Origin of the sequence: Methanothermobacter tenebrarum, from assembly GCF_023167465.1 — an archaeon.
GTDB classification, from domain to species: Archaea; Methanobacteriota; Methanobacteria; order Methanobacteriales; family DSM-23052; genus Methanothermobacter_A; species Methanothermobacter_A tenebrarum.
Map to the genome: position 1 here is coordinate 285,377 of NZ_AP025698.1, position 57,671 is coordinate 343,047.

Genomic DNA, 57,671 nt, shown 5'->3' on the forward strand with positions numbered 1-57,671 from the left:
GACTTTTATAAGGTTTTTGTTGGCTGTGAAGTTTAGGGATATGAAGGCGCCCATGGCCATGATAATCCCCAGGAATTGTAGGAAGGATTCGAGTACTGGTACGTTGAAGATGGTTGCTTTTAGTATTGGTAGGAGTATTATTGCCTTGAGGGCTTCGTCGGCTGGGAATGTTTCTATGTCACCGACTGCGAGGGCGTATTTGCCTTTATTTTCTTCGTTGAATACCATTATATAATATTTTCCACCTGGGAGGGTTTCATTGAATTCTGGCCCTTTAAGGTAATGGTCGCCCCCGAACTCTTCGAAGTAGGGTTCCCAGTCCCCTGGGCCCAGTTCTTTTATTGTTTTCCCTTTATCGTCTAGTATTCTAGCGTATACTAGTTGATCCTCTCCGGGGTTGTCTGGTACTAGGATGTTGACGTATAGTCTGAATTCTTTGGGGGATTCTATCATATAATAGACTGTTTCGCCTTTTAGTTGGCCGTAGAATGCCTGTGAGATTTCCGGTTTTTTTATGATGATGGGATTGTCCATTGGGGCGGTTGATGGTGCGAGTCGTGGCTGGTGGGCGGCCACAACACCTGCAAGGCATGTGACAGTTAATAGGAGAATTATGATCTTGGCTTTCATGGGGATAATTTTCTTATTTTTATACTATTAAATGATTTTTATTTGGGTTCCTGTATGTAGGGGTTTTATATTCTCTAGGTTATTTTTGAGTATGTTGTATGCTCTCTTTGATGTGCAATGTCCGGTGTATATTTCTTCTATGTCCTTGAATGGGCGTATTAGCCCCGGGGCTTCCTTGGATTTTATGTGGAAGCCCCCTATGAGGGCTTTTATGGGTTTATCATATTTTCTTTTTATTGTCTCTGTTATGTTGAGGATGCCACGGTGGGAGCATCCGGTTAATACTATTAGACCATCCCCTGATTCTATGGTTAGGATTACTTCATCCCTGAAATCATCTTTTACGATCCTATCCTCGGATATCCTGTAGAGTTTATGGTTGTCCTTCGGGGGTGGGAAAAGATCCACTATGTTAACCAGTATATTACAGCCTTTAGATAATCTTGTGTCTTCTTTTAGGTGTTTTATCCGCGGGTTATCCTCCAGGCCACTGTCTAGTCCAATATAACGCCAGGAGCCGTTGTTATTGGCGTAGCGTCTGGAAAACGCGCTATTGCCAATGTAGATGTTTGCTGTTTTGTTCTCTTTGATGAAGTGGGGTAGGCCTCCACCATGGTCATAGTGTCCGTGGGATATGATAGCATATCTTATCCTGGATATGTCTATGTCAAGTTTCTGGGCGTTTTCGATGAAGGAATGTGATTGTCCCATGTCAAATAATAGGTTGAACTTGTCTATGTAGAGTGATAATCCATGTTCAACCTTGAATTGGCTGGGAGCGTTATCTTCTATGAGACAGGTTATCCTCATAGGCTACCCCTTTGGTCGAGTTTATCCAGGATCCTGTTAATCCTTTTTTGAACATCTGTTATAGGATCCTCAGTGTTTATAATATGCCAGTTTTCAGCCAATTTGAGGGCTTTTTCGCGGACGCGCTTGAGATCTTCAAGGTTTTCGAACATTTCATGTTCTTCTCTCCTTTGGAGGCGTTTTAATGATTCTTGGGGTGGAACATCAAGGAAGAACATATACTCTGTGGTGGGTAAAACCAATGAAAAAATATGGTATAGTATCCTGGCTAGTGTTGATGGTAGGTAGGCCACTCCCATAAGATATCTTACGAATATTATGGTGTCTGCTCCTGGATTCGACCAATAGTATAATCTGAGGGATCTTATAACATCCAATGCATAGTATACGCTCGCTTTTAAGTGGTTTATTTTCCCGCCTTTGAGTAGGGCTTTTTTCGCTTTCCTACCATATGGGTTGTCATCCTCTGGATGCGACCTGAATATAACCTTCTCCCCCATACTCTCATATCTTTTTTTTATGAGTTTAGCATGTGTGTCTTTGCCCGCCCCATCTAACCCGTCAATAACTATGAACTTCATAGTAAACAACCCTAGATTAGGAGATAAACTGCCACAGCCCCCGCAGATGCTGTTATATTATCAAGTCCCTTTGGGGTGGCGCCCTCTATTATAGTGGCTGTGGCGGCTATGGCGAATATTATAGGCCAGGTTACCGGCTTTTGATAGTAGAATAGGACAAGGGGGAGTGTTATAAGGAGTGTGATGAACATTGCGAGGGATCCTTCAACACTTTTAGGGTCCCCTAGGATGTTATATTTCCTTTTACCATACTTTTCGCCGATGAGTGATGCTAGACCGTCACCATATGACATTGCTGCTATGCCAATGGCGATGATCCATGGGTGGTCGAAAAATAATAGGGCTAGGAGGGTCCATGAGATAGAATAGTATACGAGTCCTAGGCTATGACCATAGGATGAGACCTTGTGTTCTATTTTGAGTGGAGAGTATGGGCTTATAAGGAAGGTTAAGGGGATGAATGGTGCTGCCGCGAGGAGTGTCATAACCCACCAACTTTTAAAGACCGGTAATATAAAGATGATATTACCTACCATTATATGTACAAATTTCCGGCTAATATTCAGGTCTTGGAACTTATCTGCTATGAAGAGTAAAATTGCAACATAACCATATACTAGTAGCAATCCGATGATGTCATTCATATTATGATTAAGGTCTATCCTTGGTATATTTGATTTTTGGTTGGGGGTTTTGTGATGAAGGTTTATATGGAGATATTAAGGCCGGTTAATGCTATCATGGCCGTGGTTTCAGTCCTTTTAGTGGCCCTTATAGGATGGGAGTTCGATTTAAGGGTTCTAGTAGCATGTTTTGTTGTTTTCATAGCCACTGGGGCTGGTAATGTTATTAATGATTATTTTGATTATGAGATTGATGCTATAAACAGGCCGCAGAGGCCTATACCCTCTGGGCGCATTAGGAGGGGGGTTGCTGGCGCCTATGGGATTGGACTTTTCATTTTAGCATCAGCACTCGGTTTTTATCTCGGCCCGCTCCCAGGGTTTATAGTGGTTGGAAGTTCCCTGCTCATGATATACTATGCCCATACGCTTAAAAGAAAATGTTTCATCGGCAACCTGGTGGTATCATTCCTAACAGGTTTAAGTTTCGTATTTGGGGGTTTAATAGTGGGTGAGACTGTGAAGGCAGCGTATATAGGATTTTATGCCTTTCTCATGACCATGGCTAGGGAGATAATCAAGGACATGGAGGATATAGAAGGGGATAAGATGGAGGGAGCCACAACACTACCAATTAAATATGGGCACAGGATCGCGAGTATAATAGCCGCCACCTTCATGCTCATAGCCAGTCTAACAAGCCCAATACTCTACACTATAAACATATTCAGCATCCTCTACATTCCAATCTTATCAATTGCGATAATAGTATTCTTAAAGGCCGCATTCAAGATTTTAAAGGATCCAAGGAAGGAAACTGCTGGGGAGGTTTCCAAGCAGATAAAAATAGGGATGGGGATCACATTCATAGCCTTCGCACTAGGAAGCAGGACAATAACAAGAATAATATTGGGGATTATATTCACCTAAAAGGTTAATATACAGTGAAAACATGACAAAGGGAATAAGGGTTTTGAGGAGGGTTAAAATTTCACCCCCCATTTTACCCTCCCCTTTACCCGCTCTCATTATCTCCAACATGTGAAACTATCATAACAGTATGTCAAGTCAATGTTAATCTCCACCTTAGAGTTCTCCAACATGTGAAACTATCATAACAGCCCCCCAATACATTCATAGTCGGATTTTTTTAGTCTTCCACGTCTTCGACGCTATACCCTCACATTGGAGTTTCCCACCCCCTAGCAGGTGGGGCCGATTTTATTATTAACCTGGTGAGATAATACTGTGGGGGGTATCCCACCCTTTTTAGGTTTATTCTCCACTATACTGGTTATGTCAACAACATCTACAAGTTTCCAGACATAGGATCTTTCCATTTTAACAAGGCATGCTAGCGGATCTTCAGGGGAATGGCCCAGGGCCTTAAGCACCTTCCTAGAAAGGCCTTTTTCTTTGATCATGTCTGCGAACATTTTTCTAACCCTTTCTTTTTCACTGGGGTCTGTGACTTCAACGATCTGACCTTGTAGGGTCACGAATTTGTAACTTGAAAGGTCTGGTTTGAATTCTTCTATCTCCACTGCAACGTAGGGATTGTTTTTTAGAAGTTCGATTTTTCGCCCATATTTGGTTGACAGGAAATATAGGTGTTCTCCATCGAATACGTAGAGGAATGGTGCTATATATGGGTATTCTCCGCTGAAGGCTATGCTTATGAATTTTCGCCTATAAACTCGTCATATTCTTTCTTAATGGTATTTTAACGATTCCCATAATACTAAACCTCCCTAACTTTTCATGATTGGGTAGCCTTTCCTCGTCCAAGCGTTTATCCCGCCAAGGACGGTTTTAACATTGTATCCATTCATTTTAAGCAAGCTCGCCGCGATAGTTGACTTATAGCCCGAGTCGCAATAGACAACTACATTATCGGGTATATTATCCAAGTTTTCTGGGATGTCACCAACCCAACAATGCATGGAACCCTCTATGTGATATTTTTCACGATCTGAGTGTTTCCTAACGTCAAGGATCGTGAAATCACCACCCTCATCAATGTGTGATTTGAGCTGGTCTACAGTCCATGCCTCGAAATTTTCACATTCCATCCCATTAATGTACCAAGTTGGGAAACCCCCCTGCAGATACCCATACTTGTTATCATATCCGAGTCTTATCAGGGATCTTCTTACAAGGTCATTGGATCCTCTTTCATCTACTAGGATTATTGGATTATCATATTCTAGGAAGTATCCTGCGAAGGCGGGGAAGCCATCACCCCAGATATTTAGACTCCCTGGAATGTGGCCCCCGCAGAAGCTTGTGGGGTTTCTTACATCCACTAGTTGGGCTCCTTCTTTGATCATATCATTGAATTCTTGGACATTTAATGGTTCTAGGTGGGGGTTTTCTAGTGGCGCCCCTTCTAGGTTGTTCTTTTCCATCCTCTTGAAGTATGGTGGCGTGTAGAGTTCCTCTCTCCTTTTATATTCTATGAAGGCTTCCTTGTCCAATTTTAGGATGTGGTTTGTTATTTTCTCATATCCTATTGTTGTAAGGTCCTGGTCTCTTATCTGGGCGTCGCAGACCGAACCGGCGCCATGTGCCGGGCATACTATAACATGGTCACCTAGGGGTAGTATTTTTTCATGTAGGCTCTCGTAGAGTAGGCTTGCGGTTTGGGGTATTTTCTCTTTACCGAAGAAGTCGACTCTTCCAACTTCTCCTGGGAAGAGCACGTCACCAACAAACACCAATAATGGGATGTTTTTATCTTTTGTGATTATGGATATGCTCTCATAGGTGTGGCCTGGTGTTTCAAGGATTTCGAGTTCTAGGGATCCGAGTTCGAAGATGTCTCCTTCAATTACACTGGTCCCGTATTTGAAGTCTAGTTTGTCTCCATGGAGTATTTCGGCATCAACATATTTTTTAAGTTCTAGTGATCCTATGGTGTAATCTTCGTTCCTGTGGGTTTCGAAGATGTAGCGTATGTTCATATCATGTTCCATTGCAAGTTCGAGGTAGATTTTAACGTCTCTACGCGGGTCTATGACCGCGGCTTCCCCATCAGATCCTAGAAAATAGGAATTATGGGATATTCCCTTTGATTTTATTATTTCAAGTATCAATTTTTACACTCCTAATGGCATGTGGGTGTCTGTTGATATTCACAGTATGGGATGATATTTTGAGGATGCGACTTAACACGCGGTTATGATCTTCACCCTCGGTTTTGGGGGTGTGGGAATCTTAATCGGATTTTCACGCCTTTTTCTCCTTTTATTCTTATTTCACCATCAAGTTGTCTGGTGAGGGCGTGCATGATTCTCATACCTAATGTTTCTTCTGGTTTGAAGTTTTCGGGGAGTCCGACTCCATTATCTTCTATGTTGATGTTGATGAGATTGTCTTTCTTGTACGCTTTGATGATTACTCTCCCTTCACCTTCTGGGAAGGCGTGTTTCATGGTATTTGTCAGGGCCTCGTTTATTATAAGCCCGCAGGGGATGGCCTGGTTTATGTTGAGCTTTATATCCTGGATTTGACATTCAAATTGGATCCCTGGTTTCTGGTATGTTGCTTTTAATTCTAGTAGGATATCTTCTAGGTAATCTTTGAGGTCTATTGATGATAGGTCCTCTGCTAGGTATAGTCGTTCATGGGCTCGTGCAATAGCCTTTATTCTATTGTTCACCTTTTCTATCTGCTCTTTATCCTCCGGGCTCTTCATGTGCCTTTTTTGCAGGTCTATGAGGCTTATTATAACCTGGAGGTTGTTTTTGACTCGGTGGTGTAACTCCGCGAGCATTGTGTTCTTTTCCCTTAGGCTTTTTTCAAGGGATTTTTCATATTCTTTGATTTTGGTTATGTCACGTATTGATATGAGGGTGCATTCCTCTTCTTCCCAGTATGTTTTGGCTGTTTTCAATTCTGCATACCTTATACTACCATCGGCTGCTAAAGTTTCAATTTCCTGGGTTAAATATGGTCTAAGTGGTTTCCCTAAGGTTTCTCCTATGATATCCTCTGCTTCTAGGCCGAAGTAGTCTAGGGCTTGTTGGTTTGCATAGTATACTTTACCATCCTTGTTGGTGATAAATATACTCTCTGGGCTGTCTTCGACTATGTTGAGGAAACTTTTCATTGACTTTTCTAATTTCTCTTCAAATTTTTTCCTCTCAGTAATATCTAATATGATGGAGCCTATCCCCTTTTCTTTAGTGGGGGTTTCAATTGGAAATTTTATGGTATGATAGTATCGATCGTTAATTTCCATCTCAAAACTGATATCTTCACCCTTTAATGGTAGTTCATCTGAATATTCCAAGATACTGGCAGTTTCTTCATCGAATATCTCATAAGGGCTTTTCCCTAGTATCTCTGATTCTTTTTTACCTGCGAATTTGCAAAATTTATCATTCACAATAAGATACCTTGAACTGGAATCTTTAACCGCCACGGTAAAAGGTGAATGGTCGATGAAACTCTTATATGATCTTGTAAGCATATTAATCGATTTTATGAAGTCATTTTCACGTTTAAGGTTCCTGAGCCAATTTTCAACCTCTAACTGGGCTGGGTTCCCATCTAGGAGCGTCTCGGGTGGTATGTAATAAAAGTTTCTATAGGCTTTCCCCTTCCATATTATGATTGGATGGGTTAGGATGATCATTTTGAGGGTTTCCGGTTCGAAGGCTGATCTTTTGTATTTGCAGATGGCCACGCACTTGGCCTTTGGGAAGAACCTGTTAAGTTTCGCCTCGTATTCTATCAGCCTCTCACTACCTGGTATACCTTTTAGTGTCCATGTCATCTCCCCTGTAACGCGAAGGCCACTGTAGCCTTCTCTTATGGCTTTTTCTGTCTCCTCTTTTAGGAGTTTTATCATCCTATCAGGGTCGAAGTGGCCTTCTCTGGTGTATGCTTCATGTTCGTGGATTATTTGGAATTGGTTGCCTAGCTTTTCTGTGTTGAATCCTTTACCTTGTAGGTGTTTTTTCACTGCTTTGGGTTCGTGTTGGTCTGTTATGTAAAGGCATTTCTCGTTGTTCCTGAGTCCTTCTGTGATGAATGGTATTATAACTTTTTCCCATTCTTCTTTCTTTTCGTAGATTAGGCAGGTGTGGTCATGAACTTTTAGGATTATTTGGGACTCTTCCAAGTTTGGACACTCCTAGGAATTTTAGGAGGGCTTTATCATCTGATAGATCTCCTATGATCCTCCTTGTAGGTTTGGGTTTTATCTTGTCGAGGGTTGGTATTGCGATAATATGATTCTCCCTGGCTAACTTGGGGTTTTTGGTGATGTCGATGATCTCAAGGTCGATCTTCACCCCTATTTTTCTGATTTTTTGCAGCGTCTCGGTGGCTGCTTTTGCATGGGGGTTTTGGGGGGTTGTATATAGTCTGAGTATTATCTTATCGTTCAATTGTCTTTTCACCTTATTCTTTTTATCTTTATACCTTTTTTGGTTAGTTTGATTTCTTTGGGTTGTGTGGACTGTCTCATGCCACGACTTTTAAGGACTCTTAAAATTTTAAGATATTCTCCACCCTTTTCTAACTGGTCTAATATGATCCAAGTGTCTATGAGAGAGGATATTCTTATCTCGGTGGTTGTTAATGGCGTGCCACCTATTGTAAGGTATGTTAGAATGGAGGTTATCTTCCTATTCTTCAGAAAGTCGGTGAATCTTATGAAAAGGTCTTTTATGGCGAAACCGGCTTCTGTGAGCGCGGATATGGGGTCTACTATAACATGATCTGGTTTGAAATCACGCACGATATCCTGCATACTTGTTAGGTGGGCTTCCAGGCCTAGTGTAGTGGGTCTTTCAGCGTGTATAAGGAGTTTTCCATCTTCGATGAATTTTTTGAGGTTTATCCCAACAGATTTCATGTTACGGATTATCTGATCTCTGGGCTCCTCATTCGCAAAGTACAAGCACTTTTCACCCCTCTTACAAGCCTCCTGGGCGAATTTTGACACGAGACTTGTCTTACCAGTGCCAGTGGTCCCTGAGATCAGCACAGCCGACCCCTAGTAGAATCCTCCCCCGAGTATATCGTCAAGTTCAGGGATGCCACTGGACACTATCCTATGACTTACACTATAATCGAGTTTAAGGGAGGTTATGGGGAACAATGATAAACCCTTTGAATTTATGAGCAGGGGATATTCGTTCAAGCCATGTTCTGAGCCCCTATATTTTCGTATGGTCATGTATCTTGTGCCTATATAATCCCTATACTGGTGTTTAAGGTGGATGACACAATCTGATATGTAATCCTCGAGTCCGTGGGTAGCCCCACCATAAGGATTTTCCCCACTGGTGAATATGCTTGTAAGGCCCCTGCCATTTAACCATTTTATGAGTCTGACGAGCTCGTCCCTCATATCCTTTCGAAAGTGTGAAAGTAGAGTGTCAACCTTATCAATCACTATCCTCTTAGCATTCACACGTTCTATAGCATCCTCCAGGCGCACGAAAAGAGCATCAAGAGTATAATCGCCACTTTCAACACCAAAAAGGGAGGACAAATCCTCTATGAATATTTTATCTTCTCTGATAAGCTCCTCAAGGAGGTTATCCTCTAATCTGAAATTCTCCAGGAGGTTATCCCGACTCTCCTCAAAACTCACCATAACACCAGGCTCATTATAAAGACTGGCACCATTAATAAGAAATTGCATGCCAAAAAAGGTCTTACCAGTCCCGGGCCCACCATAAACTAGAGTATTACGACCCCGGGGCAGACCACCCCCGGTTATAATATCAACACCCCAAATACCAGTCCGAGTTTTCTCAACCGGCCTAAAGGATCCCCACAAAAAACTCACCCCCACCATAGAAGAGAGTCCACTAATATTATTATTAACATCTTATAATAAAAATTTTCTATAAAGAGCGAAACATCAAAAAAAAAGCCGGATGATTAACACTGGAACCTGCACCCCCACACACACAATAGGAAGCTTGTGGTGGAGAAGATGGAATACATCATCGAAACAGAAAAGATAACCAAAAAATATGACAACTTCACAGCAGTAGACAAAGTAGACCTCAAAGTACCAGAGAATACCATCTACGCCATCCTAGGCCCAAACGGAGCCGGGAAAACAACACTAATATCAATGCTATGCACAATACTCCGACCAACAAGCGGCACAGCCAAAGTAAACGGATACAACATCACCAAAGAACCAGAAAAAGTAAGAGCCTCCATCGGCATAGTATTCCAATCAAGAGCCCTCGACGACATGCTAACAGGAAGAGAACACCTAGAAATGCACGCAGCACTCTACGGAGTCCCCCGAAAAATAAGGGAAAAAAGGATACAAGAAGTCCTCGAACTCATAGCCCTCGGAAAAAAAGCAGACGAATACGTCAAAACATACTCAGGTGGCATGAAACGCCGACTAGAAATAGGAAGAGGCCTCATACACCACCCCAAAGTCCTATTCCTAGACGAGCCAACATTAGGCCTAGACCCCCAAACACGCGAAAGCATCTGGGAATACATAAAACACCTCAACAGAGAAGAAAACGTAACAGTACTACTCACAACACACTACATGGAAGAAGCAGACAAACTCTGCGACCAGGTAGCCATAATGAACAAAGGCAGAATAATAAAAGCAGACACACCCCAAAAACTCAAAAGAGAACTCAAAGCAGACACAATAAAAGTAAAAGTAGAAAGACCCAGAGAATTCACAGAAAAAATCCAAAAACTACCAGGAGTGAAAGACGCCACACAAATAACCAAAGAAACAGTGAAACTACTAGTAGAGAGGGGTGAAAACCTCATACCAGATATAGTGAACTTCGCAACCCAACAAAACTTCAACATAAAATCCGTAGAACTAGAACACCCCACACTCGAAGACGTATTCATAAAATACACAGGAACCAAAATAACAGAAACATAAAAAAAGAAGAGACCCCCACACACCACTAGGATAGGCACGCACCCCCACCACAAAAAATAAAAAACATAGCAGGAAGGGAAATTCAAGCTCATCCACCAACCAAAAAGAATAGGAGACCCCCTGCAATGGGTGAAATAGAGGGAATATACACCATATGGTTGCGGGAAATGAAAAGATTCCTACGCTACAGATCAAGGATAGTCACATCCATCGTAACACCACTACTCTGGCTTATAATATTCGGAACAGGACTCGGAGCATCAATAAGATTCGCAACAGTCCCAGGAGGCTATAGAGCCTTCATCTACCCGGGCATAATAGGCCAAACCATACTATTCACAAGCATATTCTCCGGCGTATCAGTAATAATAGACAGACAATACGGGTTCCTCAAAGAAATACTCGTAGCCCCAATCTCAAGAACATCAATAGTCCTTGGGAAAGCTTTTGGCATAAGCACGGCCTCAATGATACAAACAACCATCCTACTATTACTATCATTCCTTGTGGGAATCATAATGACCCCAGCATGCTTCCTGGTCACTCTGATACTTTCACTCATAATATCCATGGGCTTCGGCGGCCTAGGACTTATGATAGCAGCCTTCACAGATAGCATGGAAGGATTCAACCTCATAATGAGCTTCATAGTGCTACCCATATTCCTACTAAGTGGAGCCCTATTCCCAATTACTGGTCTGCCAGCATGGCTGAAAAGTGCGGTTTACTTGAACCCTTTGACTTATGGTGTGGATGCTATGCGCTATACAATACTCAGAGATTCAGTATTCCCCCTTGAGGTCAATGTTCTTGTTATCAGTGCGTTTGCGGTTATGATGGTTTTCTTAGCGGCTTTCATGTTCAATGTAAAAGAACAAAGCTTAATGTGAAAAAATATAAGCTAATTTTGACATTCATTTCGGTGGAATCCCCTCGTTCAAAAAATGGGACATGGAATCCAAAAGATAATTTATTATGGATTACGCAGGAATCCGTCTAATCTAAGTAAGTTCATATTCGTAATAATACTAGGAAAGTGTTTATGAATAAATTAATTGAATTCCTTAAATTTCCTTAAATTGGATTTTTATAATTAAAATAGGAAGTAAATAGGAAGTTTAAGCCGTCTTTTTGGGAAAAAAGGATCAAATTTAACATCTTTATATTTTAAAGTTGTATTACCAACATAATTATACATACTTCATTATTTTTTATTATCCATAGTTAAAAATTGATAATTTATAAAGTATGAACTAAGAATCGTTTGGGGGTTCAGAATATAGATTAAGGAGAGGAGCGAAACATACCATAAGGCTTGTCATATGGGATTTGAGAGAGAAGCTGACCCCAAGCTCATCAAATTCGCACACACTGAAGCTTTAGTGAAAAGAACAGTATGGGATTCGGGATGGTGACAAAAACATGATACAGGCTTCTAACAAAGCAAGGATAATGAGTGAGCCTGTTTTGCAATTTACTGGTAACTGGATTATAGATCTAGGAATGTTAGGACTTGTTAGTCTTTTAGAGGAGATCTATGATTGGGATATTTTAGAGATACAGAAAAGAGTAAAAGAAAATGAAGAAATTGTATATTATGGGTTTTTCCCATTTGCATATATTTGTTCTGAAATAAAAAGGAAGGGTTCAACGATCCCCCAAAAGATTATCGAAAATTTTGTAAACAGAATTAATAAAAGAAAATTCAAGTCAAGAAGGGAAATATTCGACTTTACATGGGAAAACTACATAACAAAGGCGACCACGAAGTTTTGGAAAAGAAACAAAAAATAGAAATAATAGAAAAAAGAAAAGTAGAACATGCTCCGAGATTTTAAAAAAGAAAGTTAAAGAAATTGAAGATATCGAAAAGGAAATTATTAGGGAAAATAAAGAGGAAATAAAAAAATTTCTTAATATATCAAATATTCGGAAATTAAGATGCGAAGACATGGAGAAGTTCCAAGCTACTTCAGAAAAAGAATTTAAAAAGTATGGGGAAAAGTTTTTTAAAAATGCCGTAAAGCTTAAAGAGATAATCAATAATCTTGATGAATGTTTAAATAATTTATGGATCACAGAAGTCGTTGGTAATAATAATATCCCTAAAGAACGTCTCAAATTTTACAGGATACCGATTGATAATAAATTTTATAAAAATTTTTTGTTTTTTAATACTTCAACAAATCATAAAGAGCAAAAAGAAAAATTCTTATGTAATAGCTTCCAAAATAGATCAAGAAGAGCATCTCAGTAATTTGGACAAAACCATAAACAAATTTTTAAAATCTTATACAAAAGCACCCAACATTTATTATGTCCCGATTAGTACTGATTAATAAAAATCGTTCCTTACCTCTTTGTATATTTATTATGTGTTGACCGTGCATTTGAATATTACAGGAAGATTGGTAATCTGGTATTTTATTCCAATGACATTTTTATAACATATAAAGTCAACAAACGTTTAAAGCTCAGAAAATCGAAGCTTGAAAGTGAAGAGGATTCAAATAGCATTTTTAGAGGCACATGGCAAACAGTTATTGACACTATAATAGAAACGGAGTCATGGTGGGTCCTTGAAAACCTCTACCTTATAAGACACGCAGGGATCAATAATCAGCGATTTATAGATGTTGAATACATGGGCATTTCCAGATTACAAGCTACTCTATTAGTAGAGGATACTATCAGAAAAAATTTGAACCAAAACTTACAAGTAAAGAAAGACGAATATGTATGGATTTTCAGGGAATTTATCAAGAACAAGCCCTTACTACCACTTATAATAAATCATCTGATTCTAAGATTGAATCAAGTTAAAATCAGACCAAAATGGGATTGAAATCTTGAAGTGAATGTGCTTGTCATATCACTATTTGCAATGGTTTCGGTGATAGTAGTAGCATTCCTCTTCAGCAAGAAAGAACAGAACCTCATGTAATGGCTAGTCTTTAATTCAAGCAATTATCAGTAGGAGATGATTCCTCCAAATAGGATAAAAAAAACAGTAAGACCATGGTACTGTTCACAGGAGGTTAAGTTTATTTGTAGACTATAAACACACACATTAAAATTTTATTATTTTATTAGAAGATAGATAAATTTATATATTACATTTATTATTAGTATTGTACGTAGGATATAATATGTTAATAGATTTGTATCACTATTAGAAATGAGGTGTGAGTATATGAGACTTCTCATCAAATTTAAAAGTGATGAAGAATTTGAATACTCTGCCATTAACAATTACACTATCCAAGGTTTTATTTATTCTTTTTTAAAAAGAAGTAACTCCTTCTCGGAGTACCATGACATAGATGGATTCAAGTACTTCTGTTTCTCAAATATCTTTCCAGTATCCGATTTTAAAAAGGGCGAATTAAAGAAGATAATAATATCATCTCCTAACTTTAAGTTAATAAAAACCCTTGAAAGAGAACTTAAAAGGAACAAATCTGCATATCTTGGTAAGTACCCAGTTAAAATAGAATCAGTAAGTCTATTCAAAGCTAGACTTAAAAGACAGTTCATAACCAGCACCCCTATCATCCTGTACCAGGATGCGAGAAAAAATTACTATTTCTCAATGAAGAAAACTCATGACTTCCAGTTTTTCATGGACCGACTAAAGGAAAATGCCCTGAAAAAGTATAATTTATTCTATGATGACGAATACCACTTTGAAGGGAATATTTTTGACCGGCTTGAATATGCTCGTGAAGTGGCGGTTAGACTCAAAAAAGCAGATAAACTTTTTATAGTGATAGGTACACTCTGGAAGAACCTTGAAAAGTTTAACATGGATAATAAGAAGTTTTACAATTTCCTACTGGACTGTGGTCTCGGTGAAAAAAATTCACTTGGATTTGGAATGTTAAACACCGTGGAGAGTATCAAAAATGGTTGAGATAAATTTTAACAAGCACGACTTTCTATATGACAACGGCCTTGTAAATATACTTTCAGAGATGAGATCAGATGAGAGATTTGAAAACATCGATGAGTATACGGTGAGGTACAGAAATTCGGATTTCAGACTTAAGGATACCTCTCTTGAGTTCAAGGGGACATTTGAGGACCTGAAAGAAGCCTATTTCATTTTACGCAGTATTTATTATTCCAGAGTATTTGAGGAAACTCAAAATTACAAACCTTACTATGACCCCCGGATTGATGATGTTGTAATAAGGCCAAAACTTAATGTTAAACCATTCCTCCAGAGATCCGAGAGGACAAGGGATCTTTTACCGAAAATCAGCGTTCCCAAAGAAAAACTGGAATTTCTAAAAAAGAGAGAAATGGAAGTGAAGAGAAACTTCGATAAAAAGATAGGTAAAAATGAGAGTCTTCAGTACGGTAAAAGTGGAAATGTCATGATTCACCTAGAACCTGAAGAGCTTGGTGAAAAGATTGCACATAAGGTAAAGGAAATTCATGAAGGCGATGAATGTTTCTTCTGTGGACTTAAATACTCAAAATATCTCGATGCCGAAAGTAAAAAAGAAAAAAAGTTCACAATACTATCTTCTAATCTGATATTTGATTTCGGAACAGGGGACTCAAAGCCATCTTTCAGAGATTTAAGAGCAAGGAAAGACATAACCGCCTGTTTTATGTGTGATTTAATATACAGGTACGGTCTTTTAAATAATTATTTTCATAATAATAACGTTTTCATAATAGCAGCACCTTCTTTAAGATTCCTTTATCATGTTAAAAGGAAGTTGAAAATTCCCGCAGATTACCTTGAAGAATCAAATAACCGTTCTAATTTCATTCTAGCAGGAGATTTCGCAGCAACTGACGTGTATTCAAAACTGTTACTTTTAATATATAAGGTTAAATCAAAGATTCTGGACAGGGATGATCTCTCATATCTTTCCATATTTTACTTTATAGTGACTTCAAGGAGCGTGGATTATCTACAGGTATATAGTAGGCTTTCATATATATCAGAGTTCTTTGAGAAAACAGGAGATATAAAAAACAGCTCAAACACTTCTTTTTTAAAAACACTGATAAATTATGCATATTACAAGAATATAAGTAAATTTGAGGTCAAGAATTTGCCTAGGAAGGAACTTTCAAGGAGAATACTACTGGGTCTTCCTCTGGACCCTGTCATAATGGATCTCTCTTTTTATAATTTATCTTTGGATAATCCGTCCGGCTTGAATCCTTCATTACTTTATCAATTTCTTGAAGAATACTTGGAGGTAACTAAAATGACAGAATTAAAGGAATTGCATAAAATATGCAGACTTGTGGGAGACAGGATAGGCTACTTTGCAGCCCAGTACGGGAACAAGGACATACTGTACCCATTGAGGGAAATAGGGAACCTTGAAGGACTCACAGAGTTTTTCAAGAACCTTGAATATGAAGTAATGAAAGAAGACGCTGGAGCCATATGGAATTCTAAGGCAAATGAAACAGGTAAAAAATACAGCGAGCTGATACACGACATCCTGGAAGAAGCAGACAATAACAAAAAAATCCTCTTAATAAAGAATTATCTTGCTATTTATGCAATACAGAAGTATCTAGCCGCCAAATATGCCAAAAACAAAGAAGGGGGAAATTAACATGAGCAGAAAATTTGTGAATATTGGATACATAACCCGGGTCAGCATCGACAACCTCAACAGCAGTGAAAACCCTGGGAACATGGTAGTTCTGAAGAAAGTTCAGGACAGTAAAGGAAACTATTTCCCATACGTGTCAGGACAGGCATTGAGATACTACCTGAAGGAGACAATGAACCAGCTTGGAATGAAAATTACAAAATTAGATAAGAACGGCGAATATGTAATTGAAACTAAAAGTAAGGGAGATGAGAGATACAGGGAGATACTGGATAACCATCCTGACCTTGATCTGTTTGGTTTCATGGAAGCCGCTAAGGGTTCGGGGAAAATGGCTCTTAGGCGCTGGTCCCCTGTAAAGGTGTCACCATTAATAAGCATCTTCCCATGGAAGGGGGAGAGCGATCTCCTCACAAGGAAGAAGGAAGGCCAGGAAGGAGGGGATCTTGTAAAAGTTGAAATCAACACCTTTAATTTCATGAAAGGAAATATCGTAATGGATATTGACGCCATAGGCTCAACTGTTGACGAGCTGAATTATGATATCGAGACCGTCATAGGACCTGAAGAGAAAAAATCAAGGATAGGGTACCTTGTCGATGCAATAAAGAACATAGACGGTGGAGCGAAAAAGGCAAGACTTCTTGATGACTTAACTCCAAAATTAGTGGTTTTAACGCTCCAGAAGGCAGGAACTCCAATTTTCCTCAATGCCCTCGATGTCGATGAAAACGGAAATGTTAAAATAGAATATATAAAGGAGATAATCGACGAATTCAATGAAATAATTGAAGACTACTGCATAGGCATAAGATCCGGAATATTCTCCAATGAGGAAGAGATAAAATCAGAATTTAATGATAAGGTAACCTCCGTTAACAGGGCTCTTGACCGTGTCAAAGAATGGGTTTAACGGTGTTAAAATGAAAGCAGTGAGGTTCATTGCAGAGGGCCTTATAAATTCTTTCAGGATGCCCCAGACATCAGTATTTCAGCTCACATACCTTGCACCCACAAAGACCCAGGTAGCGGGCTTCCTGGCAAATATCATGGGCAAAACTGAGGAAGAATACTACCAGCTCCTTGATGACATCAAAGTAGGGATAGTACCATTATACATAGAATCCATTTTCAATGATGCATGGACATTCAAAAAATGGAAGGCTAGTGGAGCCGGCAGGGACATATTACAACGCGAAAAGATTTACAGAGGCAAATTCCTGATTTACACTTCCGCTGAAGAGCCTCTCCTTGGGGATATCATGAAATTTTTAAGGTATCCCTCAAGGATACCCTCTCTTGGAATGGACGATGAACTGGTCCTGATAAGGGACATAAAAAAGATTGAAATGGAACCTAAAGATGATTCGGTTGTCCACAGTGTCTTTACTTACAATGAGGGAATGAAATACGAGTATTGCCCTAAAGGGGATAATGTGCCTCTATTTCCACCCAGGATAATAACAGTCAATCTTAACTTCGACAGGAAAGTAACCCCGCGGAAGCCCACGGATTTTGTCCAGGTGGTGGAGTCTCTGGGATTCGAATTTGATGTCAGGGAAAACAAAAGAGTTCATCTTGACAGGGAATATGCATACAACGTAGAAATGATCTGATCAGACATCCCTACAATGACTATTAATTTAAAGGTGAGTACATGGTTGAACTGCGGGACTTTGTAGTGAAAAATAAGGACAAGTTTGTTCAGATCTATGATAGGGAACCTTCTTTTTTTGAGAAGAACCTAATAGCAAAAACCGGTAGCGAGGAACCATTTACTCTCCAGGGACACACTGAAAAGGCTTTGAATGCCCTCAAGGATTTTTTAAATGAAAACAGGGAGGTTTTCGATTCATTTGCAGAAAGGTATAATATCAGTAAACAGTCTCTTCTGGATGTGATCTTTTTTTCAGTTTTCTTCCATGACCTTGGAAAGGGGACCCTTGAGTTCTATAATGACAAGATTCTCAACAAGGGAAAATCATACCATCCCCTTTACTCAATCTACTTTACACACAACCTTAACCTGACCATAGATGATATTGATTATGTTACGCTTGCAATACTTACACATCACACGGTTTTACATGATGAAATATACTCTGATGAAAAATTTAAGGACATGGATCCCCCCAAATTCTTCAAAGAAACCCTTAAGTTCGCTGAAACTTATCCGGAATACTATAAAAAATTTTTTAAAAGGGAGTGCCCTTACACATTCAGATTCCAGATATCATCTGAAAATCCTTATAACCTATTAAGATCCAATTTTTCATGGAATTTTGATGAAAACGGTATTTTAGACAGTCTTAATATTATTCTCAGCGAATCAAACACCTCAGAGAAGAAAAGAATAAGGGAGATTTATGGATTCATAACAGGTAACTTGATAAGGGCTGACTGGCTTGCCAGCGGTTCATATATAACCACCCGGGAATTTATCTCAACGGATGAATTCTGGGAAAAAATCAGACTCAGAGCCAATGATAAAAAAAGGAAATTTGTTAAAAAGGCCTTCCAGGAAGAAGCATCCAGGAGCCGTGAAAATCTCCTTATAAAGATACCTACAGGGGAGGGAAAGACAGAGGCATCACTACTCTGGGCCCTGAACAACGTGAAAAATGAACATACGAAAATCATATATACAATGCCCACACAGGTTACAAGTAATTCAATGTACAAACGACTTAAAAGTTACTTTGGGGATGAAAACGTAGGCATACTGCACGGGTCTTCATCGATTATACTTAAAGAAGAATACGATGATAATGAGAGGATATGGAAAGAAAAGATCCTGAATAAGACATTTTCAAAGCCCGTGACAGTATCAACATTGGACGCATTCGTTCTTAGTTTTTTCAACGTGAAAAAATGGCCCCTATCACAATTAAATATTGAGAACTGCCTCCTGATAATTGACGAGATACACTCCTATGACTGGCAGATGCTGGGAGCTCTTAAGAGAATATTACATGAACTCCGGGTTAGAGGCTGCAAGTTCACCATAATGAGCGCCACGTTTCCTGAAAACATTGAAAAGTTCCTCCTTGAGGGCATTGAATACAGGATGATAACTGAAAATGACCTTTTTGATTACAGGCCGTTCACTTTAAAAACAGAAAAATCCCAGATAATTGATAAAACAGATGATATAGTCCGTGCTTTCAAGGAAAAAAAGAAAGTTCTAGTAGTTACTAATACTGTAAGTAAGTCTAAAGAGGTTTATAGAAATTTGAAGGAGTCAGGAGTTTTTAATACAAGCAAATCTTTCGATAAAAGCACGAATCTCATACTTTACAATTCACAATTCACCAAAGAGGACAGAAAAGGCAAAGAGAATGAAATTGAATTTAAGGAAAAATGGAAGGATAAGGGGCTGGTTCTTGTTGCAACTCAGGTAGTTGAGATTTCTTTGGATATAGACTTTGACGTCCTCTTCACTGAAATAGCGCCACTTGACGCCCTAGTACAGAGGGCGGGGAGGATAAATAGGAATAAAGACCCCCTCAGGATGGGTGAGATTTATGTAGCAATGGAAATTGAAGCTGAAAATAAAAGAGGAGACTGGTCTTACCCATATGAAAGGAATGTGATAGAATGTTCAAAGACCATGGTTAAAGAGGGAACACCCTCCCTGGGTGAAATGGCTGAAATGGTATCGGATCTTTACAGATCTCTTTTTGAAATTGAACAGATTCACTTTGAATTTAAAAATAAATTTAAAAAGGGTTATGATAAGTACTGTACAGTTATAGAAAAAAAAGGCCCCTACAGTGTAAGGTTCAGGACAGAGGACCTTGAAGAGATTTCAAAGTTACTAGCCCTCAGGAACATTGATGATCGCTTCGCGAAAATCGATGTTGTTCCTGCAGTTCTTGCTGGTGATGAGGATGCTGACAGATTTGAAAACACGGTTGGAATACCTAAGTATCTCTTTATTAATATGCTAAAGGAGGGCAGGATAGACGAGATGAAAAGATTTTATCTTGTCCATGGTTGCAGTTACACTTACGAATCGGGTCTTGACCTTGAAGAAGAGGATGACTGGAATTTTATTTGACTGTGATCTTCATGAGAGTAACCGGTGTGATGATACAGTACTATGTAGCATGCAAAAGGGAGCTCTGGTTTTTCTCCAAGCAGATAAACATGAACTATGATAACGAGGACATTCTGATTGGGAGAATGATACATGAAAAGAGTTATTCCAGAAATAATAAGAGTATAAATTTTGGGGATATCGCAGTAGATTTTATAAATAACAAAAATTTGACTGTTTTTGAGGTAAAAAAATCAAGTAAACTCGAAGAACCTGTGAGATGGCAGCTTTACTATTATTTATGGTACATTAAAAAATTCACGGGGAAGGATGTTAATGGAGTGATCCTTTACCCAACTGAGAGGAAGAGAGAAGAAGTTAAACTAACCAGGGATATCGAAAGAGAAATAGAAAGAATATTAGATAACATAAAGAAAATTATTGAAGAAAAAAATCCTCCGCCTGCTGTTTTTAAGCCTTACTGTCGTCGATGTAGCTATTATGAATTTTGTACCGTCTAATAAATAAAAGAGGGAGTATATGAAGGATTCCCTATACATAACTTCCCATGGGATGTTGTCTCGCCGTGACAACACGTTATACTTCATCAATAAAGACGTTAAAAAACCCCTGCCTGTCAACCGCATAAATGAAATAAACTGTTATGGAAAGGTTACTCTCAAATCAGGAGCATCTTCCATGCTGATGAAAATGGGGGTACCTGTTAATTTTTTCAATAAATATGGTTATTATGAAGGATCTCTATACCCTCGATTACAGCTTAACTCTGGCCTTGTTGTGGTAAAACAATCTGAACATTATCTTGATCCTGATAAGCGTTCAGAGATTGCTAAAGAGATGGTTCTTGGCATCAAACACAACCTGCTTAAGTCCCTGAAGTATTACAGAAAAAAGGGTAAGGATGTTGATTCATATATAGACATCATAAAAAAGGAGAGGGTGGACGGTGATGTCCCACAGTTGATGAGCAGCGAGGGGCGCATGTGGAATGCGTATTATCAGAGCTTTAACACTGTTTTGAAGAAATTTAAAATGGTTAAAAGGGAGATAAGACCCCCAACAACGGAACTTAATGCTTTAATCTCATTTGGAAATTCTCTTCTTTATGTGAGTGCATTGTCAGAAATCTATCATACTTACCTGCATCCTTCTATCAGCTTCCTCCATGAACCCGCCGAAAGGAGGTTTTCACTTTCTCTTGATATTGCAGATATTTTTAAGCCCCTAATAGTCGGCAGAGTAATATCCAAACTGGTCAATAATAATATGATTTCTGAGAAAGATTTTGAAAGAGATATTGGCGTGATGTTAAATGATAGAGGTAAGAGGATATTCTTGAAGGAATACCAGAATAAACTTGAAACCACCATAAAACATCCGAAAATCAAAAGAAAAGTTTCATATAAATATTTAATGAGATTGGAAGCATATAAGCTTATTAAGCATGTTTTAGGCGATCAGCAGTATGAGAGCTTTAAGGCATGGTGGTAATCAGGGTGTCTTGGATGTATTTGCTTGTAGTTTATGACGTAGGAGACATCACTCGACTTAATAAAGTACATAAATTTTTGAAGACGTATCTTCACTGGAGACAGAACTCTGTATTTGAAGGTGAGATCAGCAGGGCACAGTTTAATGCAATAAAAACCGGCCTTAAAGAGATAATTGATGAAACTTCTGATTCCATCATAATCTACAGGTTGCCCAATAAGAATTATTTATCTATAGATATTATAGGAATTGAGAAAAACCCCATTGAATTCATTCTCTAGGTCTGCCTTTATAAGTAGAGTACACTATTATAGGTAGACTTATAAGTATCCTGGAACAAAGGATTTTCATCAGGTATTTTCCTGAAAAACCAAAAAATCCCCTCGGCTTTAAAATAGACGTAATCGTATGGAAATTCATCCAATCCTACTACCTGAAGCTGGAGGAGGACCGGGCTTTAAAATAGACGTAATCGTATGGAAATTTGTGTGCCGTGTGGTGCCCCGTGAGGGCTTGTGGGCTTTAAAATAGACGTAATCGTATGGAAATTGATCCCGATACTCTTCATCTACTCTCCTCTCCGGTTACGCTTTAAAATAGACGTAATCGTATGGAAATTCGATGTAAAGGAGGCCCGTATTGTAGTTTTTATTGCGGCTTTAAAATAGACGTAATCGTATGGAAATATATAATCAAGGTACACATCAACGCCCTGCTCAAAAAAGCTTTAAAATAGACGTAATCGTATGGAAATCGGATTTTTAGGAGGTCTTTCCTGGGAGTCCGGTCAGTGTGCTTTAAAATAGACGTAATCGTATGGAAATTCAGGCGGAGACGGTAGGGGTGTCATGGAAAACAGGGCTTTAAAATAGACGTAATCGTATGGAAATTCACCCCTCCGAGGGGTATTTTCAGGTTTTCGGGGAGCTTTAAAATAGACGTAATCGTATGGAAATATCGACATCAACTACCACAACCGCCCATTCAAAGTCAGCTTTAAAATAGACGTAATCGTATGGAAATTCATTTTCGCGGTTGAGCCACGCGAGGAATTCTATTAGCTTTAAAATAGACGTAATCGTATGGAAATGTCAAAAATAGAACCAAATCCTTCACGAGCGTCATGAGAGCTTTAAAATAGACGTAATCGTATGGAAATGTCACCATATACTCCTCCAGGGACATGAGGCGATCCTCGCTTTAAAATAGACGTAATCGTATGGAAATTGACATGTGTGACATGGGGTTTTATGTGATACATGATGGCTTTAAAATAGACGTAATCGTATGGAAATAGGTTTTTCGGCCCGGCCCTCACAACGTGCACCGAAAAGCTTTAAAATAGACGTAATCGTATGGAAATTCCTCTTTGAAGACTCATACTACTTAGATAGTTTTGAATTGCTTTAAAATAGACGTAATCGTATGGAAATAATTTGAAGACGTATTGTATCTCATCGATCCACCCGTGCTTTAAAATAGACGTAATCGTATGGAAATAACGCGGGCTTCGCACATGTCTCGGATTCCCAAATGAAGCTTTAAAATAGACGTAATCGTATGGAAATTGCATCCGGGGATAGTCTGTTGAGTTGGTTCGGAGGGCTTTAAAATAGACGTAATCGTATGGAAATAGGGGCAGTTGGGCCCCGGATGGAGCGCCTACAAGCCAGCTTTAAAATAGACGTAATCGTATGGAAATAAGGAAACAGGGAAATCTGGCCAGGATAATAGCAGTATTGCTTTAAAATAGACGTAATCGTATGGAAATTGTCGTGGCGGAGGAGAGTGGCGCAGAGTACGCGAAGCTTTAAAATAGACGTAATCGTATGGAAATTATTTGCACCCATATATATATTTTTCGGTGCATGTTGTGCTTTAAAATAGACGTAATCGTATGGAAATAATCCATCAAGATCAGCGTCGAAGGCCTCATAAGCAGAGCTTTAAAATAGACGTAATCGTATGGAAATCATGGATAGCGAGCACAGCCTCGGCGGATCCAACATCCAGCTTTAAAATAGACGTAATCGTATGGAAATTGTGACATAGTGTGACACGCCCCATCGTAAACTTTTTAGCTTTAAAATAGACGTAATCGTATGGAAATCCTCGTGACGACATCCTGATCGTTCTCGAGGGTGGTAAGGCTTTAAAATAGACGTAATCGTATGGAAATTGTGGAGGTGCATATGTATGAAGAAAATCAAAAATGGGCTTTAAAATAGACGTAATCGTATGGAAATTGGAGGTGGGAGCGGAGGCCTCCGAGGAGGATAAGCTGCTTTAAAATAGACGTAATCGTATGGAAATTCAGCGAGTTTCTGCCAGTCTAGGCGGAGGAGCTCTGGCTTTAAAATAGACGTAATCGTATGGAAATGCAGAGACGAGATAGCGCAAGAACCCGCAGAAATGCTCGGCTTTAAAATAGACGTAATCGTATGGAAATTCGGCCAATGAGAGCTCTAGGCGTGCTTCCCTTCCAGCTTTAAAATAGACGTAATCGTATGGAAATTCATGAGAAAGGGGAGATAGAAGGCCGAATTGGCTTCAAGCTTTAAAATAGACGTAATCGTATGGAAATTTGCCCCGTCAGGGGCTTGGATGTCGTATTTTTGGGGGCTTTAAAATAGACGTAATCGTATGGAAATACGTCGACGGAGTCCACCTCGACTATATCCGCTACCCGGCTTTAAAATAGACGTAATCGTATGGAAATATGGATTCAAGGACTCTGGGGTTTTTGAAGGCTCCTTTGGCTTTAAAATAGACGTAATCGTATGGAAATTTGGTTTTTTCCGTGAAAGGGTGGCGAAGATGAGCTCGCTTTAAAATAGACGTAATCGTATGGAAATGCGTCGTCGAGAAGCCAGCATGCCCCATCTGTCAAATCGCTTTAAAATAGACGTAATCGTATGGAAATCCTATAACGAAGTTCTGGGGGTGGGGTGTGTGGCGTGCTTTAAAATAGACGTAATCGTATGGAAATGATTCGTGGGAAGAGGAAATCGTACAGGAAAGCCCCGAGGCTTTAAAATAGACGTAATCGTATGGAAATATTGGTATGGTGTGCGGTAGGATATGCGTCGAAATTGCTTTAAAATAGACGTAATCGTATGGAAATGCTGTTTATAGGACCAGCCCAGGGTTTCCGCGACGTGCTTTAAAATAGACGTAATCGTATGGAAATATTGTCTGGACGGCCTTTGTGACGCCGTCTTTCATCTCGCTTTAAAATAGACGTAATCGTATGGAAATTTCATCTACCAACAGGTTGGGGGGATTCCGGAGAAAGCGCTTTAAAATAGACGTAATCGTATGGAAATGCCCCGAGAGAGCTTCTGAGCACTTTCGGAAGCCTATGGCTTTAAAATAGACGTAATCGTATGGAAATCGGGATCGCCTCCCCCCAGAGCCTCAGGCGCCGAAACAGCTTTAAAATAGACGGAATCGTATGGAAATAGCGCAACGAGCATCTCCACAGGATCCTCCTGGTCTTAACAATCTTTACTCCGCAGTGGTTAGATTATACCCTCAATTTCAATTCTGATCAGAATTCTGCAGATCCATCATCAGACCTTAGCAGCCTCCACTTAACATTAAACCCAACTAAGATGAGAACATCACCATAACAAAAATCAACAACACCACCACAATAATAAGCGTAGATGTCAATCAAGCATGATATAATATCCTGAAGTTCATCCTATTTGTTAGCTTCCTATTCCTAGAAAAGTACAATCTCAGAAAGATGCTCTAGATAAGAGTGTAAAGAATAGTAGAGCATAGTAGTTTGAAAGTATGTACTTGTGACTATTTCCAAAAAAATAGAGTTTTATTCACGATTTCCAGTTTTCCTCGTCCTTGAGAGGGTTTGCTAAAAAAAGTTTAGGATGATGCTCAAAAAAACATTTCGAGATATTCGCTTTGATATCTCTACTCGTGGTAAACCTTCTTGTGGATGTATAGGAACTTTAGCATTTTGTGACCAAATTAATAGTCTCTGTCGATCACCGATACAGAAAACACATCAAGACGCGAGGCTCTTTTGTTCATTTCGTGATAATGGTGATGAAAAACTAAATAAGTTATTAGCAATATCAATTTGACAGTATCCCCCACTAGATCGACAAATTTATAAGCCTTAAAACCTAATATTAGGTTATTGTTAAGGTCAAAAAAATAAAATCCGCCGTTAAAATCAGACCAAAATGGGATTGAAATGGTTTCAGTGCTTTCAGTCTTCTCTTTATCAATGCATGGTTAAAATCAGGACAAAATGGGATTGAAATTGTTTTGAGTGGAAAAATATGATAATAAACGTTCTTATATCTTCATCGGTTTAGAGGGTTCTTATGAAGGATATAATTGGCGAAATTAAGAAAGTGCTTGATGAGAAGGATGAATTGAGAGAGGAAGCCCTCAAGATAACGAGGAAGATAATAAGATTGTGTGGTGAATGTATAAGAGCTATACACAGAAATGAGTTAAATTTGGCTGGTGAAAAGCTTAATAAGGCTGGTAAATTGGTTGAAGATCTTGGGAGGATGCTGATGGGGCATCCTGATTTGTATTATGCCGGTTACGTTAAGAGTGCTCATCAGGAATATGTGGAGGCCCTATTATTTTATAATTATGTGAATGATTTGGAGTTTCCGTTGCCCCAGGAGGTTGGAGTGCCTGAGTCCCAATATTTGCTTGGTTTAGGCGATTTTATAGGGGAGCTTAGGAGATATTTCCTTGAAAATTTGGTTAAGGGTGATCTAGAAGGGGCTGAAAAGGTTTGTAGGTCGATTAAGGACTTTTATGACGAACTTTCAATATTAGAATATCCTAGGAGTCTTGTGAACATAAAGCATAAGCAAGATAATGCACGTTATATATTAGAGAGAACCCTTGAAGATCTTATAAGGGCTAAAGGGAAAATAGACTGAAAATTGTATGATTTGAAGCAGGCTTTGGCAGTATACACCTAGTTTTTTGAGATACATGTGCATGATTTGAGATCCACCCTCTTTTGGGGGGTGAGTATCCTATCTGGTTTTTATGATCTTTTTTTTGATTATTACAATTCCAATTTATGAGGACCTTCTGGGGATTATTTGGGAAAATTTTCCATTTATGATAATGCGAAGTATGTGTGGGGGGTTTGTATTAGTCCAATATGGTGGGGTATTCTAGGTGATGGTCGGGGTAATGATTTTGAGATTAATTAAATTTTTGGAGTTAGGTTGTCTTTTTTTTGATGTGGGTTTCTTTGGCGGTTTTTTTGTATTGTTTGGTGTTTGCGGGTTTTTTTGGTTGGTGTCGTTTTCTCTGTTTTTTGGAAATTTTTTTGGTGGATGGTTTTTTGGGCTTATAAGGTTTCCTAATTTTTGCAAATGTTTCAAAATGAACTGATGGGTTTTTTATGATGGATGTATTATAGGAGGGGGTGTGTTTTTCTGATATGGGGTTGGTGGTTGGAGTCCCATTGACCATTAGAATGAGGGGTTTTCATGTGGCTTATTTTTATTTGAAAAGTTCTAATCGAGTTTTTTTTCAGGGATTTGAACCGTAATATTTATATATTAGGTTATAGTCTAGTTTTGGTTGTCACATGGATTTGATGTGACATGGAGGCGGTAAAATTTCGATTAAAATAAAAAGTGTATGCATGCTCTTTGCATGCATACTACTATTAAACATTGGATTCGTTCATGCAGAGGAAAATGTCACGCAAAACATGCCTCTGACAATCCAAGAATATTATCAGACTTCAGGATCTGCAGAGGAAAGCCCTAACATGCCCGAAATCCGGGATCAGGTAACAGATGACAACACCACTAACGATAATCCTTCAGCGCCCAAAATTGAAACAGATAACAAGAATGAGGGCTCAAATGAATTGCAAGCAGCGGCCGGATCCCCTACCTTGAACAATAAAGAAATTGAAGATGCAGCAGTCCGATTGGACAATTTCATCAAAACCAATAACAGACTACCAGTCTATGTTACGGTTGCTGGAGAACAGGTAAGCCCCGCAGAATTTCTCCAACTCCTGACAGCATACCTTACCGGCAAAAATCTCGAACTAAAATACGTGGGATTACCAGTTAAATCCACAGGGACGAACCTCAAAGGTTCAATAACCAAGGGAGATTACATTAGATTGGCAGGGAGGGTATATAATTTTATTGAGTTAAATTCGAGAGCGCCGAATTTCGCAACATTCAATAATCAGATGATCAAATTCGAATCTCTAGTATGGCTATTTGCGAGGATCATAAGCTTCAAGAAAGCTAACCAGAGACTACCCAATTATGTGAACCTGGAAAACCTGAACAACATTAAAAGTTTACCTTTAAGTGACAATCCTACCAATTCTAGTGCCAATTCAACAACGGGCCAAATAGGGGAAGGCGGTGAAGATTCTAGTGGAACAGGTGGCAATTCAAGTATAAGCATATCAGGGGTTTTATCAGCGGCCAAAAACTTGAAAAGTTTCATTGAAAGTAACAAGAGATTACCAGCATATGTTACAGTCTCTAATCAGAATTTAACTGTTGCACAGTTCTTTGAATTAATGTTAAAGGTGATAGTCCAGTTAAATTCTGGTCAGACAAGCCCGCTAACCCCTAGGACGGTCACGGAGGCTCCGAATCCTTCAGGTTCTGCCACGGGACAAATCACAAAATCGGAATACATACAAGTAATAAATAAGGTTCTAGATTTCATCAAAGCCTATGGTAGGGCTCCAAATTATGCCACGGCAAACATTGGTAGCATATCATATCCTAACATGGTCTATGCCACCAGTAGGATACTCGCCTTCTACAGTGACAACCAAAGATTACCCAATTATGTTACTATAACAGACTTTTCTGGTCAAAACAGTGGACTTAGTCAATATCTTGCTGCCACAGCAAACTGTCAAGTGAATGATCCCAGTATCCAGGCATTGGCCGCTAGGCTGACAGCCGGTCTTACAAGCGCATGGGATAAGGCGAAGGCCGTCTTTAACTGGGTCCGTGACAATATAAGCTACAGCTTCTACTATAATACAAGGTATGGTGCTGTTGGAACCCTAAAATATCGGACTGGTAACTGTTGTGACCAGGCGCATCTTGTCGTGGCACTTGCCAGGGCGGCCGGTTTACCGGCACGTTATGTGCATGGGATCTGCACATTCTCCAGCGGAACCTACGGGCATGTCTGGGCGCAAATCTACATCAATGGTGTATGGTATAACGCGGATCCGACAAGTACCAGGAACAGCCTCGGTGTGATAAACAATTGGAACACGGCAACAGCTACTATTAGAGGGGTGTACGCCAGCTTACCCTTCTAATATCCCACCCCTCCTCTTCTTCTTTTTTTTTTTAGTAGTGTATCTGGAAGTTTTTGAATTCTCCCTTGTATGGTTCCCATTCTATTTCTAGGTTGGTGACCCTTGCCCCGGGTGGTCCTACTTTGCAGAACTCTATTACCTTCTCCACGTCATCCTTTTCGCCTTCGAGGACGGCTTCAACTCTACCATCCGGGAGGTTACGCACCCAACCTTTCACATTATGGTCCATTGCAACATCCTGGGTTCTATATCTGAAAAAAACACCCTGCACCCTGCCACTGATAAATATATGGGCTCTAACCTTCATATCCACCCAAACCCCCCAATATACCTTACCTGTACATATTGAGGGTAAACTATAATATTAATTTTCATAGTATATTTTTCTAGTGGTGAATACCCCAATATTGTGGGGGGTGGTTTATTTTGGAGATTGGATTGTACGTGACCGGTAAGGTTAGGGAAGATGGAACGATTGCAATCCCTAGGAGTATTAGGGAAACCTTTAGGATGGAAGAGGGTAAGTATGTGAATTATAAGCTTGTCAGGCATGCTAGGATCCGTGGGGGGACTGTGACGACAAGGAGCATTTCGAGGACTATCTGGGAGCGTTTAACACCAGAGGGCGCCCTTAAAATCCCGGAGGATCAGCTTGAACTCTATGACATCAGGGAAGGAGATTTCGTAAGCATTTACCTACAGGAGTCTACGAGAGAGGGCTGAAAAAATAGGCGCACCCCCCTAGCGTTCTACTCCGGGGGGTGGCCTTTTGATGATCTTGGCTTCTCGTAGTTGGTCTGCCTATTGTATACCAGGGTAGTGGACACACCCGGCTCATAGGCAAGATATACTAGTATATCCTCTATTGTATGCAGGGGACGCACCCCCTCCACCTTATGTTCTAGTCTAGGATGCTGGTGGTTAGCTTTTTTGGCGAGTTTTGTATAGTGCGCCGACTATGATGAGTATTCCTATGGTTATCATTATGAATGGGCCTATTATGTATCCGATGTCTATTTTTAGTATGGCTGATATTCCGATGATGATGAGGAGTGTTCCGAAGATCACACCCACTATCAAACCCCCATGGGGTATCCCGAAGCATTCTTCCTTGTAACCTTCCTCTGGTTGGCCGAAACACGTGCCCCCCTTTGGTTTCACCATTTGTAGGGGTGTTCCACAGGCTGAGCAGAATTCTGCATCTTCTTCATTCTTCTTACCACATTTTGGACAATATACCATTTTTTCATCACTCCATGCATTTTTTTAGATCGCAAAATTTACATATCCTCCTATGTTCTCTTTGAGATGATAATATCCTGGTGAAAATCCAAATGGGGATTAATAGTATAAGGTAAACTTCACTGAGTATACTATTTGCCTTTTCAATACCTAAAAGTAACATGAAGGCTCCCAGGACAAAAAAAGCATTCACAGACAAATTCAAGAAACCTATACGCACCCTAAACAGGCCATTATACACTAGACCGGTTAAAGCTCCTGTAAAACCGGCCCAGAAGATTATAGTCCCGTTTTCACAGGGTAGTCTTCCGGTAAGATACCATAATGTCCCAAATATGGCTAATACACCCCCCACGACCAAGCCACCGCAACCTGAACAATAGCTCCTATCCGCAAATTGGATTACATGCCCTGAAAAGTTTCCACAAATGGGATGATGCCCCCTAAACTTCACACCACTCTTACCTTGGCTCTCACCCCGGAATTTTGAAGGGAAAAGCCCGGCCAACACGCCCAAAAGGCAAATTAAGCCAAAAATTGAAAAGATAAGATACCTTTGCTAATGGGAGTTTACACTAGCCGGGATCCAGAAAACCAGCACAGGTAAAAATAAAAGGCCAATCAGGGAAACACCCATAAAATATGCAAAGATCAGATTTTTAGAGACTTTCAAAATAGTTCCCCCAGTGCTTGGAGAAGTCCTCTGCCAGCCATATACCTGTAAACTCTCCCCTTCAGCGTGTTTAGGGAGATCAGACCCTTTAGGCGTCTTTTCATGTTCCTATAGAAGCTCCTGTAACACTCGTATAACTCTTCCCGGACTCCCACCTTGAAAGGTTTTCTGTGGGCATAACAGCATGTATCATATCATAATTAGCCCAATTCGTGTCTTCTATCCACCCATTAACCTTGGCAATATCATAAAGGTCTGTTCCCGGGGATGGTGTTAAGATCATGAAGATTGCAAGGTCTGGATCTGTCATGTTAGCGAATTCTCGCAACTCCTCCAGGGATTTGTGGGAATCTTTTCTCCCCCTATAATGAATGTTGCCTGGGCAAATATATCATTCTCCTTTAAAAGATCCATGGAGATCTTAGCATCAGATGTTCTAATATTCTTATTGAAGTCTTGAAGGGTTGAATCATCATGTCTTTCTAATCCGGCCATGATCCAATAATTACCGGCTTTTCTCATCCTAGGCAATATATTCCTGTTTTTGATAATATCATCGCTTCTAGCCTGGACAAACCACATCAGATCATCAATGTCCCTTTTTATTAATTCGTCGCATAATCTTTCAATTCTTTTCCCTGAACCCAGGTTATCATCAGTAAACCATAAAAAGTCGGTCCCATATTCGTTGTATAGATGCTCTATTTCATCGGCTATACGCTGGGGTGACTTAGCCCTCCAACCCCTCCAATGTTTCCATTGTGAACAGAAACTGCAATGATGGTCACACCCACGCGAAGCTTCTATAAGAGCATATCTTCTTTTACCAGCCATCATCTTAAAATGATATTTATGTTCTGCCACGAAATGATAACCTGGGAATGGTAATTCGTCCAGGTTTTGGATAAGTGGCCTGGGTGGATTATGTACTATTTTACCATAGTATTTGAATGATAAGCCCCTAATTTTTGAAATCGGCCTGTCCCCTTTAATGTTCTGGATGAGTTCGTTGAGTGTTTCTTCGCCTTCGCCGCGGATTATGAAGTCAACCTCCGGGTATGATTTGAGGGTTTCATGGGCTGTGGCCGTGAAATGTTGACCGCCTAAAACGGTTATTATCTCCGGGTTAACCTTCTTCGCTATTCAACAGTTCTAGGAACTAGATAAGCGTTGCAGGTTGCTAGAGAACTTGGGATGACCATGTCTGGGGGATGAGTCTATATATTCTTCCACCCCTTTCCAGCCAACCCTTTCAGCCTGACAATCCAAGACCCTTATGCTTATATTCTCATTTTTAGCTTCGATATAAGCTGCTAATTCTAATATACCCAATGGTGGTGGCTGATATTCGCCCATTAGGAACCATGGATCCTTAGGAGGTTCTATGAATAGAACTTTCATGGAAATCTAATCCTATTATGTCAAGGGACTTGGAAATAGTTTTACATCAAAAGGGAACAAACATACAACCTATGAGAGGTTTTCTCGTTATAGGAAATAAGGCCAGTACTAGTCCCTTTAGCCTGAAGAACATTCCAGGGGCTGGGCGCATGGATATCCTCTGTCGTTGCATTTCACAGGCCATTTTCTTGTCCCATTCTATAAGAAGATCCGTGGAGGTTTATCTTCTCCTACTTGGCGACCCTAACCCCCCAAGGGTTGTGAAGATTAAAAGTGACGAGGTTAAGAGAATGTCACCTGATGAAAGGAGTGTTGCAGGGCTTATAAGAAAAGCTTTAAAATTTAAAGCAGGAGAAAAATGGGTTGAAACAAACTCCGGAATCCTCACCTCAAAAAAGAACCTTAAAAGATTACTAGAAGAACTCTCCAACTCCTATAAAATATATTATATGAGAGAAGATGGGAAAGATTTAAGGAAATTAACAGATAAAATGGAAAACCCACTCTTTATATTGGGCGATCACCTTGGAGTTAAAAAAGAAGATGAAAAACTAATACTCCAATTTGCAAAGGATATCGTCAGAGTCTCAAACCGTTCTTTAATGGCCGAACAATGTATAACAATTGCAAATTATGAACTTGACAGAGTCACCAAATATTAAACCCCCAATAGAAACATGCCACCAATAATAAAATTTGGGGGAGTATACCCCCACCTGTCAGATGGGGGGCTCCCCGCCAAGTTTAAAAGAATCTGAAGATTGTCCCCACCGTATATTTAACCGTTGTATAGGAGTCACTCACCTTCGCATATACATCCTTGTACGCATAGGAATCCTGGAAGATCCTGAAAATCCTATAATTATACTTCAAAGTAACTATTGAGCCACTGCTTACATTACACTGGCCAGTATATGGTTTCAGATATACTTTGCTTCCACTGACATGCAATTTCCCGCACACTATACAGTAATCAGCGTCACAATGGGTACAATACCACATACCCTCGTAATTACCCTCTACTGCTCCTCCCTGTTCGAAGGCTAATGTCCCATACCTGCCACAACATGAACAATAATTGACAAATGCACTTGTATAATAATTTGAATAATCCTTCAACCCACAAGTACATCTCCCAGTAGCCATCACATAATCTCGAGTCACCTGAATATTATAGGCACCAAGATAACCTGCTATAACTGGCGTCTTAAACTTGAAAATATCACCATAAGTTTCAATACTAGCTGGTAACGTCCCATTCACCTTATACGAATCCAAGACCCTTGAAAACTCTAGGACTAGGAAATCGCATCCAAGGTTCCCTATTGGACTACTAACTGAATTCGGCAGACGACCATAAGCCTTGATGAAATTTTCCACTCTTTTCGCCAGATCCACATAATCATCTCTTGTTAATCTACCCACACCAACACCATTTAAAGGTTTTGGCGCCGGGTTCACCCCCTTTTGGCTTAAAGCCCTAAGCTCCTCTAGGAACTTGTTATAATTAGCCGCCGCCTGCGCCGCTTTACTCTTATCAGAACTTGTAAGATCACTCAAATAGAGGATCATATGACTTACAAAGTACAAGAATTGGGCCTTACTAACTGTGACAGAACCAGAAAGCTTCACAGTCCCTGGAACTTCACCCTTCTCATCTATAAAACTGATGACACCACTCGCACTATTTAGAAGATCCCCTGCTATGGAATTATCACTGAGTATCAACTTTTTCACGTCATCTGATGTTTTACCAGTTGAAGTATTCCCCACAGGAGATGAGGACGCAATCTTCACACTCTTTATTGTCACGGAGTTTGGTAGTCTCTGGTTTTCGTTGTAGAAGTTTATTATCCTTGCGTAGGCGTAAATTAGGCTCTGGTAGTTTACTCGGCCGATTGTTGTGGTGGCGTAGTTTGGTGAGCGTTGGTATGTTTCCATGTATTTTTTGATGTTTTGTGCTGTTTGTAGGTATGTTGTTTTTGTGAGTGTTCCGGTTGCTGTGGTCTTTAATGGATCTGTTGGTGGTTTATAATTATTGATAGGTATGCTTGTTTTTTGGTTGGTGTTTAGGTTTATTGTTGTGGTTGTTGCTGCGTAGAGGTAGTCGTCTAGTGTTATGTTTTTGTTGTTTACTGTGACCTGAGATGGTATTTTACCATTTTGATTTACATAACTTGCTATTACCTTGGAAATAGTGGATATTTCATTGTATGATAACTGGGGTGTTGGTGTGTTTGGTATGGTGGTGATTTTCACATTTTTTATTGTCACGGAGTTTGGTAGTCTCTGGTTTTCGTTGTAGAAGTTTATTATCCTTGCGTAGGCGTAAATTAGGCTCTGGTAGTTTACTCGGCCGATTGTTGTGGTGGCGTAGTTTGGTGAGCGTTGGTATGTTTCCATGTATTTTTTGATGTTTTGTGCTGTTTGTAGGTATGTTGTTTTTGTGAGTGTTCCGGTTGCTGTGGTCTTTAATGGATCTGTTGGTGGTTTATAATTATTGATAGGTATGCTTGTTTTTTGGTTGGTGTTTAGGTTTATTGTTGTGGTTGTTGCTGCGTAGAGGTAGTCGTCTAGTGTTATGTTTTTGTTGTTTACTGTGACCTGAGATGGTATTGTGCCTGTTTTTGATGCTTGATCAGCTATTATCTTCGAGGCGTCGGATATTTCATTGTATGTTAACTGGGCCGCCGAGGCGCTGTTTGTAAATATTAGGAGTGATAGTAGGGCTATTATCCATAGTAACCTTTTCATGATAAACACCACTAGCCACTTACTAACAAAAAACTGTTATATAAACCTTATCATTTTTTCGCGGCCTATACGTGACATTCTCCCAATTTTAGAAAAAATAATACAAAAAAAATTCCAAGGTTTTTCATATTTTTCCACCACCTCATAGAGAGATTGGAAGATTTAGTGGGGAAGAGCTAACCTAGCATATTCGGGGGGTTTATAAGGTTGCCTCTTATTTTATCATTCCCATAGGCTCCTTATCTCCTTGAATATTTCTTGTATCTTTGAATCTGGAACGTTCCCGATAAATTTAGGGGCTGGGTCCTGTCCAGCCACTTGATATGGGAATTCAAAGAAAGGCGAATAACCGGGTTCATAAGGGGCTGAGTGGAATAAAATCGCCCTATGATTTTTTATCCTCTTTTAACCACTCTTCAACTGGTTTCTTATCCCTTTCATATAATACTCTGACCCCTATAACATCGGCCCCAGTTTTACGCGCCTCATCCACAACTTTATAAGCTTCACGGCATTGGCATCAACAACAATTAGATCCAAGTCAACCCCATATTTACGCTCTAAGGTTGTGAAATACCTGTATGGGGTGTCACAGTACTGATCAGGGTAAGCCTTGGTGGTTGTTTGAACCACTATCTTCTCATGTACGCTGAAATATACTGGTTGAACCCCGATTACCACCCCTCACCCCTCTTTAGGGGTCTTATAGGCGCGCTACCAAGGATGGTCCCAGGGCCCTTGTAGGGCATTATATGAGATGTGAACCTGTCACATGGCGCGTAACAGTCTATAACATGTCTTGCTAAATATTCTTCTGCTTCAGCCTTCCCGGGGGTGTCTCCACAACCAACAACCAGTGAATGCTGTGGGGACTAGGACATTCACCCCATGAGTGTCTATCGCCTTCCATGTATTTTCATCAATCCTAATCGCATGTGAGGGGGCCAACTTGCTCACATCAACTTCAAAAATAAAATTTCCTTTATCATCAGGTGCGAAATAGCTTCCATTGATTTTTTAAAGTCACATTGGTGGCTGGTATAACTGTAACATTTGCATATTTCATCAGTTCACGTACCCTAGCACCTTCCATCCAAGGCACAAGCTCACTATAATTTTTTTGGCCTGTGATCTGGGGGGACATCCACGTTATAGTTTGATGCCCTGTCCCTTATGACCCTATCCACTTGCGTGACAACGGTCTCCCCCGGAGAAACCTCAATATAGGAAGTGCCAACCACAATATATGATGCATTGGAAGGGCTCACCTCCAAGTCACTGAAAGAATCCCTTTTCACAGATCCTAACGCTAAAAAGAACGAAATAACAATAAAAATACAAACAATTAAAAGTAAAATTATCTTCTTGTAACGCAAACCCCTTATCCTCCCACTACATTCAATCCATTACATACTAATAAACATTATGGGTTCCCCCCACTTCACATGATTAAAGCTTTTATTCAAGGTCAATTACTGTGACATTGGGGAGTTGTACTCACCATAAGACCACACTTTGCACCCCAGTAGGTGATCCTTTTTTTATCTCCATATAAATCATCAACCACACTCAAAATTAGGAGAACTGGCAAGATTTTAACGGACCCCCCAGTGCTTGGTATTCTCTCTGGATTATCTTCTTGTAAACCCAATTGACACAAATCTACGCTTATTCCCCGGCGCATAGAAAGATTAGAAAATGCAGAAACGTGGTGGGGAGTGTAGATTCTGATAAGTTCTACATCTGCGGGGGCACCCCCCACGGGTATTATGTGCGGATCCCCATCGGGGTCAAAATTTATGTGTTAAAATTTAGCATGTTTTTTTATTTAGTATAACCCTTGTTGGGTTAACTTCGCCACTCCCGTTAAAGTTCATATTATCCCCAATTTTATTATTACAACTGGTTATTTGGGTATATGAAAGCATTCCATAGTTTAGTTTTTTTAGCTGATCTTGGCCATGAACCTTAGCTTTTGTAAATTAGATCTAGAGTTTTTTTGGCCCCTTTTTTCTTTTATGGGATAAACCTGGTGAAGACAATTTTAGCCAACTACTGGAACATGGGATTATCCTATTTTCTTGAAACGCCCTTTGGTCATATTATGCCGTTGAGTATTCCCATCACTACTAGTATGGATTTTTTTCGTCTTTGTCGATTCCCATAGAAGACTCGGCAACTTATATTTTTTTGAAATTATGAGCTTCTGAGTTATATTCTCCTAAAAAGTCTGCAACTACTCTTGGGTCTTCTAAAGGATTCTTTCCTAATAGATTTACAAATTCAGGGTTTCTAGTCACTACCGTGGCGAGATGACCTCTGAAAACCTCCTGAGCAGATCCCAGAGAATATTCCACCACATTCTTCACCTGATTTGCCATTTCTATTACATCTTCCGGGTCAGTTTTTTGCCATCAGCCAATGATACAACCTCAAAAAACCCAAATAGGCGCTCCTACAAGGTTAAACATTCACTCTCAGTAAACCGGTTCTAAGTGCCACTTTCACCCCCCCAAAAAAGATTATCAAAAAAATTATACCAGCAGTTTATTCTTTGATGTAATTTTTCTACCCCAAATGGAAAACGGTAAAATCAGCCCCTCTGGTGTGGGGGCTTCATAGTTCATTGACCCTTCCCTCCAAAGGCACTATCCAAAAAAACCATAGAACTTGCAACATTTGCCAATACTCACAAGATCATCTCGGCATTTCACCTATAACCTCGGCTTTCAACCTTGATTATTAATTTCTTCTCTGTGACCTTCTTGTAAAGAGTGGCGTCCCAGTGAGGACACCCGTAACCTGCCAGTGAAGGGTGCTGATAGCAGGCCTTGGAGTGGTGGTGATCGTCAGCAGATAGTTTCAATTCCATGGGGGGCTCCATCATCTTTTCTTTATCATCTCTTTGAGTTCAGCAACCTCCCTTTTAAGGTCCTCTATACCCCTTTCAATGTCCTCGATTCTTTCATGGACTCTCCTTTCCTCCTCGGGGTTCTTCACAAACCATGAGACCAGGGAAGCTGTGAGGAACCCACAAAGGTAATTCCTACCAGCATGAGGATGCTTGTTATGACCTTGCCATAGATGGTTGTTGGGGATATCACAACCTCTCCCGCAATTGTCGTTGTGAGGCTGTGCCAGAAAGAATCCAAGGGGTCGTGGAGGGATCTGTTAACTCCTGATTCAACCGTGTAGAAGAACAGTGCACCGCCCACAATTGCAAAAAGCAGTATGCCCAATGCCTTGTCAAGGTGCGTATCCACTAGGAAAGTGAAGAACTTCTCGAGGTATTTCCTGAAGAGGGCGAGCACCTTCATAACTCTTATGATTCTTATAAATCTGAAGACTCTGAAGAAGCGCACAGGGATGAATGCGAATACATCTGGCCAGTTTTCCCTCAAGAACTTCTTACGATTATCAGCCCTTTTGAGGTTTACTGCGAATTCGATGAAGAGGATGATGCATAGAATAAGGTCAAATTGGTCTATAGCATTAACAATCGTGGTATTTGATGGGTAGAATGAGATGTAGCTGAGGAGCACTATGTCAAGGGTTATGAGGACTAGAAGGGTGAGGTCCTTGGCTCTTATGAGCTTTCTGTAATCCATGAAGATCCCATTATTAGAGTTGTGTTTGGTGGTTGAAAAATATTTTGCAGTCCCGAGTTTTTTAGTTTTACCATGGATCCAATGTTCGTTATAGGATAGTATAGCGAACAAAACTACCAAAAGACACACCCCCCACAAACATCTGAAAAAAATACAAAGCTATAAACGACTAAAAAACCCCAAAAAAAGAGAATCGTAACCTTAATATAACACTAACACAGTACCTTTCAATCATGGAGGAGAAAACTTTAAAGAGGGTTGTGATCATCTCATTGATTTTAATTATTGCCATAGTTACTTACACTTTTACCCATGAATCCAATGATAAAAACACATTCTCCGGAGAATATTTTTCCTTCAAGATACCCGAAGGAATGGAAATTACCAATCACGCACTCAACCTTACTGGAGCATGTCGTGAAATAGTGTTACTCCGAAAAGATGACGAATATACTATATCAGTAGCTGTTTTTGATAATATTAGTTTAGAGGATCTTGAAGCGAATAACACCGGCATTTTTTATAAAAGAAGTACTGTAGGAGAAGTCACGTGTGATACATACTACAATCCAGATACCAAAACAACTTTTTACTATTTTGAAATGAATGGGAAGGTTTTCCTAGTAACATTTTCCCCTATCCACGGAACCTATGATGCTGAAGACATTATAAAATCCCTAGAATTAAAAAAATAAATAATTTCTCTTTTTTCTTCTTATTTTTTTAATCCTGCAGTAAGAAAAATCTCTTAATGGTTAACTCCCACCCCCCACACGCTCTAAAGAATCCCCCTCTAAAAAAAGAGATAATAATCAAGCAACCCCCATCCATCCATTATTTGGTGAGCTGGCTTACACAACCACTGCAACCCCTATCCACACATATACTCCACCCCCCATTCACATTTACAAAGAGATCAACTAAGGGAAACTATCACACAAACCATAGAAAAAATAAGTCAAGTGACAAAAAACAACGGCTAAATATTATCCAAAAATGTGGAACTGAAAATCCTCATGGTACAATATCACGGATAAACCCTAAAAATAAACACGACGAGTCAAAAAAAGTCCTATGATCATCCCTCAAAATTTCCGACAGACCCCCCAAGGTCAACAAAAATGCTTATGTAATACTGATTACACATTCTATGTAAATATAAACTATGGTGGTTTCATGGTTTACTGCTGGAACTGTGGGGAAAAAAACCATGACTATGCAAAATACTGCATCAAGTGCGGCAAACCCCTCATCCACGAAGATGACATTGAAAAAATCCTCAAGAAGGAAAAAGAAACCCCAACTAAGGATTCCCACACCAAGTTTAAGGATATCAAACTTACAGGAGATAACATTGAAAACCTAGAAAAACTCACCACCGAAAACCTCCAGAAAGACATGAACACCCTTAAAGAATGCAACAGCAAGATCCTCCAAATTGCAAAAAAACTCAACGGAACCAAAATCAAAGAAGAAGACTTCAATACCATGATGGAGAAACTCATAACAGACATACGTTCAGAACTAAAAGCCCTCAACAAAAAACTCATCTGCATCAGCCCCGCTGTCATGATAGTCACAATCTCATCCCACGGATATAACCCCCGCAATGTAACCGTTAAAACCGACATTGATAAAGAAAAAATGGAAGATTACATGAACATGTTCAGGACTAAAAAAATGAAAAGCCTCCCCAGCACGCCTCAAAACATAGAAGGAGCCTCATGGACAGAACACTGCCCCGTCTGCAAAAGAGGACCCCTAAACCCCTACACCGAGAAAAAACTTATGGGACTTGTAACCAGGAACGGCTACCGCTGTAGTGAATGCGGCGCAGTATTCATCAGAAAAGGTGACAAATATTCCCTCGAAAAAGTCTCAAACACAGAAAACGATACATGGAAAACCTATGCCCGACAAGCCCTCAGTGAAAGGGAATGGACCAGAATAGCCCATGGTGGAATGTCCGACGCCCTCCAAAAGAAACACGACCTGAAAAAGTGGCTTGCCGATGCCGCCAGTGGAAAGATCAACTTCAAAGAACCCGAATCCCCAATTATCCTGAAAAAGGACGAGAAAGCAGTCCTAGTCCTCGACGAAGTCACCTTCTGGGAGCCAAGGGCCGTACGCCAGACACGTGGACTCTACGGCGGACCAACCATAAGGGTTGCGAAGGGAGTTTCCTTCCGCCTCGGGGGAGTGCAAGCTCAAAGCGAATCCCATGAAGAACTGAAACAAATCGACAAAGGAATTCTAACCCTGACAACGCGGAGAATAATATTTACAGGTGAAAAACGCACCATAAATATCGACTTGAGAAAAATCCTCTCCATAGAAGCACACAATAATGGGATAGCCTCCCAAAGAGAGAACAAACAAAAAACAGAATACTTCCTCAACACCAACAACACACAAATCAACATCACAGTCAGAGGAAACCATTACACCATTCCCGTAACAGGTGAAGTGCTAAAAAGCATAATTGAAGGAATGATAAAACAACTACAATAAGACCATAAGCAACCAAACTGGAAAGACAATCCCAAATTGCACTAAAAAAGAATCCAAAAAAAGATCACCCCACAAACTTTAAGCTTACTATCCTCAGAAAAACCCCCAATATTCCACTTCCACAACAATTCATAATTCCTAGATGAAGAATATGTTCTGAAGATCACACCAAAAAAATTTCTTTACACAAAATAGAAGATACCCCATAGACATTAAAAAATGCTCTCTTGTAAAATATCGTATCCCAGTCAGAAACTTCCAAAATATTCCCTAAAAACCCCTTAAGAGTTATTAGCTTTTGAAAAAACGATGAAAGAGTATCTAATCCTAATGAACGCAAGGGAGGACAGATAAACTTCTAACAGTTATTGGGGGCAAATCCATCCCATAATATCCCCATACCATCCATTCATCTAAACTCTGAAGAAATAACATATCACCCATCGGATAATATAACATCCTCCCACATACAGCAGACACGTTAATCTTCTGCACTGCTAAGATCCTGCCCTTTGAAGTATGGGCTGATGAATAGTACTGTTATTATTGCTAGTATAATCACGAGGATGAGAACCAGTAAGTATTCGGTCATGGCCTGGCCGGACTCATCCCTTGAATTCATGTTACACACAACCCCTAATAGTATTAGAGTTTCTTTTCTTATATAAGTTTATTTTCAAAAATTAATGTGGGGGCTTTTTTGGGGGTTAAAGAGCACATTTATTCTCGCATTCCCTTATTGTCTGGTGGGTCGAGTTTCACCTTATACAAAAAAGTCCAGCACCCTGTAGGGGGATGGAGGCCTATTGGAGTCCTTTTTTTTCAAGGAATATGGGGTGGTGGCAAAGTCTGTATGCGCCTAGGTAAGATTGATCTTAATCTCTTTATGCTAAGTAAAAAAAGGTATAAAATAAATGTTTTATATAAACAATACCATGGTAAGTATTGACTTTTATGGTGGGGTAGATGAAATCGGTGGGAACAAAATCCTGCTGACCGATACTAAATCATCCATTTTTCTAGACTTCGGCATGAGCTTCTCAAGGGCAAATCAATTTTTTTCTGAATTTTTACAGCCTCGAAAGGCTAATGGCATTCTAGATTTTATTGAATTCGGGCTCCTTCCATGTATAAAAGGCATATATAGAGAAGATTATTTGAGGCACTGCGGACTCCCCTATGAAGAGGAGCCGTCCGTTGAAGGCGTTCTGATAAGCCATGCTCACATGGACCACTCAGCATACATCCACCATTTAAGGGAAGACATCCCAATATATGTAACCCAAGAATCCTATCTCATTCTAAAAGCCTTGGAAGAGACCAGCAGAACCCCATTCACAGAATTAATCCACCTAAAAAAGACATTCCATTTTATCCCCAAGAAAAGAAACGAAGGTTATAAAAGATTACAGGGAAAACCCGCCCAGATAAAAAGGGATGTTAAAGTGATAAAACCATATAAAAATTTTGAAATCGGAAATTTCAAAATAAAAAGCGTGTCAGTTGACCATTCCCTCCCAGGAGCATGTGGATACATCATCGAAAGCGATGACGACACCATAATATACACCGGAGACCTCAGATTCCACGGCAGAAGACCAAAAACAACAAAAAAGTTTGTAAAAAAAGCTAAAAGGCCAATCCAACAATTATGATCTCTGAAGGCACCAGAATAACCGAAAAAGAGAACTTAACAGAAGAAGACATAGAAAACGAGGTTATCGAAAAAATTTCCAACTTCAATGGACTCGTTATCGTCGACTACCCCATAAGAGACCTAGACAGACTTTTAACCTTCTACAAAGCCGCAATCAACACAGACAGAACCCTAGTTATAAACTGAAACAAGCATACATCCTCGACCTATTCCATGGAAAAGACTATCCCAAAACAGAAGATGTTGCAATCTACATACCAAGAAAAGACTGGGGCCTTTTAGGGGACGAATCATTCGCATGTTTCAACGGGAACTGGCTCTCTAAAATCGACCCATACCATCTAAAACTGGACTATGATAATGGGAAAGAGATTTCCTGGACCGAGAAAACACCATCACATACAAAGACCTTAAAGAAAACCCTGACAAATACATATTCCGATGCGACTTCTTCGAACTAAAAGAACTTATCGACATAAAAACCAGAAAACGGAATCTACATAAGATCCACAACAGAACCCTTTGACGAAGAAATGATACTAGACTATAAAAAAGTGAAAAACTGGCTCGACCATTTCAACCTCCCACTTATAAAAAAGGGAATGCACGCCTCCGGACACGCCAATGGCCTTGAAATATCAGAAATGATAAGAGAAATAGAACCCGAAAAGATCTACCCCATACATACAACCAAAAAAGAAGCATTCGACAAACTAAACGACGATGGAATAAAAGTCGTCCACCCAATCCCAACAAATAATCATCTCAATCAAAACCCCTCTTACCATCAAAAAAAGCATGACACCTTAAATCCAAAACCTTATCCAAACCTTCCACAAATTCATCACCAATTAATATTTAACGAAACTCCAACTAAACAAGGTAACCCAGAAAATATCATCGACGCTGGGGCCTAGACTGCCGAAACATGTGAACTATCCAAATGTAAAAAATAAAAACTGTATTTTAAAGAATAAAATACTCAATAGGATATTAACCAAAACAGGATGAAAATCTAGATAAACCATTCAAAGCTATGTAAAGGGTGTAGACCAACTATTTTAACTATAGGATCACCAGGTGGTTCCCGATTAGAATATTGATTTGAGGGTGCTGTCAACTTAATACATTCCCTATAATCCTTATTCTGCTTCAATTTTATACTTGCTAGATGGCTGTCTTCATGTTTCCATGCTCTGTAATCGGGAATGGACAAACTAGGCTTTGATCTATGCTAGAGTACTTTTTTTGGGAAGTGGGTGTTAGAATTTCTCAGCTTTCCAACAGTCCCTGGAGATATCCTGTACCCTACAAAGAACCTTCTATCATCCTGCTAATAAGAAGAATCCATCGCAAACTTTAAATTCTTAACATTATATTTAAAAAGAAAAAATCTTTTTATAATTTTATAGATTTTTTAACAAAGGTGCATTTATGTGAGTTCCCATTAAAGTCATTCATGGTTAGATATAGGATACACTATTGGAATATGGGTACAGGGGGCTACAACCCTTGATCGCATTAATTAGCCAAGGATATATACGCATAACACATTAATTTTAAATGAGTATAAATGAAGAAATATATTTGAGTGGGGAACTGTGCTTTAAAATAGACGGAATCGTATGGAAATAAATAACATGATTCAGATAAGAAACATTCATCACATTTAAGATTCTGGCAGAAATCAGAACCGAGAAGGAAAAAATATCTGTTCACCATATGAGGACTCAAATCCCTTGAATAACATAACCGAAGCATCTTGTCAGATATTTTCTTATAGTTCACAGGATCATTTCTTTTTGATGCGCTTATAATGGAATTAATTACTCTATCAAAGGAATGCATACCATCATCTTCCAGGAAATACAGCCCTGTCAGCTGGAAAGAGTAAGCCACGTTAACATCAACCGGAAGTATATCATATTTAATGCCTTCAATGTCCCGCAGAAAGAATGAAGCTGATTTGTAGAGATAAATTTCAACCTAGCCAGTTCTTTGAAGATTATCTCAATATTTCCACTGTTATTCATGATAAAATTGAGAAAAGATTCGGGATCGTATTTTTTATATACATCAATAAAAGCGTCCGTAGGTGAAGCCCCCCTTTTTCCAGTCAATTTAAGATCATCACGGGTGTAATACTGTTGGTGACCATAAGCCTGCAGTACGGACTGTACCAGTTCACCGGCATGCTTTGATCTGGATAAAAATTTATGGTTGACACCGAGATACATTAAAGTTACCCAGACCGGAATAACTACCGATGAAACATCTCTCTGCTGGTCAATGATGGTATATGCAAGACGATTCAGAATTTCAGAAGCATCAAAACGCCCATCAGAATCCTTTTTTACTATATTGGTTCTATAAATTTCTTAAATTTATCTCCTTTTTCATAGTATTCGATAAAAATTATCCCAGCATTGAACATGTAAATGAATACAGCATTATTATTTATATAATCTCAACAAGTATAAGAACACCAGGAATTAAACTGTAAATTTATTCAACAGGGATTGAAAAATTGCTATTCAAACAAAAATTACGCGAATTTCAGAGTACATACTAATACTTTATTACATAATTATAATATGGAATGTATATAATATGAGCAAGATGCACTTTCAGGATGAAAACTATGGACTATCCAGATGGACCTGTAAAAATCCAAGGAAAGATGAGGGTTCATGGCCCCTGAAGCCATACAGGGAATGTGGCTGTATGCTGAGTGCCGATGCCAGTGCATATCCGCAATGCGGTGCCAGACAGATGAGTGCTACTGAGGAGGTATGGGCGTGCCTCTGCCTTCTGGGTATAATAATCTTCATTCTTGCTTCACTTTCCTCCAGCTTTATGAAGGTGTTCATGTATGAGGATCCGCCTCTGTCATAGAAGACCTGACAGGACCTTCAGATAAGGGGGCATTATTTCACTCTCTGTGCACGGTGCACCGGCATATACACAGGGGATATGATATGCTTCATTCTTTTTAAGGCTCTTCCACCCTGAACATGACCTTTATTCGGTCCTCACCGGGGCACTGATAGTCCTTCTAACCTTCACCGACGACTTCACCAAGTTCTTGGGGTTACCGTGAAAAATAAATTAGGTTCACAACCGGTTAGTTGTCGGTGCCGGCATGGTGACCCTGACCACGGCCTTCAAGTTCTTTTTTCCTGGGTGATCTGACCATTCTCCAAGGAGTGATGTTTCCCCGAGTGATCTAGGATCACTATCACTAGATTATATTCTCCAATTAATGACCATAGGAACTCAAGATCAGCTAAAATCCATTCAGGAAAGCTTAGACCGATGTTTGCCAAAATATAAGTGAGTTAAGCACTTCACAATGAATTAAATTTTATAAAGGAACTTGTGGGCTTGAAGAAGGTGAAGTGGGAAATTTTTCTAGTTATTCATCATAAAAGTAGTCGCTGTTATTTAGGATCCTTGAAGATATAACAAGTGAGAGGGTGGATCCACGTGAAATATTCGATATAAGGGACTGGAAGGTCAATATAAGGAAGGGTAATTCCATATTAAGTTTCAGGATGGGTGAAGATAGGATCCTTCTCTCATATAATGGCAGGTTCGGCAGGAGCACAAGGTGCAGGTCCTATTCCCTACCATTCAAACCAGACTATTCAATACTCGTGGATGTGGGTGAGTGCACCTACTTTATACACCTTGATGCCAAGTACCGTTCCACCGTGAAGGTAGAGGACTTCTATGAGGACATTGACATCAGGGACTCCTGGGAGGAACTTGAGAAGGACTACAAGGATGGTGATGTCTACAAGATGCACACCTACAAGGATGCCATACTACACAGCAGGGGGGCCTACATACTCTACCCCGGCTCAAGGGAGGTTGTATTCCATGAGAATGGTGAACATGAGATCCCATCTGTGGGTGCCTTCCCACTGAACCCTGCAGGGAGTGAAGATGAAGAGAGGAGGCTTAGAAATTTCCTTGAAGCTGTCATAAGAAGCTTAATGGAACGTTGAACTTTCAGCAACCCGAGATCCGAAAAAATATAGGGATTATGCAAGAGGGGGTCGCTGACTCTCCTGGCACTCCAAGGTTCCACCATTAGTCCCGGTTATACTAGGATTCTCTTTTGTCTGTGTTTATCATAAAGTTTTTGCCATAGTCATTGGCTTGTTCGGGGGTGTTGTGCTTGATTTCTCCTGTACTGGGGTTGCTGATGCCATTACAAGTTCAGTGTCCCAGATGTTGGCTGGAACTTAGTTCGCTGAAGTTGGTTCGCTATTATGGTATCCCCCTACTAACCTGGGGGTCCAGTTAAAGTTTTTAATCCTTCCAAGGTCTTTTGGGGGGTGTGGTTTTTCTATCACTTGGGAACATTACTTATCTGAATACCATAGTGTGTCCTTTTTTTGGCGTCTTATCATCTGCCTTTATAGCATTTTATCATCTTTGAAAGCTTTTTTGCCTGGGGTCAACCTTTTAATTTTTTTATGGGTGGTGTAGGTTATTGTGGGCTGTTTAGATTTTTTTTGTATGTTGGTCTTTTTGTATTAATGATTGTCTAATTGATAATAAATTTTTGTGACTATAGTCACTGGTGATTGTATACATTTGTGCATCCAAAATAATATCAGAAAAAAGATAATCTGGGGTGTGTGCAAAATGCGAATTCCCCACCCACTAATATTTAAAATTATAAGCTTCTCATTGGCATTCTTACTTTTCACCCCCGCTTATGCAACATCAGCTAATCAAGATGTTACAGTCACTGTAACAGAAATCATTCAGATAGAAACACTCTGGAATGGGAAAGAAACAACTAATCCATTCACCTTTAACGTGTATGTAGGATCATGGGGTGAATACTACTGGCCGGGAGGACCAAAGGGACTACAAATCAAAAGCCTATCAAACGTGCCCATAGACTTATATGTAAGAGCAGAAGGAGATCTAAAAGGTCCGGGAGGAACCATACCAATAGAGAATCTTAAATATGCAAACTACGGGTCAGGATTGCCAAAAACACCCTTCCAAAAAGACTATGCCCTCGTGAAAAAACACTGGAAAGTTGAAAACTTAACCGAGGCGACCATACCAATAGACCTCTACCTCAACATACCACCAGGCACGCCACCCGGCATCTACTCAGTTAAAATATATCATATAGCAGTAAAATCACAATAATACTAACCCCCCACACTTCCACACCAGACAATATTATCCACCAAAAAAAGGAGGATAATACTCTAACAGCCTATTTACCATCACCCCCACCCGCAGATTAATTAGCAACTCGTCCCATCCTATCGTATGGATGCTTCAAATGAGGACCTGATAGTGTACCATGTAGTTTTTCATCTCCACAGGCCCAGAGGATCGTCCCTAGCCCCCCAATCCTAATTTAACACTTACTACAATGATTTTCCTTAAAAATAATACCATTTCTCCTATTTTATAATGTCTAAAACTTTCTAGATAAAGTTAAATAGTAGATAATATAATATAATCAGTATAAAATATGGGGGGTGAAAAATATTAGAAAACTAGCAATCATAGTATCACTGCTTCTCATTTTTTTAGCTATTGGAACAGCCTCTGCAGCAGATGATACACCAAACACCTTCATCAATGGGACAGTAACCTGCTGCAACAGTACAGAACCCATCCAGGGAGCCACAGTAGATGTGAAATCCCCCACAGGGTCGAGCATAGCATCAAATATAACAGGCCCAGATGGAACATATAACATATCATTCTACTCAGAAGACAACACACTAATAGTTTCCGCAATAGCACCAGGACATATAATACCCACAGAAACTATAAACCTGGATGAAACCCGCTCAGCCGAAGTAAACTTCAAACTTGGAACACTCACACTAACAAAAGGATCCTGGGACACAATAGGCCTCGACCACAATAACCCGGGGACAGGCCCAAACCAATACCTTATACAAGTACGCATTACCAATAATGCCCTTACAACAGCCACAAATGTAACAGCCAACCTCACATGGACAACCACCAACTTATACATAGACCTTGCACCAGGTGAAACCCCAATAAAAAACCTTGGAGACATACTAGCCGGTGCAACCGTAGACGTATTCTACCTCATAGAGATACAAAGAACCAGCCTAGCATATGGAGCTTCAAGAAATTACACTGTGACAGCCGCCGGTACAAACACAGGGACACCAGACACAATAACAGGCACACTATATGTGGAAGGATTAATGTCACAAAACCGTAATAGGATAATCAGCATAACAGCCAGCAACAACACCCCAGCAATAGGCGACATAATAGCCATAACAATGACATCAGCCACAGCCTCACGATATGATATTGTTAACCTGCCACTGGCATATGATCCAAGGATACTACAGCCACTAAACGTTACAACAACCTACGGGACGAACACAAACAATAACATACGCCTCGACAGCCCAGGAAAAACCAATTTCGTCTCAGTATGGTACTTCAAAGTCATAGGGACTGGGACAACACAATTATATGGTATTATAACAGACCAAAGCGGCCAAAGCTTCCACTACAACGCAGACTACGGCACAAACGTAACAATAACAGCAGAGGAGCTCGCAGACCTCGGCATAATAAAAGTTGTAAACAACACAGCACCTAACCTCAACGAACTCGTAAACTTCACCATAACAATAACCAATTACGGACCCAACAATGCAACAGGAGTCATCGTAGAGGACCTACTACCAACCGGACTACTATTCCAGACAGCCACAGCATCCAAAGGAACATACACTCCAGCCAACGGTACCTGGAATGTGGGCACACTCAACTACCTTGAAACAGCAACACTAAACATCATAGCACGCATCACCCAGACAGGAACCATTATCAACAGGGCGAATGTTACAAGCGACATCACAGACCCCAACCCAGTAAATAACAATGCAACAGCAACCCTAAATTCCCCACCAGCATCCGACCTGGCCATCGCAAAGACAGTGGACAAAACAGAACCATACATAGGAGAAAACATACTCTACACAATAACAGTATACAATGCAGGCCCAGATAACAACACTGGCGTTGTAGTCACAGACCTAATGCCAGCTGGCCTCCAATTTTTAAGCTACACCGCATCACATGGAACCTATGATAACAACACTGACACATGGACCATAGGCAATCTCCAAGCATTCGAAACAGCAACACTAAACATCCTCGTCAGAGCAACCACCTCAGGCACATTCTTAAACAGAGCCTCTGTCACAGGCGACGCATACGACCCATTCACAGGAGACAATAACGCAACCTCCACACTAACAGCACTACCAGTAACAGACATAAAAGTTGAAAAGACAGCTAACCAGACAACAGTAAACTATCTGGATACTGTCAAATTCACAATAACAGTCACAAACATAGGACCAGACGACTCCACCGGAGTCACAGTCGTCGACCTACTACCACCAGGTCTTGAACTAGTATCAGCAACAACATCTCTCGGAATCTACACACCAATAAATGGTGGTGTATGGATAATCGGAAGCTTAGCCAAGGATGCGAGCGCAACATTAGAGATCACAGCAAGGTTGTAACATCTAACACAACACTAACCAACATAGCCAGTGTAACAAAGACCAATGAATTCGACAACAACACAGAAAACGATCATGCCAACGTCACTATAAGTGTGCCAGCGGCAGCAGATCTCACGATCAGTAAGACAGCTAACCAGACAACAGTAAACTATCTGGATACTGTCAAATTCACAATAACAGTAGAGAACCTTGGACCAGACACTGCAACCGGGGTCATTGTAGAGGACTTGCTACCAGCAGGATTTGAATGGATCTCTGACAGTTCAAATGGTTCATACGATCCACTTTCTGGTATCTGGACTGTGGGAGAACTTGCAAACGGAACCATGGCAACATTAGAGGTCATAGCAAAGGTCATGGTATCTGATGTGACTATAACAAATGTAGCTACTGTTACAAGCGACATATACGATCCAAATCTTGACAACAACAGAGACTCCGTGACGATAAAAGTGTCCAAAAAGCCAACACCAAAACCGCCAAAACCACCAAAGCCTGGTGAAGTTCCAATGCAGCCAACAGGAACGCCATTATCCTTAATGGTATTCGCGGTCCTGTCAATTATCGCTGGATTCGCAACTTCAAGAAAAATATAATATTTCCTCTTTTTCTCTTTTCTTTTTTCGTAATATAGAAGATTTCATGAGTGTGCACATTTTTTATCCATCAACTATATATGCTCTTTATTTGAGATAATGATTTTAAGCAGAGGTAATCCTTTGGTGATGTTATGAAGGAACTTTCAAGGAGGATAGTATCACGGATAAACCGTATTTCACAGCCAGTTAAGATAATGCATGTCTGCGGATCCCATGAACATACAATAATGCAACATGGTATAAGATCCCTTCTACCAGGTGAGGTTGAAGTTGTCGCAGGACCCGGATGCCCAGTATGTTGCGTTCCTGCAAGGGAAATTGATGAATGCGTGGAACTTGCAAGACAAGGCGTTACCATCACAACATTCGGGGACATGCTCCGCGTCCCCGGATCTTATGGGTCTCTTGCTGATGCAAAGGCTGAAGGGGCTGATGTTAGAATAGTCTATGGTGTGAACAACGCCGTTGAGATCGCGAGGAACCTCGACCGTGAGGTTGTTTTCATGGCAGCAGGTTTTGAGACAACAGCACCCACAACAGCCTCAGCCCTCCTGGCAGATCCGCCAGAAAACTTTTCAGTTCTTTCATGTCACCGTCTCATACCCCCAGCCCTAAAATTCCTCATAGAATCCGGGGAAGTGAACCTGGACGGTCTTATAGAACCGGGACACGTCTCAACCATAATAGGTACGAGGCCCTATATCCTATTTTCAGAGGATTATGGGATACCCCAGGTTATAGCAGGTTTCAACCCCATCGATGTTCTCCTAGCCGTTTATATGATACTTCGCCAGATTAAAAATGGGGAGGCTAAAGTTGAAAATGAGTATAGGAGGGTTGTCAGGGAAGAGGGTAACCTTAAAGCCCAAGAGGTTATGAAAGAAGTTTTCTATGTTACTAGTAGGGAATGGAGGGGCTTTCCCGAGATCCCAGATTCTGTATATGAGATAAGGGATGAATTCTCAAATTTTAATGCTAGGGAAAAATTCGATATCGAATTAGGGGATGTGATTGAATGTCCAACAGGTTGCATCTGCGGCGCCGTACTAAGAGGTGTTGCAAGGCCTGAGGATTGTTCACTTTTCAGGAGCGAGTGCACACCAACTAACCCTGTTGGTGCATGTATGGTCTCAAGGGAAGGAACCTGTAATATCGCATATCGTTATAGTTCATTTTGAGGATAGGCCTATGAAGGCAATTGCCGTAGACATTGATGGTACTATAACCGACCCAACAAGGAAATTGAGCATACCCGCCCTTAAAGCGTTGAGGAAATCCGAATCCCTTGGAGTGCCCGTTATACTCGTCACTGGGAACATCCTATGCTTCACCAGGGCAGCCTCTGTACTTATAGGAACCTCAGGGGGTCTTGTAGCCGAAAATGGTGGTGTAATATACTCCAATGAGAAAGTGAAGGTACTGGGTGATATTAAAAAGGCCGAAAAGGCATATGAACACCTCAGGAGCTTGTATCCTGTGGAGAAGGTTCAATTTTCAGAGTTCAGAGTCTCTGAGATAGCCATATGGCGGACAGTACCAAAGGATGTTATAAAAGAAGCCCTAAGGGATTTTGACATTGAAGTATATGATACAAAATTCGCAATCCACCTCACAGATCCACGCGTCAATAAAGGCTCATCCCTCAAACTAGTCGCAGAAGACATGGGAATCAAAACAGATGACATAATAGCAATAGGAGATAGTGAAAACGACATCGACTTCCTCAAAGTAGCCGGTTTAAAAGTTGCAGTCGCGAATGCAGACCCCCAACTCAAAAAAATGGCAGATTACGTGACAACCAAAAAATATGGTGACGGAGTAGCAGAAGCACTTGAAAAACTCATATTCCGGGGGGGAGAGATTGTATAATATAGCAGAAAAAACATTCAAAGAAGCCATTAAACACGCCCAGAACGTTGAAATATACATGCAAAAAGAGAAAACATTAGAAGTCAACATCCAAAGGGATAAAATAGACCTTGCAAAGGAACAACAATTAACAGGCCTCGGCCTAAGGGTCATAGAAGGTAAAAGGATGGGCTTCTCCTACACCACAGACATGAACCGTATAGAAGAAACCATAAAAATGGCAATCTCTAATCTGAGGGCGAATGAACCAGATGAAAATTTTAAATTTTCCAAACCAGCACATTATCCCCGTGTGAAGAAAATCTATGATAAAAGCTTCCATGACCTTGAGATTACTGATGCCCATAGATTCGCGGAGAGAATGATACATAAAGTTTTTGATGAAGGTTGCGAGCCCACCAGCGGAGGCTTCACAGCAAGCCACCTCCAAACACTCCTATTAAACTCCAATGGGATTGAAACAGAATACAAGAGCACAGGATTCTCCGCCCACATATCAGTTAACGCCAAAAAAGGCAACCTTAAATCCACAGCCTACGAATCCGACGCATCATGCCTAATGAGCCTAGAACCGGAAAAAATATCAAAGACCGCATGTAGGATAGCTAAAGATTCCATCGGAGGCGAAAGGATAAAAACAGATGACATGAGCATACTACTAGACTACCATGCCATAAACGGCATCCTCGGAACATTCACATCAGCAATAAACGCAGACAACGTCCAACGGGGAAGATCATACCTCGCGGACAAAATCGGAGAAAAAATAGCGAACCCAAACATGAACATATACGATGACGGGAGAATAACAGGAGGCCTCTATTCAGCCCCCATAGACGATGAAGGCACACCATCACAACGCACACCCATAATAGAAAAAGGCGTACTAAAAAATTTCATATACGATCTTTATACAGCCTCCAAGGGAAAAGTTGAAAGTACAGGTAATGGTATAAGACCATCATTCTCAAACATACCAACAGTTTCAACCACCAACATCATCCTAGACTTCCAGGACAAAATAAAAATTGAGGATATTAAAAAAGGCATGCTCATAACTGACGTTCTCGGCGCCCACACAGCCAACCCAATCTCCGGAGACTTCTCACTGGAAGCCAACAACCCATTCCTAATAGAAAAAGGGGAGATAAAATATCCAATAAAAAAAGCCATGATCTCAGGCAACCTATTCAGCATCCTAAAACAGATAAAAATGATAGACTCGAAGATAAGGCAAATAGGAACCTTCATAACACCAAGGATACTCATAGAAACCATAAGGGTCATCGGAGGATAACATACAAAAAACATGCCCACCCTAATATTATACTATGCTAGAAGATTATCATCTTATAAGAGAAAATAAAAAACTTGCACGATTTAAAATAGCAGCATCCATAAAAGCCAAAGACGTGCCAACAGACAGACTATGGGACGAACACGAAAGAATCCGGAGAAAATTCAAAGAATACTACAAAAAACAGACAACAGGCCCCTGTGAAACATCATTCCTAGATTTAAAGATAAAAATAGCCGATAACATATTCAGATCATGCCACTTCTGTGAAAGACGCTGCCATGTTAACCGCAGAAAAGAACCAGGATACTGTGGCGTACTAGAAGCCAGGATAGCATCAGAATTTTTACATTTTGGAGAAGAGGCGCCCCTCGTCCCAAGTCATACAATATTCTTTTCAGGTTGCACATTCCACTGCGTATTCTGTCAAAACTGGGACATATCCCAAAACCCACAAGGGGGCGTCCACATAAAACCGGAAAAACTTGCAAATATAATAGATAAAAAAAGACTAAGAGGATCATTCAACGTCAACTTCGTAGGGGGCGACCCCACACCCAACCTCAACTACATCCTAAAAGTCATATCAAAATGCAAAGAAAACATCCCCATAATATGGAACAGCAACTTCTACATGTCAAAGGAAGCCATGAACCTACTAGACGGCATCACAGACCTATACCTGACAGATTTCAAATTCGGGAACAACAAATGCGCCAAGAAACTAGCAGATGCGGACAACTACTGGGAAATAGCCACAAGGAACCACCTACTAGCCAAAAAATCAGCCAATATGATAATAAGACACCTAATACTCCCAGGACACATCGAATGTTGCACAATACCCATACTATCATGGATAGCCGACAAACTAGGCAAAGACACGCCAATCAATATAATGGGACAATACAGGCCAGTATACCATGCCCTAGAATACCCAGGAATAGACAGATATCCCACAAGAGAAGAAATCCACCAGGCAAGAGAATATGCAAGGGAACTAGGCCTCACCACCCTACTATAGGCAGGGGGATGAAATTGAATATCATAATAACAGGAAAACCAGGAACCGGTAAAACAACACTAATCAAGAGGATAAAAAATCACCTGGAAGAGAAAGGGGCTAGGATAGGTGGAATATTCACACCAGAGATAAGAGAAGGCAAAAAAAGGACCGGATTCGAGATAATAGATATAATGACCGGTGAAAGGGGTATACTAGCGAAAAGAGGAGCCCCAGGGCCGAGAGTAGGATCATATGGTGTTAACCTTGAAACGATCAAAAAAGTGGGCACACCAGGCATAGAAAGGGCCATAAGATCCGCAGATTATATCATAATAGATGAGGTCGCGCCAATGGAACTTAAAGACCCCCAATTCATGATTAAAGTAGAAGAAGCCCTCTCAAGCGACAAAACCGTGATAGCGGCCTTCCACAGGAGACTAATCCAGAACATAAAGGATAGGGGAGACGTGCAAATATTCGAAATCAACCCAAAAAACCGTGAAATAATATACAAGAAACTAAAGAGTATAATAGGGGGAGAATAATGGAATGTGACGATTACGGGCTTACAAGAACCCTTGAAAGGGAAAATCTAAACTTAAACCCCCTACAAAGGGGGGGTGTCCTCCCAGCAGAGGCCCGTGAAGCACTCTACGAATTTTCAGACGGTTACAGCATATGCGATTATTGTGAAGGACGACTAGACCAGATAAAAAAACCAGACATCAACAGATTCCTCGACGACCTAGCAGATTTCATAAACATTGACCTTGTAAGAACAGTCCATGGTGCGAGAGAGGGAAAATTCGCAGTAATGCACGCCCTCTGCAACAAGGGAGACACAATAATAGTAGACGGGAACGCACACTATACCACACACCTAGCAGCCGAAAGAAACCACCTCAAAATCATCGAAACACCAAACAATGGACACCCAACATTTGAAATAAAACCAGAAACCTACAAACAAACATTAGAGGATGCCATCGACAAGACCGAGATCAAACTAGCAGTCTTAACACACGTCGATGGAGACTACGGAAACCTCACAAACGCAAAGGCCATAGCATCCACCTGCAAAAAACTAGGCGTCCCACTACTACTAAACTGCGCATACTCCATGGGTCGAATGCCAATAGACGCCAAGGATATAGGGGCCGATTTCATCGTTGGCAGCGGACACAAGAGCATGGCAGCCTCCGGGCCCATAGGAGTCCTTGGGATGACCAGCGAATGGGAAGACACCGTACTTAAAAGATCCGAACGCCACGAAAAAAAGGAAATAGAAATGCTAGGGTGTACAAGTAGGGGCGCTCCAATCGCAACACTCATGGCATCATTCCCACACGTGAAAGAGAGAGTCCAAAGATGGGATGAAGAAGTTAAAAAAACAAGACACTTCGTAAAAGAAATGGAAAAACTGGGTGAAATAATACAATTAGGGGTTAAACCGAAAGAACACGACCTGGTAAGATTCGAAACACCCATATTTGATAATATAGCACGTTCACATCCAAGGAGGGGATTCTTCCTATATGAGGAGCTTAAAAGGAGGAGGATAGTTGGTATAAAGAGGGGTCAGACACGATGGTTCAAATGCAGCGTATATTCCATGACCATGGAACAGATAGAATACATAATCAACACCTTCAAGGACATCATAAAAAAATACCAGCCCTAGATTATAGGAAACTGTATCTCCACAGCATCCCCATGATAAACCTCCCTGGGCGAGCCTATAACATCTATATTATTCTCCTCAACAAAGCCTATAAGGGACTCATAGGCAGCCCTCCTCCCAGAACCCTCATAGAATGTGTATAAAACCCTATGCCCAGGGATCCTCACAATATTCACACGATCATCACCCTCAACCTCCTCCTCCAAGGGGAACCCCACATCATATCTTCCCTCCTCTTTAAGGGGGCCAGTATAGAATATCACAAAACCAGAACCCCCAATCTTGGCATTATTCGCCTTAAGCCATTCCTCAAGTTCCCTGAGCAGCTTACTGGTCCTCTTAAAACAGCCAGTATAACTTATAACAGCTATAAGCTCATCAGGTACCATTTTAGTTTTTATCATGAGAAAACACCCAAGAGGGGCTTAGGTTTTTTGACGCCGGGACTGGGATTTGAACCCAGGAGGAGCGAAGCTCCACGGGATCTCAAGTCCCGCGCCTTACCTGGCTAGGCTATCCCGGCACATGAAAAAAGAGAGGTCACAAGATCTTTGTGGGGCTTTTCTCAGCCCTTAAGTTCTATTTCTATACTAACATTATCTGGTACATTCACCTTCATAATCTGGCGCATGGCCCTTTCATCGGCTTCTATCCCCACAAGCCTCTTATGGATTCTCATCTCCCACTTTTCCCAGGTAGCGGTTCCCTCACCATCTGGAGATTTGCGGGTTGGTACTATGAGTCTCTTGGTGGGGAGGGGTATGGGACCTGATATGT

59 protein-coding genes, 1 tRNA gene, 1 pseudogene and 1 CRISPR repeat array (2 of these 62 running past the window's edge) are annotated in these 57,671 nt (G+C 40.4%); of the genes and pseudogenes, 33 read left to right on the plus strand and 28 right to left on the minus strand.

The features are described from left to right. The 4 genes in view from MTTB_RS01625 to MTTB_RS01640 are tightly spaced (at most 27 nt apart) and all read right to left on the minus strand, a layout consistent with a single transcriptional unit that may run on beyond the window. A protein-coding gene (locus tag MTTB_RS01625) for a hypothetical protein (RefSeq protein WP_248564791.1) crosses the window boundary here: on the minus strand, nucleotides 1-630 show its 5' portion. It extends 222 nt beyond the left edge of the window; the window shows 630 of its 852 coding nt (coding positions 1-630); its start codon is at nucleotides 628-630; the stop codon falls past the left edge of the window. A 27-nt stretch (nucleotides 631-657) separates the two neighbouring features. After that, nucleotides 658-1,440 (minus strand): MBL fold metallo-hydrolase, encoded by a 783-nt coding sequence (locus MTTB_RS01630; RefSeq protein WP_248564792.1) that lies wholly within the window; start codon nucleotides 1,438-1,440, stop codon nucleotides 658-660. Continuing rightward, nucleotides 1,437-2,021: a nucleoside/nucleotide kinase family protein gene (locus tag MTTB_RS01635; RefSeq protein ID WP_248564793.1), complete on the minus strand. Its 585-nt coding sequence runs from the start codon at nucleotides 2,019-2,021 to the stop codon at nucleotides 1,437-1,439. The genes MTTB_RS01630 and MTTB_RS01635 overlap by 4 nt, the downstream gene beginning before the upstream one ends. A gap of 11 nt (nucleotides 2,022-2,032) precedes the next feature. Further along, a complete protein-coding gene (locus MTTB_RS01640; RefSeq protein WP_248564794.1) occupies nucleotides 2,033-2,665 on the minus strand; it encodes a diacylglycerol/polyprenol kinase family protein in 633 nt (210 codons plus the stop codon). Nucleotides 2,666-2,719: 54 nt separating this feature from the next. Here MTTB_RS01640 and MTTB_RS01645 point away from each other — a divergent pair, with 54 nt between their 5' ends. Continuing rightward, nucleotides 2,720-3,574, plus strand: coding sequence for a UbiA family prenyltransferase (locus MTTB_RS01645; protein ID WP_248564795.1), 855 nt, complete (start codon nucleotides 2,720-2,722; stop codon nucleotides 3,572-3,574). A gap of 272 nt (nucleotides 3,575-3,846) precedes the next feature. On the opposite strand, the gene MTTB_RS01650 is transcribed toward MTTB_RS01645, so the two are convergent. The 6 genes from MTTB_RS01650 to MTTB_RS01675 form a co-directional block, all read right to left on the minus strand. Continuing rightward, complete coding sequence (locus MTTB_RS01650; RefSeq protein ID WP_345894019.1) at nucleotides 3,847-4,323, minus strand: pyridoxamine 5'-phosphate oxidase family protein; 477 nt, start codon at nucleotides 4,321-4,323, stop codon at nucleotides 3,847-3,849. A 72-nt stretch (nucleotides 4,324-4,395) separates the two neighbouring features. Continuing rightward, a complete protein-coding gene (locus MTTB_RS01655; RefSeq protein ID WP_248564796.1) occupies nucleotides 4,396-5,739 on the minus strand; it encodes an MBL fold metallo-hydrolase in 1,344 nt (447 codons plus the stop codon). Nucleotides 5,740-5,831: 92 nt separating this feature from the next. Beyond that, nucleotides 5,832-7,772 (minus strand): MEDS domain-containing protein, encoded by a 1,941-nt coding sequence (locus MTTB_RS01660; RefSeq protein ID WP_248564797.1) that lies wholly within the window; start codon nucleotides 7,770-7,772, stop codon nucleotides 5,832-5,834. Beyond that, entirely contained in the window at nucleotides 7,738-8,040 is a 303-nt protein-coding gene (locus MTTB_RS01665) for a circadian clock KaiB family protein (RefSeq protein WP_248564798.1), read from the minus strand. The genes MTTB_RS01660 and MTTB_RS01665 overlap by 35 nt, the downstream gene beginning before the upstream one ends. Before the next feature lie 8 nt (nucleotides 8,041-8,048). Then, nucleotides 8,049-8,642, minus strand: a complete 594-nt coding sequence (locus MTTB_RS01670) for an ATPase domain-containing protein (protein WP_248564799.1) — start codon at nucleotides 8,640-8,642, stop codon at nucleotides 8,049-8,051. Nucleotides 8,643-8,651: 9 nt separating this feature from the next. Continuing rightward, a complete protein-coding gene (locus MTTB_RS01675; protein ID WP_248564800.1) occupies nucleotides 8,652-9,461 on the minus strand; it encodes an ATPase domain-containing protein in 810 nt (269 codons plus the stop codon). 141 nt (nucleotides 9,462-9,602) lie between these two features. On the opposite strand from MTTB_RS01675, the gene MTTB_RS01680 reads away from it, so the two are divergent. From MTTB_RS01680 to MTTB_RS01745, 14 genes are all read left to right on the plus strand, one after another. Then, entirely contained in the window at nucleotides 9,603-10,544 is a 942-nt protein-coding gene (locus tag MTTB_RS01680; RefSeq protein WP_248564801.1) for an ATP-binding cassette domain-containing protein, read from the plus strand. Between the two features lie 125 nt (nucleotides 10,545-10,669). Continuing rightward, complete coding sequence (locus MTTB_RS01685; protein ID WP_248564802.1) at nucleotides 10,670-11,434, plus strand: ABC transporter permease; 765 nt, start codon at nucleotides 10,670-10,672, stop codon at nucleotides 11,432-11,434. Nucleotides 11,435-11,966: 532 nt separating this feature from the next. After that, on the plus strand, nucleotides 11,967-12,338 hold the full coding sequence (locus MTTB_RS01690; RefSeq protein WP_248564803.1) for a hypothetical protein: 372 nt from the start codon (nucleotides 11,967-11,969) through the stop codon (nucleotides 12,336-12,338). Between the two features lie 157 nt (nucleotides 12,339-12,495). Continuing rightward, nucleotides 12,496-12,801, plus strand: coding sequence for a hypothetical protein (locus MTTB_RS01695; RefSeq protein ID WP_248564804.1), 306 nt, complete (start codon nucleotides 12,496-12,498; stop codon nucleotides 12,799-12,801). Nucleotides 12,802-13,737: 936 nt separating this feature from the next. Next, a complete protein-coding gene (gene cas6, locus MTTB_RS01700) occupies nucleotides 13,738-14,457 on the plus strand; it encodes a CRISPR-associated endoribonuclease Cas6 (RefSeq protein WP_248564805.1) in 720 nt (239 codons plus the stop codon). After that, nucleotides 14,450-16,135 carry a hypothetical protein gene (locus MTTB_RS01705; RefSeq protein WP_248564806.1) on the plus strand — a complete coding sequence of 562 codons (1,686 nt, stop codon included), beginning with the start codon at nucleotides 14,450-14,452 and terminating at the stop codon, nucleotides 16,133-16,135. The genes cas6 and MTTB_RS01705 overlap by 8 nt, the downstream gene beginning before the upstream one ends. A 1-nt stretch (nucleotide 16,136) precedes the next feature. Then, nucleotides 16,137-17,048 carry a type I-B CRISPR-associated protein Cas7/Cst2/DevR gene (cas7i, locus tag MTTB_RS01710; RefSeq protein WP_248564807.1) on the plus strand — a complete coding sequence of 304 codons (912 nt, stop codon included), beginning with the start codon at nucleotides 16,137-16,139 and terminating at the stop codon, nucleotides 17,046-17,048. A 10-nt stretch (nucleotides 17,049-17,058) separates the two neighbouring features. Continuing rightward, complete coding sequence (gene cas5 / locus MTTB_RS01715; RefSeq protein ID WP_248564808.1) at nucleotides 17,059-17,751, plus strand: CRISPR-associated protein Cas5; 693 nt, start codon at nucleotides 17,059-17,061, stop codon at nucleotides 17,749-17,751. Between the two features lie 41 nt (nucleotides 17,752-17,792). After that, nucleotides 17,793-20,195, plus strand: a complete 2,403-nt coding sequence (gene cas3, locus MTTB_RS01720) for a CRISPR-associated helicase Cas3' (protein ID WP_248564809.1) — start codon at nucleotides 17,793-17,795, stop codon at nucleotides 20,193-20,195. 11 nt (nucleotides 20,196-20,206) lie between these two features. After that, nucleotides 20,207-20,695, plus strand: a complete 489-nt coding sequence (gene cas4, locus MTTB_RS01725; RefSeq protein WP_248564810.1) for a CRISPR-associated protein Cas4 — start codon at nucleotides 20,207-20,209, stop codon at nucleotides 20,693-20,695. A gap of 19 nt (nucleotides 20,696-20,714) precedes the next feature. Beyond that, the gene (cas1b, locus tag MTTB_RS01730) at nucleotides 20,715-21,686 is read left to right on the plus strand and encodes a type I-B CRISPR-associated endonuclease Cas1b (RefSeq protein ID WP_248564811.1); all 972 of its coding nucleotides are present in this window, start codon (nucleotides 20,715-20,717) and stop codon (nucleotides 21,684-21,686) included. A 14-nt stretch (nucleotides 21,687-21,700) separates the two neighbouring features. Continuing rightward, nucleotides 21,701-21,967: a CRISPR-associated endonuclease Cas2 gene (cas2, locus tag MTTB_RS01735; protein ID WP_248564812.1), complete on the plus strand. Its 267-nt coding sequence runs from the start codon at nucleotides 21,701-21,703 to the stop codon at nucleotides 21,965-21,967. Between the two features lie 105 nt (nucleotides 21,968-22,072). Further along, nucleotides 22,073-25,148: direct repeats of the CRISPR family, unit length 30 nt; unit sequence GCTTTAAAATAGACGTAATCGTATGGAAAT. An 893-nt stretch (nucleotides 25,149-26,041) separates the two neighbouring features. Beyond that, on the plus strand, nucleotides 26,042-26,620 hold the full coding sequence (locus tag MTTB_RS01740; RefSeq protein WP_248564813.1) for a translin family protein: 579 nt from the start codon (nucleotides 26,042-26,044) through the stop codon (nucleotides 26,618-26,620). 722 nt (nucleotides 26,621-27,342) lie between these two features. After that, a complete protein-coding gene (locus tag MTTB_RS01745) occupies nucleotides 27,343-29,016 on the plus strand; it encodes a pseudomurein-binding repeat-containing protein (protein ID WP_248564814.1) in 1,674 nt (557 codons plus the stop codon). A gap of 31 nt (nucleotides 29,017-29,047) precedes the next feature. Here the strand turns inward: MTTB_RS01745 and MTTB_RS01750 are convergent, their stop codons facing one another. Then, nucleotides 29,048-29,323 (minus strand): acylphosphatase, encoded by a 276-nt coding sequence (locus MTTB_RS01750; protein ID WP_248564815.1) that lies wholly within the window; start codon nucleotides 29,321-29,323, stop codon nucleotides 29,048-29,050. Between the two features lie 119 nt (nucleotides 29,324-29,442). On the opposite strand from MTTB_RS01750, the gene MTTB_RS01755 reads away from it, so the two are divergent. After that, entirely contained in the window at nucleotides 29,443-29,739 is a 297-nt protein-coding gene (locus MTTB_RS01755; protein WP_248564816.1) for a hypothetical protein, read from the plus strand. A gap of 26 nt (nucleotides 29,740-29,765) precedes the next feature. Here MTTB_RS01755 and MTTB_RS08330 read toward each other — a convergent pair whose 3' ends face one another. From MTTB_RS08330 to MTTB_RS01785, 7 genes and pseudogenes are all read right to left on the minus strand, one after another. Beyond that, nucleotides 29,766-29,900, minus strand: coding sequence for a hypothetical protein (locus MTTB_RS08330; RefSeq protein ID WP_282570374.1), 135 nt, complete (start codon nucleotides 29,898-29,900; stop codon nucleotides 29,766-29,768). Between the two features lie 37 nt (nucleotides 29,901-29,937). Next, complete coding sequence (locus MTTB_RS01760; RefSeq protein ID WP_248564817.1) at nucleotides 29,938-30,258, minus strand: zinc-ribbon domain-containing protein; 321 nt, start codon at nucleotides 30,256-30,258, stop codon at nucleotides 29,938-29,940. A 7-nt stretch (nucleotides 30,259-30,265) separates the two neighbouring features. Further along, the gene (locus tag MTTB_RS01765; protein WP_248564818.1) at nucleotides 30,266-30,613 is read right to left on the minus strand and encodes a hypothetical protein; all 348 of its coding nucleotides are present in this window, start codon (nucleotides 30,611-30,613) and stop codon (nucleotides 30,266-30,268) included. Nucleotides 30,614-31,031: 418 nt separating this feature from the next. Beyond that, a complete protein-coding gene (locus tag MTTB_RS01770) occupies nucleotides 31,032-31,259 on the minus strand; it encodes a hypothetical protein (RefSeq protein WP_248564819.1) in 228 nt (75 codons plus the stop codon). Then, complete coding sequence (locus MTTB_RS01775) at nucleotides 31,238-31,795, minus strand: B12-binding domain-containing radical SAM protein (RefSeq protein ID WP_248564820.1); 558 nt, start codon at nucleotides 31,793-31,795, stop codon at nucleotides 31,238-31,240. Before MTTB_RS01775 ends, MTTB_RS01770 begins: the two co-directional genes overlap by 22 nt. Before the next feature lie 198 nt (nucleotides 31,796-31,993). Then, nucleotides 31,994-32,074 (minus strand): annotated as a pseudogene (locus tag MTTB_RS01780) (hypothetical protein); the annotation flags it as partial. Between the two features lie 9 nt (nucleotides 32,075-32,083). After that, complete coding sequence (locus tag MTTB_RS01785; protein WP_248564821.1) at nucleotides 32,084-32,332, minus strand: hypothetical protein; 249 nt, start codon at nucleotides 32,330-32,332, stop codon at nucleotides 32,084-32,086. A 71-nt stretch (nucleotides 32,333-32,403) separates the two neighbouring features. Between MTTB_RS01785 and trmY the strand changes: the two genes are divergently transcribed. Further along, complete coding sequence (trmY, locus tag MTTB_RS01790) at nucleotides 32,404-32,994, plus strand: tRNA (pseudouridine(54)-N(1))-methyltransferase TrmY (protein WP_248564822.1); 591 nt, start codon at nucleotides 32,404-32,406, stop codon at nucleotides 32,992-32,994. A gap of 82 nt (nucleotides 32,995-33,076) precedes the next feature. Here trmY and MTTB_RS01795 read toward each other — a convergent pair whose 3' ends face one another. The 6 genes from MTTB_RS01795 to MTTB_RS01820 form a co-directional block, all read right to left on the minus strand. Further along, nucleotides 33,077-35,086 (minus strand): pseudomurein-binding repeat-containing protein, encoded by a 2,010-nt coding sequence (locus MTTB_RS01795; protein ID WP_248564823.1) that lies wholly within the window; start codon nucleotides 35,084-35,086, stop codon nucleotides 33,077-33,079. Nucleotides 35,087-35,542: 456 nt separating this feature from the next. After that, a complete protein-coding gene (locus MTTB_RS01800) occupies nucleotides 35,543-35,767 on the minus strand; it encodes a hypothetical protein (RefSeq protein ID WP_248564824.1) in 225 nt (74 codons plus the stop codon). 138 nt (nucleotides 35,768-35,905) lie between these two features. Next, the gene (locus MTTB_RS01805; RefSeq protein WP_248564825.1) at nucleotides 35,906-36,043 is read right to left on the minus strand and encodes a hypothetical protein; all 138 of its coding nucleotides are present in this window, start codon (nucleotides 36,041-36,043) and stop codon (nucleotides 35,906-35,908) included. Between the two features lie 152 nt (nucleotides 36,044-36,195). Further along, a complete protein-coding gene (locus MTTB_RS01810; protein ID WP_248564826.1) occupies nucleotides 36,196-36,462 on the minus strand; it encodes a hypothetical protein in 267 nt (88 codons plus the stop codon). 804 nt (nucleotides 36,463-37,266) lie between these two features. Then, entirely contained in the window at nucleotides 37,267-37,467 is a 201-nt protein-coding gene (locus MTTB_RS01815; RefSeq protein WP_248564827.1) for a hypothetical protein, read from the minus strand. 615 nt (nucleotides 37,468-38,082) lie between these two features. Further along, entirely contained in the window at nucleotides 38,083-38,805 is a 723-nt protein-coding gene (locus MTTB_RS01820) for an ion transporter (protein WP_248564828.1), read from the minus strand. A gap of 122 nt (nucleotides 38,806-38,927) precedes the next feature. Here MTTB_RS01820 and MTTB_RS01825 point away from each other — a divergent pair, with 122 nt between their 5' ends. Then, complete coding sequence (locus MTTB_RS01825) at nucleotides 38,928-39,389, plus strand: hypothetical protein (protein ID WP_248564829.1); 462 nt, start codon at nucleotides 38,928-38,930, stop codon at nucleotides 39,387-39,389. 481 nt (nucleotides 39,390-39,870) lie between these two features. Continuing rightward, nucleotides 39,871-41,205 (plus strand): zinc ribbon domain-containing protein, encoded by a 1,335-nt coding sequence (locus MTTB_RS01830; protein WP_248564830.1) that lies wholly within the window; start codon nucleotides 39,871-39,873, stop codon nucleotides 41,203-41,205. 481 nt (nucleotides 41,206-41,686) lie between these two features. Here MTTB_RS01830 and MTTB_RS01835 read toward each other — a convergent pair whose 3' ends face one another. Next, the gene (locus MTTB_RS01835; RefSeq protein WP_248564831.1) at nucleotides 41,687-41,827 is read right to left on the minus strand and encodes a hypothetical protein; all 141 of its coding nucleotides are present in this window, start codon (nucleotides 41,825-41,827) and stop codon (nucleotides 41,687-41,689) included. Between the two features lie 535 nt (nucleotides 41,828-42,362). Between MTTB_RS01835 and MTTB_RS01840 the strand changes: the two genes are divergently transcribed. From MTTB_RS01840 to pscS, 14 genes are all read left to right on the plus strand, one after another. Further along, the gene (locus MTTB_RS01840) at nucleotides 42,363-42,860 is read left to right on the plus strand and encodes an MBL fold metallo-hydrolase (protein ID WP_248564832.1); all 498 of its coding nucleotides are present in this window, start codon (nucleotides 42,363-42,365) and stop codon (nucleotides 42,858-42,860) included. Beyond that, nucleotides 42,857-43,048: a hypothetical protein gene (locus MTTB_RS01845; protein ID WP_248564833.1), complete on the plus strand. Its 192-nt coding sequence runs from the start codon at nucleotides 42,857-42,859 to the stop codon at nucleotides 43,046-43,048. Before MTTB_RS01840 ends, MTTB_RS01845 begins: the two co-directional genes overlap by 4 nt. A 347-nt stretch (nucleotides 43,049-43,395) precedes the next feature. Then, nucleotides 43,396-43,779, plus strand: coding sequence for an MBL fold metallo-hydrolase RNA specificity domain-containing protein (locus MTTB_RS01850; RefSeq protein ID WP_248564834.1), 384 nt, complete (start codon nucleotides 43,396-43,398; stop codon nucleotides 43,777-43,779). A gap of 1,999 nt (nucleotides 43,780-45,778) precedes the next feature. Then, on the plus strand, nucleotides 45,779-45,874 hold the full coding sequence (locus MTTB_RS08425; protein ID WP_428343374.1) for a DUF2085 domain-containing protein: 96 nt from the start codon (nucleotides 45,779-45,781) through the stop codon (nucleotides 45,872-45,874). A 437-nt stretch (nucleotides 45,875-46,311) separates the two neighbouring features. Beyond that, nucleotides 46,312-46,872: a nuclease domain-containing protein gene (locus tag MTTB_RS01855; RefSeq protein ID WP_282570389.1), complete on the plus strand. Its 561-nt coding sequence runs from the start codon at nucleotides 46,312-46,314 to the stop codon at nucleotides 46,870-46,872. Between the two features lie 646 nt (nucleotides 46,873-47,518). Next, nucleotides 47,519-48,040: a hypothetical protein gene (locus MTTB_RS01860; RefSeq protein ID WP_248564836.1), complete on the plus strand. Its 522-nt coding sequence runs from the start codon at nucleotides 47,519-47,521 to the stop codon at nucleotides 48,038-48,040. Nucleotides 48,041-48,381: 341 nt separating this feature from the next. Then, nucleotides 48,382-50,439, plus strand: coding sequence for a DUF11 domain-containing protein (locus MTTB_RS01865; protein WP_248564837.1), 2,058 nt, complete (start codon nucleotides 48,382-48,384; stop codon nucleotides 50,437-50,439). Then, complete coding sequence (locus tag MTTB_RS01870; RefSeq protein WP_248564838.1) at nucleotides 50,376-51,038, plus strand: DUF11 domain-containing protein; 663 nt, start codon at nucleotides 50,376-50,378, stop codon at nucleotides 51,036-51,038. The genes MTTB_RS01865 and MTTB_RS01870 overlap by 64 nt, the downstream gene beginning before the upstream one ends. Nucleotides 51,039-51,172: 134 nt before the next feature. Continuing rightward, nucleotides 51,173-52,219 (plus strand): hydrogenase formation protein HypD, encoded by a 1,047-nt coding sequence (hypD, locus tag MTTB_RS01875; protein ID WP_248564839.1) that lies wholly within the window; start codon nucleotides 51,173-51,175, stop codon nucleotides 52,217-52,219. 10 nt (nucleotides 52,220-52,229) lie between these two features. Then, a complete protein-coding gene (locus tag MTTB_RS01880) occupies nucleotides 52,230-52,910 on the plus strand; it encodes a phosphoglycolate phosphatase (protein WP_248564840.1) in 681 nt (226 codons plus the stop codon). After that, nucleotides 52,903-54,207 carry a TldD/PmbA family protein gene (locus tag MTTB_RS01885; protein ID WP_248564841.1) on the plus strand — a complete coding sequence of 435 codons (1,305 nt, stop codon included), beginning with the start codon at nucleotides 52,903-52,905 and terminating at the stop codon, nucleotides 54,205-54,207. Before MTTB_RS01880 ends, MTTB_RS01885 begins: the two co-directional genes overlap by 8 nt. Nucleotides 54,208-54,241: 34 nt before the next feature. Continuing rightward, on the plus strand, nucleotides 54,242-55,231 hold the full coding sequence (locus MTTB_RS01890) for a radical SAM protein (protein ID WP_248564842.1): 990 nt from the start codon (nucleotides 54,242-54,244) through the stop codon (nucleotides 55,229-55,231). A gap of 8 nt (nucleotides 55,232-55,239) precedes the next feature. Beyond that, nucleotides 55,240-55,758: an NTPase gene (locus MTTB_RS01895; RefSeq protein ID WP_248564843.1), complete on the plus strand. Its 519-nt coding sequence runs from the start codon at nucleotides 55,240-55,242 to the stop codon at nucleotides 55,756-55,758. Continuing rightward, on the plus strand, nucleotides 55,758-56,894 hold the full coding sequence (gene pscS / locus MTTB_RS01900; protein ID WP_248564844.1) for an O-phospho-L-seryl-tRNA:Cys-tRNA synthase: 1,137 nt from the start codon (nucleotides 55,758-55,760) through the stop codon (nucleotides 56,892-56,894). Before MTTB_RS01895 ends, pscS begins: the two co-directional genes overlap by 1 nt. Here the strand turns inward: pscS and MTTB_RS01905 are convergent. The 3 genes from MTTB_RS01905 to rpsJ form a co-directional block, all read right to left on the minus strand. Beyond that, nucleotides 56,891-57,298, minus strand: a complete 408-nt coding sequence (locus MTTB_RS01905; protein WP_248564845.1) for a GyrI-like domain-containing protein — start codon at nucleotides 57,296-57,298, stop codon at nucleotides 56,891-56,893. The two genes, pscS and MTTB_RS01905, sit on opposite strands and share 4 nt — an antisense overlap. A gap of 34 nt (nucleotides 57,299-57,332) precedes the next feature. Next, nucleotides 57,333-57,417 (minus strand) — tRNA-Ser (locus MTTB_RS01910). A 42-nt stretch (nucleotides 57,418-57,459) separates the two neighbouring features. Next, nucleotides 57,460-57,671, minus strand: partial view of a 30S ribosomal protein S10 gene (gene rpsJ, locus MTTB_RS01915; protein ID WP_248564846.1) — the 3' portion only. The gene runs 97 nt beyond the window's last position; 212 of the gene's 309 nt are visible here — the last part of the coding sequence; the start codon falls outside the window, past its right edge; it ends in the stop codon at nucleotides 57,460-57,462.

Bases quoted from the DNA above. Each gene is read 5' to 3' on its own strand.
- MTTB_RS01630 (WP_248564792.1), bottom strand. From the start codon at position 1,440: ATGAGGATAACCTGTCTCATAGAAGATAACGCTCCCAGCCAATTCAAG.
- MTTB_RS01635 (WP_248564793.1), bottom strand. From the start codon at position 2,021: ATGAAGTTCATAGTTATTGACGGGTTAGATGGGGCGGGCAAAGACACA.
- MTTB_RS01640 (WP_248564794.1), bottom strand. From the start codon at position 2,665: ATGAATGACATCATCGGATTGCTACTAGTATATGGTTATGTTGCAATT.
- MTTB_RS01645 (WP_248564795.1), top strand. From the start codon at position 2,720: ATGAAGGTTTATATGGAGATATTAAGGCCGGTTAATGCTATCATGGCC.
- MTTB_RS01675 (WP_248564800.1), bottom strand. From the start codon at position 9,461: ATGGTGGGGGTGAGTTTTTTGTGGGGATCCTTTAGGCCGGTTGAGAAA.
- MTTB_RS01680 (WP_248564801.1), top strand. From the start codon at position 9,603: ATGGAATACATCATCGAAACAGAAAAGATAACCAAAAAATATGACAAC.
- MTTB_RS01685 (WP_248564802.1), top strand. From the start codon at position 10,670: ATGGGTGAAATAGAGGGAATATACACCATATGGTTGCGGGAAATGAAA.
- MTTB_RS01690 (WP_248564803.1), top strand. From the start codon at position 11,967: ATGATACAGGCTTCTAACAAAGCAAGGATAATGAGTGAGCCTGTTTTG.
- MTTB_RS01695 (WP_248564804.1), top strand. From the start codon at position 12,496: ATGGAGAAGTTCCAAGCTACTTCAGAAAAAGAATTTAAAAAGTATGGG.
- cas6 (WP_248564805.1), top strand. From the start codon at position 13,738: ATGAGACTTCTCATCAAATTTAAAAGTGATGAAGAATTTGAATACTCT.
- MTTB_RS01705 (WP_248564806.1), top strand. From the start codon at position 14,450: ATGGTTGAGATAAATTTTAACAAGCACGACTTTCTATATGACAACGGC.
- cas7i (WP_248564807.1), top strand. From the start codon at position 16,137: ATGAGCAGAAAATTTGTGAATATTGGATACATAACCCGGGTCAGCATC.
- cas5 (WP_248564808.1), top strand. From the start codon at position 17,059: ATGAAAGCAGTGAGGTTCATTGCAGAGGGCCTTATAAATTCTTTCAGG.
- cas3 (WP_248564809.1), top strand. From the start codon at position 17,793: ATGGTTGAACTGCGGGACTTTGTAGTGAAAAATAAGGACAAGTTTGTT.
- cas4 (WP_248564810.1), top strand. From the start codon at position 20,207: ATGAGAGTAACCGGTGTGATGATACAGTACTATGTAGCATGCAAAAGG.
- cas1b (WP_248564811.1), top strand. From the start codon at position 20,715: ATGAAGGATTCCCTATACATAACTTCCCATGGGATGTTGTCTCGCCGT.
- cas2 (WP_248564812.1), top strand. From the start codon at position 21,701: ATGTATTTGCTTGTAGTTTATGACGTAGGAGACATCACTCGACTTAAT.
- MTTB_RS01740 (WP_248564813.1), top strand. From the start codon at position 26,042: ATGAAGGATATAATTGGCGAAATTAAGAAAGTGCTTGATGAGAAGGAT.
- MTTB_RS01745 (WP_248564814.1), top strand. From the start codon at position 27,343: ATGCTCTTTGCATGCATACTACTATTAAACATTGGATTCGTTCATGCA.
- MTTB_RS01750 (WP_248564815.1), bottom strand. From the start codon at position 29,323: ATGAAGGTTAGAGCCCATATATTTATCAGTGGCAGGGTGCAGGGTGTT.
- MTTB_RS01760 (WP_248564817.1), bottom strand. From the start codon at position 30,258: ATGGTATATTGTCCAAAATGTGGTAAGAAGAATGAAGAAGATGCAGAA.
- MTTB_RS01785 (WP_248564821.1), bottom strand. From the start codon at position 32,332: ATGAAAGTTCTATTCATAGAACCTCCTAAGGATCCATGGTTCCTAATG.
- trmY (WP_248564822.1), top strand. From the start codon at position 32,404: ATGAGAGGTTTTCTCGTTATAGGAAATAAGGCCAGTACTAGTCCCTTT.
- MTTB_RS01795 (WP_248564823.1), bottom strand. From the start codon at position 35,086: ATGAAAAGGTTACTATGGATAATAGCCCTACTATCACTCCTAATATTT.
- MTTB_RS01815 (WP_248564827.1), bottom strand. From the start codon at position 37,467: ATGGCAAATCAGGTGAAGAATGTGGTGGAATATTCTCTGGGATCTGCT.
- MTTB_RS01825 (WP_248564829.1), top strand. From the start codon at position 38,928: ATGGAGGAGAAAACTTTAAAGAGGGTTGTGATCATCTCATTGATTTTA.
- MTTB_RS01830 (WP_248564830.1), top strand. From the start codon at position 39,871: ATGGTTTACTGCTGGAACTGTGGGGAAAAAAACCATGACTATGCAAAA.
- MTTB_RS01835 (WP_248564831.1), bottom strand. From the start codon at position 41,827: ATGAATTCAAGGGATGAGTCCGGCCAGGCCATGACCGAATACTTACTG.
- MTTB_RS01845 (WP_248564833.1), top strand. From the start codon at position 42,857: ATGATCTCTGAAGGCACCAGAATAACCGAAAAAGAGAACTTAACAGAA.
- MTTB_RS01850 (WP_248564834.1), top strand. From the start codon at position 43,396: ATGATACTAGACTATAAAAAAGTGAAAAACTGGCTCGACCATTTCAAC.
- MTTB_RS01860 (WP_248564836.1), top strand. From the start codon at position 47,519: ATGCGAATTCCCCACCCACTAATATTTAAAATTATAAGCTTCTCATTG.
- MTTB_RS01870 (WP_248564838.1), top strand. From the start codon at position 50,376: ATGGATAATCGGAAGCTTAGCCAAGGATGCGAGCGCAACATTAGAGAT.
- hypD (WP_248564839.1), top strand. From the start codon at position 51,173: ATGAAGGAACTTTCAAGGAGGATAGTATCACGGATAAACCGTATTTCA.
- MTTB_RS01880 (WP_248564840.1), top strand. From the start codon at position 52,230: ATGAAGGCAATTGCCGTAGACATTGATGGTACTATAACCGACCCAACA.
- MTTB_RS01890 (WP_248564842.1), top strand. From the start codon at position 54,242: ATGCTAGAAGATTATCATCTTATAAGAGAAAATAAAAAACTTGCACGA.
- MTTB_RS01895 (WP_248564843.1), top strand. From the start codon at position 55,240: ATGAAATTGAATATCATAATAACAGGAAAACCAGGAACCGGTAAAACA.
- pscS (WP_248564844.1), top strand. From the start codon at position 55,758: ATGGAATGTGACGATTACGGGCTTACAAGAACCCTTGAAAGGGAAAAT.
- MTTB_RS01905 (WP_248564845.1), bottom strand. From the start codon at position 57,298: ATGATAAAAACTAAAATGGTACCTGATGAGCTTATAGCTGTTATAAGT.